The sequence below is a fragment of the Leuconostoc inhae genome (assembly GCF_019656015.1).
GTDB lineage: Bacteria > Bacillota > Bacilli > Lactobacillales > Lactobacillaceae > Leuconostoc > Leuconostoc inhae_A.
In genome coordinates, this window is sequence record NZ_BPKW01000007.1 from 1 (window position 1) to 57,671 (window position 57,671).

General features: G+C 36.5%; 59 protein-coding genes, 1 tRNA gene and 1 riboswitch (1 of these 61 running past the window's edge). Of the genes, 7 read left to right on the top strand and 53 right to left on the bottom strand.

The features are described 5' to 3' along the window. Nucleotides 1-961: helix-turn-helix domain-containing protein (locus K5Q14_RS05515; RefSeq protein ID WP_246587573.1), on the top strand; the 961-nt coding region annotated here is incomplete at its 5' end. An 18-nt stretch (nucleotides 962-979) separates the two neighbouring features. Here K5Q14_RS05515 and K5Q14_RS05520 read toward each other — a convergent pair. Further along, on the bottom strand, nucleotides 980-1,993 hold the full coding sequence (locus K5Q14_RS05520; RefSeq protein WP_220734835.1) for an NAD(P)/FAD-dependent oxidoreductase: 1,014 nt from the start codon (nucleotides 1,991-1,993) through the stop codon (nucleotides 980-982). A gap of 153 nt (nucleotides 1,994-2,146) precedes the next feature. Here K5Q14_RS05520 and K5Q14_RS05525 point away from each other — a divergent pair, with 153 nt between their 5' ends. After that, nucleotides 2,147-3,106 carry a nucleoside hydrolase gene (locus K5Q14_RS05525; RefSeq protein WP_220734836.1) on the top strand — a complete coding sequence of 320 codons (960 nt, stop codon included), beginning with the start codon at nucleotides 2,147-2,149 and terminating at the stop codon, nucleotides 3,104-3,106. A 61-nt stretch (nucleotides 3,107-3,167) separates the two neighbouring features. On the opposite strand, the gene K5Q14_RS05530 is transcribed toward K5Q14_RS05525, so the two are convergent. From K5Q14_RS05530 to K5Q14_RS05540, 3 genes are all read right to left on the bottom strand, one after another. Then, entirely contained in the window at nucleotides 3,168-4,415 is a 1,248-nt protein-coding gene (locus tag K5Q14_RS05530) for a glutamate-5-semialdehyde dehydrogenase (protein ID WP_220734837.1), read from the bottom strand. A gap of 1 nt (nucleotide 4,416) precedes the next feature. Beyond that, complete coding sequence (proB, locus tag K5Q14_RS05535; protein ID WP_220734838.1) at nucleotides 4,417-5,232, bottom strand: glutamate 5-kinase; 816 nt, start codon at nucleotides 5,230-5,232, stop codon at nucleotides 4,417-4,419. 164 nt (nucleotides 5,233-5,396) lie between these two features. Further along, entirely contained in the window at nucleotides 5,397-6,326 is a 930-nt protein-coding gene (locus K5Q14_RS05540) for an alpha/beta hydrolase (protein ID WP_220734839.1), read from the bottom strand. A gap of 154 nt (nucleotides 6,327-6,480) precedes the next feature. On the opposite strand from K5Q14_RS05540, the gene K5Q14_RS05545 reads away from it, so the two are divergent. Then, on the top strand, nucleotides 6,481-8,280 hold the full coding sequence (locus tag K5Q14_RS05545; RefSeq protein ID WP_220734840.1) for a M3 family oligoendopeptidase: 1,800 nt from the start codon (nucleotides 6,481-6,483) through the stop codon (nucleotides 8,278-8,280). An 80-nt stretch (nucleotides 8,281-8,360) separates the two neighbouring features. On the opposite strand, the gene K5Q14_RS05550 is transcribed toward K5Q14_RS05545, so the two are convergent. The 12 genes from K5Q14_RS05550 to K5Q14_RS05605 all read right to left on the bottom strand — a co-directional run bounded on the left by K5Q14_RS05550 (nucleotide 8,361) and on the right by K5Q14_RS05605 (nucleotide 17,437). Next, entirely contained in the window at nucleotides 8,361-9,197 is an 837-nt protein-coding gene (locus K5Q14_RS05550) for a DUF368 domain-containing protein (protein WP_220734841.1), read from the bottom strand. 6 nt (nucleotides 9,198-9,203) lie between these two features. Beyond that, a complete protein-coding gene (locus K5Q14_RS05555) occupies nucleotides 9,204-9,953 on the bottom strand; it encodes a TVP38/TMEM64 family protein (protein WP_246587575.1) in 750 nt (249 codons plus the stop codon). Further along, nucleotides 9,931-10,818: a DUF4097 family beta strand repeat-containing protein gene (locus tag K5Q14_RS05560; RefSeq protein ID WP_220734842.1), complete on the bottom strand. Its 888-nt coding sequence runs from the start codon at nucleotides 10,816-10,818 to the stop codon at nucleotides 9,931-9,933. The genes K5Q14_RS05555 and K5Q14_RS05560 overlap by 23 nt, the downstream gene beginning before the upstream one ends. After that, nucleotides 10,808-11,398 (bottom strand): DUF1700 domain-containing protein, encoded by a 591-nt coding sequence (locus K5Q14_RS05565; RefSeq protein WP_220734843.1) that lies wholly within the window; start codon nucleotides 11,396-11,398, stop codon nucleotides 10,808-10,810. The genes K5Q14_RS05560 and K5Q14_RS05565 overlap by 11 nt, the downstream gene beginning before the upstream one ends. Then, entirely contained in the window at nucleotides 11,395-11,706 is a 312-nt protein-coding gene (locus K5Q14_RS05570) for a PadR family transcriptional regulator (protein ID WP_220734844.1), read from the bottom strand. The genes K5Q14_RS05565 and K5Q14_RS05570 overlap by 4 nt, the downstream gene beginning before the upstream one ends. An 81-nt stretch (nucleotides 11,707-11,787) precedes the next feature. Beyond that, nucleotides 11,788-12,423, bottom strand: coding sequence for a thiamine phosphate synthase (gene thiE, locus K5Q14_RS05575; protein ID WP_220734845.1), 636 nt, complete (start codon nucleotides 12,421-12,423; stop codon nucleotides 11,788-11,790). Beyond that, nucleotides 12,413-13,246: a bifunctional hydroxymethylpyrimidine kinase/phosphomethylpyrimidine kinase gene (gene thiD / locus K5Q14_RS05580; protein ID WP_220734846.1), complete on the bottom strand. Its 834-nt coding sequence runs from the start codon at nucleotides 13,244-13,246 to the stop codon at nucleotides 12,413-12,415. Before thiD ends, thiE begins: the two co-directional genes overlap by 11 nt. After that, nucleotides 13,239-14,015 carry a hydroxyethylthiazole kinase gene (gene thiM / locus K5Q14_RS05585; RefSeq protein WP_220734847.1) on the bottom strand — a complete coding sequence of 259 codons (777 nt, stop codon included), beginning with the start codon at nucleotides 14,013-14,015 and terminating at the stop codon, nucleotides 13,239-13,241. The genes thiD and thiM overlap by 8 nt, the downstream gene beginning before the upstream one ends. Before the next feature lie 122 nt (nucleotides 14,016-14,137). After that, nucleotides 14,138-14,226: riboswitch (TPP riboswitch) on the bottom strand. A gap of 53 nt (nucleotides 14,227-14,279) precedes the next feature. Beyond that, nucleotides 14,280-14,789 (bottom strand): hypothetical protein, encoded by a 510-nt coding sequence (locus K5Q14_RS05590; RefSeq protein ID WP_220734848.1) that lies wholly within the window; start codon nucleotides 14,787-14,789, stop codon nucleotides 14,280-14,282. Further along, nucleotides 14,786-15,082 carry a hypothetical protein gene (locus K5Q14_RS05595; RefSeq protein ID WP_220734890.1) on the bottom strand — a complete coding sequence of 99 codons (297 nt, stop codon included), beginning with the start codon at nucleotides 15,080-15,082 and terminating at the stop codon, nucleotides 14,786-14,788. Before K5Q14_RS05595 ends, K5Q14_RS05590 begins: the two co-directional genes overlap by 4 nt. A gap of 46 nt (nucleotides 15,083-15,128) precedes the next feature. Continuing rightward, nucleotides 15,129-16,286, bottom strand: a complete 1,158-nt coding sequence (locus K5Q14_RS05600) for a vWA domain-containing protein (RefSeq protein ID WP_220734849.1) — start codon at nucleotides 16,284-16,286, stop codon at nucleotides 15,129-15,131. Next, nucleotides 16,283-17,437, bottom strand: coding sequence for a P-loop NTPase family protein (locus K5Q14_RS05605; protein WP_220734850.1), 1,155 nt, complete (start codon nucleotides 17,435-17,437; stop codon nucleotides 16,283-16,285). Before K5Q14_RS05605 ends, K5Q14_RS05600 begins: the two co-directional genes overlap by 4 nt. A gap of 65 nt (nucleotides 17,438-17,502) precedes the next feature. Here K5Q14_RS05605 and K5Q14_RS05610 point away from each other — a divergent pair, with 65 nt between their 5' ends. Continuing rightward, entirely contained in the window at nucleotides 17,503-18,123 is a 621-nt protein-coding gene (locus K5Q14_RS05610) for an NAD(P)H-binding protein (RefSeq protein WP_220734851.1), read from the top strand. Nucleotides 18,124-18,219: 96 nt separating this feature from the next. Here the strand turns inward: K5Q14_RS05610 and K5Q14_RS05615 are convergent, their stop codons facing one another. Further along, nucleotides 18,220-20,274 carry a penicillin-binding transpeptidase domain-containing protein gene (locus tag K5Q14_RS05615; RefSeq protein WP_220734891.1) on the bottom strand — a complete coding sequence of 685 codons (2,055 nt, stop codon included), beginning with the start codon at nucleotides 20,272-20,274 and terminating at the stop codon, nucleotides 18,220-18,222. Nucleotides 20,275-20,370: 96 nt separating this feature from the next. Here K5Q14_RS05615 and K5Q14_RS05620 point away from each other — a divergent pair, with 96 nt between their 5' ends. Together K5Q14_RS05620 and greA are read left to right on the top strand one after the other, a co-directional pair. Next, nucleotides 20,371-22,983 carry a YfhO family protein gene (locus tag K5Q14_RS05620; protein ID WP_220734852.1) on the top strand — a complete coding sequence of 871 codons (2,613 nt, stop codon included), beginning with the start codon at nucleotides 20,371-20,373 and terminating at the stop codon, nucleotides 22,981-22,983. 58 nt (nucleotides 22,984-23,041) lie between these two features. Then, a complete protein-coding gene (gene greA / locus K5Q14_RS05625; RefSeq protein ID WP_220734853.1) occupies nucleotides 23,042-23,524 on the top strand; it encodes a transcription elongation factor GreA in 483 nt (160 codons plus the stop codon). A 164-nt stretch (nucleotides 23,525-23,688) separates the two neighbouring features. On the opposite strand, the gene K5Q14_RS05630 is transcribed toward greA, so the two are convergent. The 21 genes from K5Q14_RS05630 to rsmG form a co-directional block, all read right to left on the bottom strand. Continuing rightward, entirely contained in the window at nucleotides 23,689-24,651 is a 963-nt protein-coding gene (locus K5Q14_RS05630; RefSeq protein WP_220734854.1) for a GRP family sugar transporter, read from the bottom strand. A gap of 223 nt (nucleotides 24,652-24,874) precedes the next feature. Beyond that, the gene (locus tag K5Q14_RS05635; RefSeq protein ID WP_220734855.1) at nucleotides 24,875-26,167 is read right to left on the bottom strand and encodes an endolytic transglycosylase MltG; all 1,293 of its coding nucleotides are present in this window, start codon (nucleotides 26,165-26,167) and stop codon (nucleotides 24,875-24,877) included. 105 nt (nucleotides 26,168-26,272) lie between these two features. Then, entirely contained in the window at nucleotides 26,273-27,523 is a 1,251-nt protein-coding gene (locus K5Q14_RS05640) for an acetate/propionate family kinase (protein ID WP_220734856.1), read from the bottom strand. 109 nt (nucleotides 27,524-27,632) lie between these two features. Further along, on the bottom strand, nucleotides 27,633-28,643 hold the full coding sequence (locus tag K5Q14_RS05645) for a class I SAM-dependent methyltransferase (RefSeq protein ID WP_220734857.1): 1,011 nt from the start codon (nucleotides 28,641-28,643) through the stop codon (nucleotides 27,633-27,635). 31 nt (nucleotides 28,644-28,674) lie between these two features. Then, on the bottom strand, nucleotides 28,675-28,971 hold the full coding sequence (locus K5Q14_RS05650; RefSeq protein ID WP_220734858.1) for a hypothetical protein: 297 nt from the start codon (nucleotides 28,969-28,971) through the stop codon (nucleotides 28,675-28,677). Further along, nucleotides 28,964-29,389, bottom strand: a complete 426-nt coding sequence (locus K5Q14_RS05655; protein WP_246587576.1) for a hypothetical protein — start codon at nucleotides 29,387-29,389, stop codon at nucleotides 28,964-28,966. The genes K5Q14_RS05650 and K5Q14_RS05655 overlap by 8 nt, the downstream gene beginning before the upstream one ends. 170 nt (nucleotides 29,390-29,559) lie before the next feature. Further along, a complete protein-coding gene (locus tag K5Q14_RS05660) occupies nucleotides 29,560-29,952 on the bottom strand; it encodes a prepilin-type N-terminal cleavage/methylation domain-containing protein (RefSeq protein WP_220734860.1) in 393 nt (130 codons plus the stop codon). Further along, complete coding sequence (comGC, locus tag K5Q14_RS05665) at nucleotides 29,936-30,247, bottom strand: competence type IV pilus major pilin ComGC (protein ID WP_220734861.1); 312 nt, start codon at nucleotides 30,245-30,247, stop codon at nucleotides 29,936-29,938. Before comGC ends, K5Q14_RS05660 begins: the two co-directional genes overlap by 17 nt. After that, entirely contained in the window at nucleotides 30,244-31,278 is a 1,035-nt protein-coding gene (locus K5Q14_RS05670; protein WP_220734862.1) for a type II secretion system F family protein, read from the bottom strand. Before K5Q14_RS05670 ends, comGC begins: the two co-directional genes overlap by 4 nt. After that, nucleotides 31,229-32,176 (bottom strand): competence type IV pilus ATPase ComGA, encoded by a 948-nt coding sequence (gene comGA / locus K5Q14_RS05675; protein ID WP_220734863.1) that lies wholly within the window; start codon nucleotides 32,174-32,176, stop codon nucleotides 31,229-31,231. Before comGA ends, K5Q14_RS05670 begins: the two co-directional genes overlap by 50 nt. A 121-nt stretch (nucleotides 32,177-32,297) precedes the next feature. Then, complete coding sequence (locus tag K5Q14_RS05680; protein WP_220734864.1) at nucleotides 32,298-33,650, bottom strand: glucose-6-phosphate isomerase; 1,353 nt, start codon at nucleotides 33,648-33,650, stop codon at nucleotides 32,298-32,300. Nucleotides 33,651-33,737: 87 nt separating this feature from the next. Then, a complete protein-coding gene (locus K5Q14_RS05685; protein WP_220734865.1) occupies nucleotides 33,738-34,439 on the bottom strand; it encodes a glucosamine-6-phosphate deaminase in 702 nt (233 codons plus the stop codon). A gap of 118 nt (nucleotides 34,440-34,557) precedes the next feature. After that, a complete protein-coding gene (locus tag K5Q14_RS05690; protein WP_220734866.1) occupies nucleotides 34,558-35,820 on the bottom strand; it encodes a D-alanyl-D-alanine carboxypeptidase family protein in 1,263 nt (420 codons plus the stop codon). After that, nucleotides 35,817-36,920, bottom strand: a complete 1,104-nt coding sequence (locus K5Q14_RS05695; protein ID WP_220734867.1) for a sensor histidine kinase — start codon at nucleotides 36,918-36,920, stop codon at nucleotides 35,817-35,819. The genes K5Q14_RS05690 and K5Q14_RS05695 overlap by 4 nt, the downstream gene beginning before the upstream one ends. Beyond that, complete coding sequence (locus tag K5Q14_RS05700; RefSeq protein ID WP_220734868.1) at nucleotides 36,920-37,609, bottom strand: response regulator; 690 nt, start codon at nucleotides 37,607-37,609, stop codon at nucleotides 36,920-36,922. Before K5Q14_RS05700 ends, K5Q14_RS05695 begins: the two co-directional genes overlap by 1 nt. A 12-nt stretch (nucleotides 37,610-37,621) precedes the next feature. After that, entirely contained in the window at nucleotides 37,622-38,326 is a 705-nt protein-coding gene (locus tag K5Q14_RS05705; RefSeq protein ID WP_220734869.1) for a DUF1129 domain-containing protein, read from the bottom strand. 87 nt (nucleotides 38,327-38,413) lie between these two features. Continuing rightward, nucleotides 38,414-39,514 carry a redox-regulated ATPase YchF gene (gene ychF, locus K5Q14_RS05710; RefSeq protein ID WP_220734892.1) on the bottom strand — a complete coding sequence of 367 codons (1,101 nt, stop codon included), beginning with the start codon at nucleotides 39,512-39,514 and terminating at the stop codon, nucleotides 38,414-38,416. 127 nt (nucleotides 39,515-39,641) lie between these two features. Then, nucleotides 39,642-39,845 carry a DUF951 domain-containing protein gene (locus K5Q14_RS05715; protein ID WP_220734870.1) on the bottom strand — a complete coding sequence of 68 codons (204 nt, stop codon included), beginning with the start codon at nucleotides 39,843-39,845 and terminating at the stop codon, nucleotides 39,642-39,644. Between the two features lies 1 nt (nucleotide 39,846). After that, entirely contained in the window at nucleotides 39,847-40,746 is a 900-nt protein-coding gene (locus tag K5Q14_RS05720; RefSeq protein ID WP_220734871.1) for a ParB/RepB/Spo0J family partition protein, read from the bottom strand. Continuing rightward, the gene (locus tag K5Q14_RS05725) at nucleotides 40,736-41,497 is read right to left on the bottom strand and encodes a ParA family protein (protein WP_220734872.1); all 762 of its coding nucleotides are present in this window, start codon (nucleotides 41,495-41,497) and stop codon (nucleotides 40,736-40,738) included. Before K5Q14_RS05725 ends, K5Q14_RS05720 begins: the two co-directional genes overlap by 11 nt. A gap of 52 nt (nucleotides 41,498-41,549) precedes the next feature. After that, nucleotides 41,550-42,269 (bottom strand): 16S rRNA (guanine(527)-N(7))-methyltransferase RsmG, encoded by a 720-nt coding sequence (rsmG, locus tag K5Q14_RS05730; protein WP_220734873.1) that lies wholly within the window; start codon nucleotides 42,267-42,269, stop codon nucleotides 41,550-41,552. A 793-nt stretch (nucleotides 42,270-43,062) separates the two neighbouring features. Here rsmG and K5Q14_RS05735 point away from each other — a divergent pair. Next, nucleotides 43,063-43,272 carry a hypothetical protein gene (locus K5Q14_RS05735; RefSeq protein WP_220734874.1) on the top strand — a complete coding sequence of 70 codons (210 nt, stop codon included), beginning with the start codon at nucleotides 43,063-43,065 and terminating at the stop codon, nucleotides 43,270-43,272. 188 nt (nucleotides 43,273-43,460) lie between these two features. On the opposite strand, the gene K5Q14_RS05740 is transcribed toward K5Q14_RS05735, so the two are convergent. From K5Q14_RS05740 to K5Q14_RS05810, 15 genes are all read right to left on the bottom strand, one after another. After that, a tRNA-Leu gene (locus K5Q14_RS05740) sits at nucleotides 43,461-43,544 on the bottom strand. Between the two features lie 82 nt (nucleotides 43,545-43,626). Next, nucleotides 43,627-43,929, bottom strand: coding sequence for an ArsR/SmtB family transcription factor (locus tag K5Q14_RS05745; RefSeq protein ID WP_220734875.1), 303 nt, complete (start codon nucleotides 43,927-43,929; stop codon nucleotides 43,627-43,629). A 351-nt stretch (nucleotides 43,930-44,280) separates the two neighbouring features. Continuing rightward, a complete protein-coding gene (locus K5Q14_RS05750; RefSeq protein WP_220734876.1) occupies nucleotides 44,281-44,748 on the bottom strand; it encodes a universal stress protein in 468 nt (155 codons plus the stop codon). Between the two features lie 20 nt (nucleotides 44,749-44,768). Continuing rightward, nucleotides 44,769-46,157: an Nramp family divalent metal transporter gene (locus K5Q14_RS05755; RefSeq protein ID WP_220734877.1), complete on the bottom strand. Its 1,389-nt coding sequence runs from the start codon at nucleotides 46,155-46,157 to the stop codon at nucleotides 44,769-44,771. Nucleotides 46,158-46,521: 364 nt separating this feature from the next. Next, the gene (locus K5Q14_RS05760; RefSeq protein WP_220734878.1) at nucleotides 46,522-47,421 is read right to left on the bottom strand and encodes a cation diffusion facilitator family transporter; all 900 of its coding nucleotides are present in this window, start codon (nucleotides 47,419-47,421) and stop codon (nucleotides 46,522-46,524) included. Nucleotides 47,422-47,535: 114 nt separating this feature from the next. Beyond that, nucleotides 47,536-48,474, bottom strand: coding sequence for a metal ABC transporter solute-binding protein, Zn/Mn family (locus K5Q14_RS05765; RefSeq protein ID WP_220734893.1), 939 nt, complete (start codon nucleotides 48,472-48,474; stop codon nucleotides 47,536-47,538). Between the two features lie 41 nt (nucleotides 48,475-48,515). After that, on the bottom strand, nucleotides 48,516-49,361 hold the full coding sequence (locus K5Q14_RS05770) for a metal ABC transporter permease (protein ID WP_220734879.1): 846 nt from the start codon (nucleotides 49,359-49,361) through the stop codon (nucleotides 48,516-48,518). Continuing rightward, nucleotides 49,354-50,097: a metal ABC transporter ATP-binding protein gene (locus tag K5Q14_RS05775; RefSeq protein ID WP_220734880.1), complete on the bottom strand. Its 744-nt coding sequence runs from the start codon at nucleotides 50,095-50,097 to the stop codon at nucleotides 49,354-49,356. Before K5Q14_RS05775 ends, K5Q14_RS05770 begins: the two co-directional genes overlap by 8 nt. A 303-nt stretch (nucleotides 50,098-50,400) precedes the next feature. Beyond that, a complete protein-coding gene (locus tag K5Q14_RS05780; protein WP_220734881.1) occupies nucleotides 50,401-51,105 on the bottom strand; it encodes an NAD-dependent protein deacylase in 705 nt (234 codons plus the stop codon). A gap of 14 nt (nucleotides 51,106-51,119) precedes the next feature. After that, the gene (locus K5Q14_RS05785; protein ID WP_220734882.1) at nucleotides 51,120-52,061 is read right to left on the bottom strand and encodes a patatin-like phospholipase domain-containing protein; all 942 of its coding nucleotides are present in this window, start codon (nucleotides 52,059-52,061) and stop codon (nucleotides 51,120-51,122) included. Further along, complete coding sequence (locus tag K5Q14_RS05790) at nucleotides 52,058-53,272, bottom strand: hydroxymethylglutaryl-CoA reductase, degradative (RefSeq protein ID WP_220734883.1); 1,215 nt, start codon at nucleotides 53,270-53,272, stop codon at nucleotides 52,058-52,060. Before K5Q14_RS05790 ends, K5Q14_RS05785 begins: the two co-directional genes overlap by 4 nt. Beyond that, on the bottom strand, nucleotides 53,265-54,185 hold the full coding sequence (locus K5Q14_RS05795) for a Ppx/GppA phosphatase family protein (protein ID WP_220734884.1): 921 nt from the start codon (nucleotides 54,183-54,185) through the stop codon (nucleotides 53,265-53,267). The genes K5Q14_RS05790 and K5Q14_RS05795 overlap by 8 nt, the downstream gene beginning before the upstream one ends. A gap of 205 nt (nucleotides 54,186-54,390) precedes the next feature. Further along, on the bottom strand, nucleotides 54,391-55,389 hold the full coding sequence (locus K5Q14_RS05800) for a phosphatase PAP2 family protein (protein ID WP_220734885.1): 999 nt from the start codon (nucleotides 55,387-55,389) through the stop codon (nucleotides 54,391-54,393). A gap of 131 nt (nucleotides 55,390-55,520) precedes the next feature. After that, entirely contained in the window at nucleotides 55,521-56,702 is a 1,182-nt protein-coding gene (locus K5Q14_RS05805; protein ID WP_220734886.1) for an LCP family glycopolymer transferase, read from the bottom strand. An 87-nt stretch (nucleotides 56,703-56,789) separates the two neighbouring features. After that, a protein-coding gene (locus K5Q14_RS05810) for an aminoacyltransferase (protein WP_220734887.1) crosses the window boundary here: on the bottom strand, nucleotides 56,790-57,671 show its 3' portion. It continues 372 nt past the right edge of the window; the window shows 882 of its 1,254 coding nt (coding positions 373-1,254); the start codon falls outside the window, past its right edge; it ends in the stop codon at nucleotides 56,790-56,792.

Sequence of the window (57,671 nt, forward strand, 5' to 3'; positions counted from 1 at the left end):
CATTGGACACCTTTTAAATGAAATACGCAAGAACAAAGGCATTAAATTATCAAGTCTTTTAGATTTCATTCACGTGTCAAATTCTGCTTGGTATCGTTATGTTAAAGGTGAGACCGATATCACAACGTTGCAATTTCTTGATGCCGTGCGTTATTTACGGACAACGTTTTCAGAAGTCGCGCATATGAAAACAATGGTAGATAAAAATTTACAATTATACGAATCAACCACCACTTTACCTGCATTAATAACTTATGACATACCACTTACTGAATTTTATTTAACACACAACATCGAACGTCTAAAATCAGCCGTCAGGCTCTATCGCATGACTTCAAAAAATGCTTTTAACTATGATATACCCGGTGATTTACGTTATGCTTTAAAATCAGTGCTACTTGAAGGCGAATATGGCTTGGAAGAAGTTAATTTATTAGTTTTACTTAAATTAAAATTTGATAATGTTATTTTCAAAGAGTCAGAGTTTATCAATGTCTTGCACAATCTATTGGCTACTTTAAAGAAAAGCATTAACGACAGCAATTCTTTTGGTGATTTATCTGCTTCTCAACAAAGTATTATCTATTTTAATCAGTCACTTGGACTCAGATTTGCTTTTGGTGCCTTATCAAGCATTACATCTGCTAAAAAGGCGCAACAATATGTGCCACTGCTATTTCAAGTGATACAATTAAACACCCGTGCCTGTTATACACCGCTTTCCTTGTATAATTTCGCATCACAAAAAATAATAACAATTGGTGAGCAGTATTTATTAAATTTACCAATATATCAATCTATGTATGCAGAGTTTCGTCAAGCAGTTTTGACACTTTACCCAGAGCCCCATCGTGCAAACCTTGAATCCTTAAATTACGATTTGTTAAAGAAAGATTTGTTTGAAACAACCATATCTCCAGAAATGAAAAAAGCTTATCAACACTATGCTGATAAGCTGTGATATATTTAATGCTTCTTGTTACCTGCTTATACCATCTGTTAGTACCATAGAACTTGAGTGACCAGGCCCCCCACGTTGTGGATCAAACTGTCGTATCGCTGCATTCACTGCATGTGGTGCTTCACCAAATCCAATAGCAATTAAATCAGACTTACCAGGATAATGGCTCGCATCTCCGACAGCAAAAATGCCTGGTACACTAGTTTGCATCTCTTGATTTACCTTAAAGACTTGTCCAGAAATTTCTGGTTGGATGGCCCAGCCTTGAATTGTATTACTTTCCGAAATAAAACCATAATTAATAATTAAATCATCAACCACTATATTATTAACGATATCATTATCTTTTACTTGCGCTAAAGTTATTTTTAGTTGCCCATTTTTTTGCTTTTCAATATGACTTATTTTTTTGGGGGTTTCTTGTATGACTGTTGACTGCTCTAACGCCAGCACACTTTGTTCCATCGCACGAAAGTTATCACGGCGATGAATAATTGTAGTCGATCTGGTAATATCGTTCAACATCGTTGCCATATCCACAGCAGAGTCACCACCACCAGCAATTGCGACATGATGATTAGCAAAATCTTGCTTGTGCATCACAAAATAATGCACACCTTGACCTACCAGTTCATCGACACCATCAACTTGCATTTTACGTGGTTCAAACGCTCCTTTGCCAGTTGTTATAATGACCTTTTTAGCTTGAAAAGGTTTACCGATATCCGTCGTTACTGTGAATAACTCGCCAGTTTGTTCAACATTAACCACAGTCGTTTCTGTTTTAATATCGACTGGAAATAAGTGTAATTGCTTATCTAGTTCTGTAATAAATGCTGACCCTTTAATACCAGAAAAACCAGCAACATCTAAAATCGTTTTTTCAGGGTAAAGTGCCGTGACTTGGCCACCCAACGTTGCCAAACTTTCAACTAACACCGTTTTAACGTGACGTAAGCTGGCGTAAAAAGCCGTGAACATGCCCACTGGGCCACCACCAATAACCGCAATATCATATACTTCTTGTTTCATAAGGGAGAACACATATCCTTTCAACTGCACTATTTTACCTTATTATTATATCACGTGCTTTTGATACAATTTTTTTCTGTAGTCGGTATAATAGAATTATTAATTAAATGGAGGGAATGTGTTTATAGGTATTAACCTAAACACAAAAAAAATATGGCTCAGAAAAAAATGATTCTTGATCTCGATACCGGTATTGATGATGCACTGGCATTAGCCTATGCTATTGGTGATCCAACTATTGATCTTATTGGTATTATTTCAAGTTATGGTAACACATTAATTGAAACAGCAGCACAAAATTCACTGAACTTATTGCACTTACTTGGTGCTGATGATGTGCCAGTATTTATTGGTGAAAGTCATTCGTCAACCACTGATCATTTTGATGTGATGCCCATTTCACAGCTCATTCATGGTAAAAATGGTATTGGCGAGGTTGTTTTGGAAACTTCACCACGTGCGGTTGAGACACAGTCTGGCGTTGATTTCTTGATTGTCGCTGCTCATCAATATGCAGATGATTTAATCTTTATTCCCACTGGTCCGCTCACTAATTTGGCAACTGCCATTAAAAAAGATCCGGAAGTGGCCACGCTCATTGGGCATACAACTTTAATGGGTGGCGCACTAACGGTACCTGGCAACGTGACACCATTTACTGAAGCAAATATTCATCAAGATCCAGAAGACGCCGACTACGCCTTTACTCGTCAAAAAAACTTAACAATGGTTGGTTTAGATGTCACATTGCGGACACTCTTGACTAAAAAAGAAACCGCATCTTGGCGTGCCTTAAATACGACAGCTGCTGATAAATTTGCCGAATTAATGGATTTTTATATCGATGCTTATTCAAATCTTGGTATTGATAAAAAAGGTGCTGCATTACATGATCCACTTGCCGTAGCTGTGGGTATCGACCCCAGTTACGTTACCACTTTGCCTCTAGCAATGCATGTCACCTATGATAAACAAAGCGGTGATTATGGTCGTACAATTGGTGATAAGGACAAGCTACTCGTACCAACAACAACACAAGTAGCCGTCTTAGTAGATACTGATCGTTTTGTTTCTGATTTCCAAGCAATGATGCTTTCTGTGTTAAACAAATAACAACTAAAAAAGCAGTAAACATATTAAAAATTAAATATGTTTACTGCTTTTTACATTGATATTAAGCTTTAATTTGACCCTCGCCAAAAACTTCATACTTAATAGTTGTCAACGCTGATAGTCCCATTGGGCCACGTGCATGTAATTTTTGTGTTGAAATACCAATTTCAGCACCAAATCCAAATTCAAAGCCATCGGTGAAACGGCTAGATGCATTTTGATACACAACTGCTGCATCAATAGCGTTCATAAATTTAACGACATTTTCTGTTGTCTCACTGATAATTGTCTCAGAATGATGTGTCGTATGTGCATTAATCCAATCAATGGCGGAATCCGTATCTGCAACTATTTTAATACTCATGATGAGATCATTATATTCTGTATCCCAATCCAAATCTGTAGCAGGTAAAATGCGTGATTCGATTTGACGGCTGGCTTCATCACCACGTAATTCAACATGAGAATCTATTAATTTCGCCCCAATTTTGGGCAAAAATTCCGCAGCAATACTTTCATGAATGAGCAGCTTTTCAGCTGAATTGCATACCGAAGGCTTTTGCGTCTTCGCATTATGAATGATTCGTACAGCTTCTTCTTGATTAGCAGATGCATCAACAAAAATATGTGTATTTCCCGCACCAGTCTCAATCACCGGTACTGTTGCGTTAGCCACAACAAAATCAATAAACTTAGCCGAACCGCGTGGAATCAATACATCAATAAACTTTCTCATATGCAACAAAGTATTAACCGATTCATGAGAAGTATCAGTTATCAGTTGAATAATGTCTGGATTCAATTGATTATCAGTTAAAACTTGTCGTAAAATTGTTGCTAAAATCGCATTACTACGACTCGCTTCTTTTCCACCACGTAAAATAACTGCATTACCTGATTTTAATGTCAATGCTGCCGCATCAACCGTAACATTCGGTCGCGCCTCAAACACCATCGCGACAACACCAAGTGGCACAATTTTTTTAATAATTTTTAAATCTACATGTGTGCGCCACTCATCATAAGGTCCAGCCAGTGGATCAGGTAGTTCAGCTACTGCTCGCAAAGAACCTGCAATATCTTGAATGGCAGTTGCATCCAACTTTAAACGTTTTTGCATGGGGCCACTTAACGTCTGTTCATGTTCTGATAAATCCTTTTGATTAGCTAATATAATATCTTCTTGCTGATTTAATAATGCCTGTGCCATTTCTTGTAACAGGGCATTACGTTTTTTAAGTGACAACATCGCTACTTGACTCGTGACATTTTTAGCACGTTGTCCCATTTCTTGTACACTTATTACCATATTACACTCCTTTAAATAATGTACCCATTTTTTTGCCGGCTACAACATCTAGTATTGTAGCTGGATTTTTACCATTAATTAATATCATTTGGCGCTGTTTTGAAATTAAATATTCAGCAGCATAAAGCTTTGTTGCCATACCACCTGTCCCTAAATCTGATGAACCACTTGCACCAGCCATTAATGCTGGCGTGACTTGCGTGACAAGTGGTATTTGTTTAGCATTTGGATTAACAAAAGGATTATCAGTATATAACGCGTCAATATCGCTTAATACAATGAGAACGTCGGCATTTGTTTCATGTGTGACAATAGCTGCTAAACGGTCATTGTCCCCAAATGAATGTTGATGGTCTAGCTCATCAACCGCAATAACATCATTCTCGTTAATAATTGGAATCACCTTTTTTGCTAACATGGCTTCAATCGCATCAATAGTATGTTGTAACATTTGCTTGTTATTAAACACATCATAAGTTAATAATACTTGCCCCACATGCTGTTGATAAAAAGCAAAACTTTGATTATAAATAGCCATTAAGTAACTTTGACCAATAGCTGCCAACGCTTGTTGAGACGGGATATCTGCTGGCCTTTTCACTATTTCCATTTGCTGCAAAGCGACACCAATTGCGCCGGAAGTGACTAGAATAACTTCATATCCAGATTTTTGTAATTGTGTCAGTGTTTGTGATAAACGATTAATGACCGGATATTTAATCTCACCCGATGTATCAACAATCGTGCTGGTGCCAACTTTAATCACTATACGTCGCCAATCATTGGCAGAATTACTTTTTTTTGACACTACCTGCATAATTTTTTCTTCCAAATTCTATATGACATGATGTAATCATTATTCAAAATACATGTCATACACTGTTGTTTAATGATTCCCTCATTGAATATCCATTATTATATCATGAAAATCATGGTTACAAGCAATAGATTATGTCATTTAAGTCATCAAATTTATATGAGTTATTTATCATATTGGTTCAAAAAAGATTGAATTTTATCACGATATGCAATGGGATGATCATGGAAAGTTTGCACATGGTCTGACCCCTTACCAATCCATAATTGTTTCGGTGCGTTTAAGGCGTGATATAAAGGATAGACCATTCTAGTTGGCACAAAATCATCTGCCCCACCATGTATAAAGAACGTTGGTCGCGTACTTTTAGCCACTTGTTTTAGCGGACTTGCTTCTTCATAGAAGTAACCTGCACGTACCTTTGAAATGGCAGACGTAATATTCACAAGTGGAAACCATGGTAAATTATACATATTACCTGCTTCATGTTTTGTTTCTTCTAGTAGACTGGTATATGATGAGTCAGCAATAATTGCCTTAACTTGTGACGGCAAGTCTGATTCACCCGAAACTGACAAGACAGTCGCAGCTCCCATGCTCATGCCATACATGATAATATCTGAATTTTTACCGTTCTTGTCAATAATTTGATGTAACCATTGGATATAATCACGTCGATCAAGCCAACCATAACCGATGATTTTACCTTGTGAGTCACCATGTGCACGATTGTCTGGTATGAGAACATTATATCCAAGGTCATGAAAAAGTTCACCATAAATAGCCATAGTTGTTTTATTGTTATGCCAACCATGCGCCAAAATGGCCGTTTTATTTGTTTTTTGGTCAGCTTCGACATACCATGCGTCTAACTTTAAGCCATCTTTAGTTGTTTCATGCCACGTTTGTTTGTCTCGTGCTAAAAATTGATGCTCATATTGGTAGAGCGGATTTTTTTTTGTGCGCAAAGCGTCTGGTTGGTTAGCTTTTGGATCACGTACCTGAGCAACATGAAAGAAATACATGCCGGCCACAAGTAAAATCATAGTAACAACTATAATAAAACCAATCAGCCATTTGACTAAGTTGTGCATATTCGTTTACCCCTTAAAATAATAATTTTACACTAACTCAAGAATTGTAGCAACAAAACCGTTTGCGGTTCATCATTATAAAAAATTCATTTAATTGTCATTATGAAACCATGAAGAATGGTATACTTAAAAGAAAAATAAAAAAGGATGATTTATGAGTTATTCACAAAAATGGAATTTAGATAGTATTTACCCTGGTGGCATCAATTCACCTCAGCTAGCACAAAAATATCAATTAATTGACGATCAAATTAAAAATTTTAACCAACAAATCCTAGCCTCTAAACCAACCGCTGAGAACATTGCTGACCTCGCTGATTTAGCACAAACTATTGGTTCAGGTTTAGGCACTGTAAGCATTTTTATCAATGGCTTAGCGTCAGTCGACTATGGTAATAGCATCTATAGCCCACAATTTAATAAACTGGGTAAACTCTTTGTTGCCTTTTCAGCGCCGTTAAATAAATTTCAAAAACTACTTTTGTCCTTAGATGAATCATCATTTACACAAGCACTTAAATCGCCACGTCTTGAACCGATTGCTTTTTATCTCACAGAATTACGCACTGATGCCAAACGATTACTTGATGACGCAACTGAAGCTTTAATCAATCAGTTTGATTTAGACGGCCAGCAAGCATGGTCGCAACATTATGATACCATTTCTGCCTCTCTATCCATGAATTACACCGATTCTGAGGACAACAAGACACGTCATATTTCCGCTGGTCAAGCTCTAAATATGCTTGATGGTGAACCCAACAACGATACGCGCGCTAATATCATGAGTAATTATGAAAAAATGTGGGGCAATGCTGAAAATTTAACAGCCGATACACTCAATCATTTAGCTGGTTTTCGTTTAACTAATCAAAATGCTCATGGTCGTCAATCTCATTTAGAACAACCCCTTGAAATGAATCGTATGTCTCAAGCTACTTTAGACACAATGTGGCGTGTTGTTGACGCTAACAAAGCTATGTTTAAACCTTACTTTGACCGTAAGAAACAATTACTTGGTTTAAAAGAAATAGGCTGGCAAGATCAGGTTGCACCATTAACGCATATTGGTGATTATCAACCAAAAGAAGTATCATACGATGATGCGGCAGCTTTCATCATTGAACAATTTGGCAAATTTTCACCTAAAATGGCCAAATTTGCTAAAATGGCCTTTGAAAACAACTGGATTGAATCAGAAAATCGACCAGGTAAACAGCCTGGTGGTTATATGGAATCTGTCCCCGATTTACACGAATCTCGTATTTTTTTGACTTACACAGGTTCTGTTAATGACGCAGCGACTATTGCTCATGAACTTGGCCATGCTTTTCACTCAGCGCAATTGACTGATTTGCCGTTATGGCGAGACGCTTATGCAATGAACGTTGCAGAAACCGCTTCAACGTTTGCAGAACTCATTGTCAATGATGCTAATGTAGCTGGTGCCAAATCTGACGCTGAAAAACTCGTGTTGCTTGATGCCAAAATGACCAATCCGATTGCTATGTTTTTAAATATACACGCACGCTTTTTATTTGAAGATGCTTTTTACAGTGAACGCAAAAATGGCATTGTGACACCTCAACGATTAAACGAACTCATGGACGACGCGCAGAAAAATGCGTTTGACGGTATTCTTGATGTACGCCATCCACATTTTTGGTCTTCTAAACTTCACTTTTTCATTGATTCTGTTCCCTTCTATAATTTCCCGTACACATTTGGTTATTTATTTTCAGCAGGTATATACGCCCAAGCACAAAAAGACGGCGCAGACTTTGAGGACAAATATATTGCTTTGCTTCGCGATACAGCAAATATGACATCTGAAAAACTAGCCAAAAAACATCTTAATGTTGACCTCACACAACCCGACTTTTGGCAAGCCGGCGCTGATCTTATTCAAGCAGATATTAATGAATTTTTAAACTTATCCGAACAATTTATTTAATTGTCTAAACATATCATAAAAACGAGCTGTACAATACACAACCATATGTTGTGTGTTGCATCGCTCGTTTTTTGATCTTATTATTTATACTTTTGTTCTAAATGACTCATCCAATAACCTAACCAAATGCCAACCATAAACAAAAACGCACTAACCAGCATGCTCAAAACCGTAAAACCTGAATAGTCAGCAACTGGTGGCACAACGATCAATAGCGTTGATACAACAACAATACCAAGAATGAAATGATAAACTTTTGCATGAAAATTTTGTAGTAAATAATGCATGACTTTTGATAAAAGCATGAGCGTTATTAAACCACCAATTGCCATGGGTATAAAAACACCGAGATCAGCGCTTTTAAATCCCTTAATCATCGGGTCAAATAAACCAAGATACAGTAATAAATTCGATGGGCTCAATCCAGGTACAATAATTCCCAATGCAATTAAGCCACCAGCCAATAGCCACGAGAAGAAATTAACTGGCATCTCACCAAAAATCGCTGTCATATTGTACAAAAATAAGCCACCCAAAACCGCTGTACCAACAAAAATGTACCAATCAGATCGTGTACGGCCTTCTTTTGCACTCTCTCTAAATAGTGATGGTAAAGTCCCAACAATTGCCCCTGCAAACCCCCACAAAACTATCGCTTTATAAGTCGTTAACAGATACTCTAGTGGATTACTTAATAAAATAATACCAGCAATACCACCTAGTCCTACTGGCACGAAGTACCAAAAGTCACGTTTAAAATTTTGACGAACATGTGCCATAAAATCTAGCATACGCTCATAAAGGCCAAGTATGGCTGCTAATACACCACCGGAAACACCAGGTAAAATAAATCCTAAGGCAATGAAAACACCTTTAATAAAGCGCGTCAACCAATTTTTAATACTGTCGTTTTTCATAATTTCCTACATTCCAATTAATTTAATAAGCCAATCAAAACTATATAGTACGATAAAACTATAACAAGCAATACCCACTGGTTTGCTTAATATCAAAATCCAGAAAAATTGCTTAAATGACATTTTTGTTAAACTTGTTAACAGAACTAATACATCATCTGGTGCAATTGGTAAGATCATTAAAAAAGTAAATAATTTTACCCAGCCATTACTGTTGAGCCGATTCATATATTTATGGCGTATTTTTTTTGACACAATCGCCTCAACCAATGGCAACCCAAATACACGACCAATGCGAAACAAAATCAAAGAACCTAGCACAATGCCGATATAATTATAGACGAATCCTAACCATGTGCCAAAAAGCATTGGCCCGACAGCAAGTGTCACGCCCCCTGGAATAATCGGAATAACAACTTGGATAATTTGTACACCAGTGAAAGCCAAGGGAGCCCAGACACCAAACTCATGAATTGTTTGACGTAATAGTGCTTGGTTGGTCAACAAACCTGCGTGCCATAAATATAAACCAGCAACGACTGTTAATATTAGTCCTATTATACCAATAATTTTTGTTAAATTTTGAATCATGCGTCTTTTTTTAATGATTAAACTACTTTTACGCATACTTAAATGTTGTCCGCGCTTGAGGTTAAGTCGCCGATAACTTTTAATTTTTTGATTATAATAGACAATATACGCTTTGACATGATTCACTCTAACAATTTTGGTATTATTCAATTTCGATATCGCCATTTTGATTCTGAATCACAAGAGCAGCATTTCCTTGCTGTTGCCCTGTTAAAGTTGGTGACACCTCAACATCACCAATAGTATTGTGCGTTGAAAATGTGGGCAACTGTGTTGTTTCTATGGAGATATCCCCATTTTGATTACGTATGTGCCCACCAATTTCAATTTTGCTATGCTCAATATCTGCATCACCATTTTTCAAATCAGCTTCAAGTGTTTTCACAGAACTACCAGCTAACGTTAAATCATCATTATTTAACTTAACCCGCAACTTATCAATTGTCACATTGTGTAAATTAGCCTCTGCATTTTGTACATCTGCCATTGTGTTTTGTGATGTCACACGTACTAAATTCACGTCACCGTTATCTGACTTGACATTAATCGTGTCAGCACTCACGTCTGCCATCGTGACATCAGAATCACTTTGCGTAACAGCAACCGTATTAAGTTTAACATGTCTTGGCACCGTAATCGTCAATCGTGGTGAGGCGTCTTCATCAAATTGGCCCCAAACAAAAGAAACACTACGATAACCGGTTGTTTCTTTTTCGATTTTTAACTCATTATTTGAAAAACTAATTTTTGCTTTATTTTTACTGTCACCGTGTGTTTCTGTTACCGCAAACGTATCCCCTTGTTGAACATAAACATCAGTATCAGTAGCGTTTACCGTAATTTTTTGAATATCTTGTGCATTTTTAGGTAATTGATGGGATAAATCATCAGTTTTAACAGCTTCTTCTTTTTGATAAGAAAACCCATTGTCCCAAATAACTGTTCCTGGCTTTTCAATCAATGCCGCTGAAGTTGCCATCACAACACCAACTGCCAATAAAGACCAGCCAATAATCGTTTTACGCTTCATAACTTGCTCCTTTTTTAATAAATCGCCGACCAATAGCTTTAATTAAGTTAACAAGACCGTTAAAGCACATGCGTATAAGTGAGAACATCAGTGGCCCAATCAATACCAAAACGCCAATTGCAGCAACACCGACACCAATGAAGAATAGACCACCGCTCAGTGAACTAAACACAATTGCAACACCAGAAACAATGCTAACAACCGCTGTAATGATTATTGCCACTACAATTGAAACGATTGTGATTGCCATAGCAAACACAATGGCTAATGCTGAGATTAGTAGCACTACCATTATCAAAGCAACCGGCAATATAACAGGTGATGCCAATAATCCCAAAATAACGACCCATATCATGCGCAATTGTTGCTTTGGCTTAATCTCTGACTCGTCATCAGCATCCATATAAAAATCAGCAATTAACCGTCGCGCAAATTGTTTTGGTGTCCCAAATTGTTTGTGTGCATCTGCATTACTTAAATGAGCATCAGTAAAGTATTCATCATAATAGGCCATTGTATCGTCACGTTCATCACGTGGCAGTACATGCAAGTGTGCCTCTAATTCGTTTAAGTAATTCATATTTGCTCTCCTAAAATTGCGTTAATTCCTATGGAAAAATCTTGCCAAGCATCTTTAATACCACTCAGGTGTTCCCGACCATTATCAGTTAATTGATAATATTTTCGCATTCGTCCTTCAAAAGGTTCACTATAAGTTGTTAATTCGCCACCCTTTTCCAAACGACGCAAGACAGGGTACATCGTTGATTCAGAAACAATCACATGTTGTTTTACCTTTTTAGTCAATGCATAACCGTATAAATCTTGCTTATCCAAAATAGCCAAAACAGTCCCGTCAAGCAGCACTGTTGGTGTTTGTATCATCATATTATAACCTCTAGTATACTATTTTCTGTATAGTATATATTATACGGAAAATAGTATTGTTTTTCAACAAAAAAACAGCAATTATAATTGCTGCCAATACTTTAATACATTTTCAATATTTGAGTTGGTACTAATCATACTAATCACAGCAGCACCATCAACACCTGTTGCTAACACTGCTGCTAAATTATCCTGACTGATCCCACCAATTGCAACTGCTGGCCAGCGACTTTGTTCGACTAGTCTCTTAAGTTCTATTAAACCAATCGCTGGCTTCGCATCTGCTTTACTTTTAGTTTCAAATACTGGGCCAATGCCGATATTATCAATACCTGACAATAATGACATACGTTCATACTCTTTTTGAGTAGACACTGACACACCAACAAACATGCCCTGACTTGCAGTAATATTAGCTGCAATATTACCATCCCCCTGACCGAAATGTACGCCATCTGCGTGCACCATATGCGCTAAAGCGATGTCATCATCAATGACAAAAGGTACATGGTAAGATGAGGTGAGTTCCCTTACACGTTGTGCAACACGTAGTTTATCAGCACCACTCAAGGATCCAGAACCTTTTTCACGGTATTGAAACAAGGTAATACCATGCTTTAACGCTTTCTCTAACACATTGTAAAACTTACGTTCATCTATAACATTTTGCGTGCCTAATATAAAATACCGTGCTAACATTGTACGATTAAATATCATCTATAACCTCCGGTTGATTTTCTTTTGCAATCACTGCCAGATGATTCAATGGCCCATGTCCATGTCCCACTTGGATACCGTCTCTAATAGTGGCATCGACATAAGCTTTGCCTTTTATAATGGCAGTCTTCATATCCAGACCAAGAGCCAGTTGTGCCGCAATAGCTGCCGAAAGCGTATCACCGGTACCATGAGTTCTTTCAGTGTCAACACGCTGGCTTTTTAACCAAAAATAACTACCATCCGCAAGTAGCGCAAAATCATACACAGCTATGTCACTACCATGTCCGCCTTTCAGTAAGACATTTTTAGCACCTAATAATTGTAACTTATAGGCTGCTGCCTTAACATCTTCATGTGTTTGAATTGTCATTTCCGTTAAGACTTCCGCCTCTGGCATGTTTGGTGTCACCATTGTCGCAAGTGGCAATAATTGCGTCTTTAATGCTAGAATTGCGTCATCGCACAATAGCTTTGCACCGCCCTTGGCTACCATAACAGGATCTAAAATATAACTGCCAAAATCATAAGTTTTTAGTGCTTTTGCAACAGTGTGCACAGTTTGCACGTCACCTAACATACCAGTTTTCACGGCAGAAATAGACAAATCATCAGCAACCGACTGTATTTGTTCCGCGATAACAGCAGGTGGTATCATTTGTACCTGCTGAACACCCCGTGTATTCTGTGCAGTAACTGATACAATCACATTGCCACCATAGACGCCTTGTGCCATAAATGTTTTCAAATCTGCCGAGACACCAGCCCCACCACTTGAATCCGTGCCAGCAATTGTTAAAACTTGTGGTGTATTATTAATCATGAGCCACCTCGCTTTTAATAAAACCATCAAGTTCATCTTCTGTTAACAAATAAAGCTCATCTAATAATTGGTTCACAAAATAGCCAGGTGTTTTAACTTTTTTATTGGCTTTGACACCAGCTAACTTCATCGTTGCCATTGCTCGCACTGTATTCTCAATTGAAATACCATCACCATTATAAGTGCCAATTAAGGCTGAAAGCGCATCACCTGTCCCAACATTTGTCGCCAAAAGTGGCACATCAACGTCAATCGTGTGCGTTGTATGACCATCACTAATAACATCTTGTTTACCACTTAACGCAATAATGGCACCTGTTTTTTTAGCAGCCATTATTGCAATTTTTCTAACGTCCCCATCACCAGTCGCATCAATACCTTGACTAGAAAAATCAACACCAGCAAACCAAGCAATTTCAGCTGCGTTGCCACGAATAATATCAACTTGTGCATCTGCCATAAGTGCTGACACAGGCAAGCTTCGTGAAGGTATGCCCACAGCCACTGGGTCCAAAACAACAACTTTGCCAGCTTGATTTGCTAATTGCGCTAGTTTAATAGTTTCAAGTAATTCTGAACGTCGCCAAGTACCACTGTTGATAACCACAGCATCACTTGCAGCAACTAAGTCTGGAAATTCTTCTAACTCGCGGGCCATAATGGGTGACCCACCAATGACATTGACAACGTTAGCCACAAATTGCGGTGTGACATAATTTGCATAATTGAATACAAGTGGACTTTTAATTTTTATTTCTGATAGCTTCATAATTTTTTCTCCTTATAACGTTTGGTGTCACAATATTAAAAACAATAGAAAAGCCGTTGATTGAATCCACAAAGGAAAATCAATCAACGGCTACAAAAATAGGCACACAGCGCTTAAAATTAGTATTCGAAAATGTATCTCCCTTCGCACGCATTACCATGATCAGGTTCAATGGGTGTTTCTCAGCCAAATGGCACCCCAGATATATCTATTTAGTTTATGAGCTTATTTTAGCTTAAAATAACCTATATTGCAAGATAATGGTCATCCCCACCACGTTTTATCATCAAAATCGCGCATTTGATGTGTCAATGATAATTGTTGTGCAGAGTTAACATGAATATAACTTGTTGTGTAAGGATTTTTCATAAGCTTTTTCATTTGCTTGAACTTTTCACTATTTAAAAAGGATCCTAGTGCCGTGTGATCAGGCCAAAAACTCCACAATATATAGTCTGCTTTGCCATTACTATTTTGTGCAAGGACTGCATCTTTAGGTACAAGTTGTGCGATTAATTCATCATTGCGATCCTTAGTTTGAAAAGCAATTTGATGGATAACGTCACCACTTAACTCACCAACTGTCACAACACTATTAAATACCATCGGCCGTTTAAAATGGGCCACCATGTCAGGTGCATCAACAATCAATACATTCGTCCCTGCTAATTGCGATTCTTTACCCAAATAGAAAAACTTATCTGGATTGCGGGCTTGCAGTGCTAACAATTCTGCAGGTGCTTGTTCAGGTGCTAATATTAAATTAATTTTCATAAGAAAGGCTCCTCTAATAGCTTCACAACATCCGGTGATAATCGTGATGAATTATTTCTAATAAATTTTTTGACGCCTGCAAATGTTACCAAATCAATCGTTGTCGGAACAGCTTTCACTTGATTTAAGTATCTTGCAAAAGCAATATCGGATAATGTCATCATGTTGACACCCCAACCTTCAGGCAATAATAATGATTCCCAGTCATCATTTAGAAGCGCTTCTGCACGTTTAAAACGGCTATCTTTATTAATAAAACTACGTAATTCATTTGGTTGTAACTTATTATTCATCATGTCATTATTAACGCGACTGATCAACGTATCCCCTTCTAGAGAACTATACAACCACAACTTTACCAAATGGTTGACTAATACTCAATTTTTTATCTTTTGGCAACAACCAATAAACTTGTTTAAATGATGTTTGCAGTTCATTTTTTTCACCATCACCATCTGTTAGAATGACAACAATTGTTTGCTTCGGATTAAATTTTTTATCACTTAATGCATTAAAAATGCTTTGAAAAGTTGTACCACCACCTGTATGTCGCACCCATTCCTTGATTTTCTTTATCTCATATACTTGTGTATCAAAAGAAAAAACATGGACACTAGCATCAAACTGTTTCGTTAATTCTAAAACATTTGCCAACATCATACCAGCTTGTTGATCAGAGATGGATGCTGAATTATCAATAAAAACAACGAGCTGTGTGTTAAACACACTAATTTCACCAGCTAAGTCTAATCTGTATGCTTGCCGTCTGTTAAACCTGGCACGTGATTCACGTCGTTTATTTGGCTGTTGACTTAACCCAGTGCGTATGGCCGCACGCCAATTACGTTTAGGTGCAATCACTTCATCAATATGCTGACGAACGATAGGTGATAGTTGCCCACGACCTGAGCGCTTGGCATCCTCAGTTGCTTTTTTAAGGACCATATCAAGCGCTGCTTTAGCCTCATCTAAGGCGCCCTCAGCACTAGACCAATCACTATGACTATCCAACTTGTTATGACCATGTGATGGTATTTGGTCTACAAATTCAGACAGGCGTGAAATATAGACTTCTGAATCCTCATTGGCCGGTAACATTTTACCGTACATCTCAAAAATTGTTTGCAACGTCAAGGCACCAGGTAGATCACCTAGTTGATCTGGTAAATATTGATTGACAGCAAGATCTGTTCCTAAGTCAATCAATGAGTCCTGTTGTTTTTTAGCATAACGCAATGGATGTTGCCATATCACATGGAGTGCTTCATGCGCCAAAGCCAAAGCAATTTGATTATGATTAGTAAACAAATGTGTTAATATATCAGGGTTCATCACTAAAAACCAGCGATGATTATGCCACTTAAGTGCCAAAGCATGGTCTAAATTCAGGTCTTTTTCACGGGCTAAATTCATCACAATATTGCCATATAATGGTGATTCATCCAATAATGTCTTAATCCCGTCAACAATTAAATTGTCTTTTTCATTAACATTCATCGTGTGGCAATATCCATAATTTGTTGATACAAAACATTAGCATAATGCGCCTCAGAAGCGTATAAATCATCTAAAATGGGGGCACTAGTCATTTGCTTGACAAGTGCATATTGACCATCGGGTGCCACCATAGTTAGTAACTGACTAAACCGACTAGCATGATTATTCAAAACGATATCAGCCGTTAAAAGTAATGTTTTCATCACCGTTAATTTTTGAATTTCGGGCATGTTTTGAAATTTTTTTTGGATGTCACTTGGCAATTTTGGCCCATCAGGATGTGTTTCGAACACATCTACTGCTGTTAAACTCGCCGTTTGTTGCTTCACGTAACTCATGAACTGTGTAGCAACCAATTGTCCTAAATCGCCAGCGACCAAGTCAAATAGTAAGTCATTTTGATCTTTAATCGGTAATGCTTGTAATTCAAATAAATTATCTGATACACGTTGCCAAGCACGCGGGGTAGGATTCAAATCTATACCACGTGTCTCTGGATACAATAGTTCAGCATTTTCAGCAATAAACTGACGTACTATGGTGTGTATATTTTGACGTTTATTATCACTTTTCCCTGCCCATGATAACCAACCACTGACTGACACAGACATGACTAACCGTGTGGTACGATCTTTGATTGCCGCATCAGATGTTTGCACAGCATAATCTGAGTTTTCAAAACCAGACATCGAATCATCTGGATTTTCTGCTAAAATAAGATTCACATTATCTGGTAAGATCAAATCATTAATTTGACGTTGTAACACTAGGTTCATAAGCTCACCTTGAACTGCCTGCGAACCACGATTAAACTCATCTAAAAACCAAATTATCGGTTGCTTCGGTGCTAACTCTGCTTGTTGAATAATTTGAATCAATGTGTGTGTATAACCAAACTTCACATCGGCTAATCGGCCATAATTCTTTGTCATCAAAAAAGCTGAGTCCGTTAATGGTGGAATCGGAATAGCCAAATCGCCTTTTTCCGACAAAGACACAACAGTTGTAAATAACTTAGCACGTAATTTTTTAGCAACATCAAATACTAAAGCTGATTTACCTATACCTGCTTCACCAACAATAGTTGGGACATTCCCCCCTTGTAAGACCAATGGTACAGCAATTAATAGTTGTTGATATGATAGTGACATTTATACCCTCTTTTTTTCTTATATCAATTTTACCGCTTCTCAGCGTTTCATGCTAAAATAAAAGTATGACAAAACTACTAATTCTCGGTGCTAACGGTCAAATTGCAAAACTTGTTGTCCCTATGTTAGCTAATACCGATACAGAAATCAAATTAACTTCACTCCATGCACGTTCAGAAAAAGGTATTAAAGGACTTGATGCCGTTAACGAAGATGCCATGATTACAGCACTAAAAGACGTCGATATTGTTTATGCCAATATTGGTGCGGAAGGTCGTCAAAAAACTGCGGCTAATAGTGTTGTCAACGCTATGCATCATGTAGGCGTCAAACGATTGATCTGGGTCGCTACCATTGGTGTTCATAATGAGCTACCTGATGATAAACGTAGTTTATGGGCCAATATTCTTGGTACAACTGACAATGAAAATACGTATATGGGTGACCAAGCCGCAGCTGTTAAACGCATTGAACGGTCTGCACTTGATTATACCATTGTGCGTCCCAATGAATTAATTGATGATAATGTCATGCAATCACTCAATGTTGAGACAATACGTGACACAAAAATAGTTGGTGGACCAATTACACGAACCAGTGTCGCAGCGTTCATTACACAAATTATTTTACATCCAGAATCTTACATTGGCGACTCTGTTGCTATTTCAGAAAAATTAACAAAATAAAAAAAGTTCAAACAATGAAGGGCTCCAAGAAAGTTAGACATAAATCTAACTAACTTGGAGCCCTTTTATTGTGACAAAACATAGTTTTGAACTTTTTTATTTTGCATCTGGCTTTGCTTCAACATATTGCCAATAAGCATCAATAATTTTAGCAGATATTTTACCATTGGTACCATCTAGATAGTTATTCATCCCTGGTATAGCCATCGCTATTGCAAATGGCTGACCTGGTGTATAGGCAACCATCGATTCTGTATACGTTTGGTTCCCATTAGTGACTGTTTCTGCAGTTCCTGTCTTAGCATGCACTTTTGGCGTTAATTTATGCATATCTGCGCCACCTGTGTTCCAAGCATCAGATCCATTAGCGACACGATTCATACCATTCTCAATCGTATCCCACTCACCAGCATCTAATTTAACTTGTCCCTGTATCTTTGGTGTGGCAGTCCAAACAGTTTTTTGTTTATCACTATTTGGTTGACCTTGTGTGACAGCACCAACAATATGGGGGGCTACAAGATAACCACCATTAGCAATCACAGATACATAGCGTGCCAATTGAAGCGTCGTATATGAATCATATTGTCCAAAAGTTTCATATAAATACTTACCTTGTGATTCACCAGTTGTTGCACCACGATAACCAGCTGTTTCGCCATCAATATCAATCCCAGTTTTTGTCCCTAGGCCGAACTGTCCTAAGCCGTTTCGTAAAGTCTGAAAAGCATCCGAACGTAATCCTAATGCAGATCCAGGGCTATAAGTTTGTCCACCAATTTTCATACCTAACTGTACAAAATACGTGTTTGATGATCGTTCCAACGCTGTTTCCGCATCAATTGGGGTTGGTACACCTGCTTGGTTCCAATAAGATGTAATTGACGGCGTCCCTTGAATTTTGATTGCCTGATCATTTAGTACGGTATTATTTTGTGAAATAACACCCTTTTGAAAACCTGTTGCCAATACTGCCGGTTTGATAACTGATCCCATGACAATTGCATGGTTAATGTTACCTAATGGATTAGCGGTCTCTTGTCCCGTTGCGTGATTACGATCAACACCAGCCATTGCGTAAATACCACCGGTATATGGATTAATAACAGTAGCGTACGCACCTTCGACATCACCGCCCGGCAAATTATCTTCAAGTATTTTTTGAACAGCACTTTGGAAACGCGCGTTGATTGTTAACTTAACATTATCCCCAGCCTGCCCATTATATTTAATTTGAGAAGATTTGATTTGCCCACCGCTACCCGTTTTAACAAGCGTTTGCGAAGCTGATCCCTTCAAAATAGACTCGTAATCTTTTTCTAAACTTGAATTACCAACTGGTTCATTTTGTGAATAGCCCTGCGCAAGCAGTGTATGTAATCGATCCTCTGGTAATCCAGTTGCTTCATTAGTAACATTACCGACAAGGGTTTTAAACTCGTTACCTTCTGGGTACTGTCGTGACCAACTCGTGCCAAGTTTAATACCTGGGAACTCACTTAACCGTTCACCAATTTCAGCTAACTCAGTATTGGTCACATCTGATTCTTTGATAAATGTTGTGGATAGTGTATAGGCGCCACTCATACGTTGAAAGATCATAGCAGCATTTGGATCGACATTTTTTGCTAAGTCATGCTTTTGTACATATTTCACCTCATAAGCATTAATTTGTTCAGTAGTTAATGATAATTTATCATTTTTATATTTTTTGGTAATAATTTTAGTTATTTTGTCATTATTTGACTGGTTTGCTAAGTAGAAATCAACTTTCGAACGTTCACTGAGTCGCTTAGTATCAATTGTCATAAGCTTACTCAATTTAGTTGCTATTTTACTCATGGTTGTTGACGTCACTGATGTTCCACGTGTAAAAGTGACCGCTGCTTGTGCCTTATTACCAACAATGACACGCCCAGTCGCATCATAAAACATGCCTCGAGGTGTGTTACCCTTTTCGATGGTTTCGTCATTACGATTAACCTCGCTTTGATAATAAGCACCCTGCTTGATCGTCAAAAAAGCTAATTGAACAATCAGTGCAATCATTAAGGTCAATGCGATACCAAGCAGGATATTTAAACGCGCAGGCAAATTGGCACTCGCGTTGTTTTTTTTGTCACGATCTTCTAAGTAAGGATTACGTTGCATGTTTGACCCCATTTTCATCAATAAACTACTTATCTAGATTACCACAAATCTCATTTTATCGCTAAAAATACCAAAAAAATTTGGTATATTAGTACTATGAATAAAAAAAATATCTTCACATCACCATTAGCACTGAGCTTTTGGTTACCATTATTAGTCATGCTTAGTTATTTCATGTATCGTGGTATGTCCCCATTTGGCACAAGTTCTATTCTGACAGTCGATTTAGGTCAACAATATATTGATCAATTTGCTGCCTTCAAACACACTTTGTTATCTCACCCAAGTAGTTTTTTCTACTCTTTTAGTAACGCTTTAGGTGGTGATATGATAAGTGAATGGGCCTACTATTTAATGAGCCCATTTAATTTAATTTATTTAGTTGTCCCACTTATGCAACTGCCAGCAGCTATTTTAATCGTCACTGTTTTAAAATTTGGCGCTGCTGGGCTATCAATGGCTTATCTTTTAAAAAGTTTAAAGCTACAACAAGGTTACTATATTTCATTATTCGCCATTAATTATGCCCTTTCCGGTTGGTTTATTGCTAACGATCTTAATTTGCTGTGGCTCGATGCAGCAATTTTATTACCAATTCTTATTTTGTATCTTGAACAACTTTTTAAGCGTCCCACTTATTGGCGGTATGCACTTATTCTTGGTTTAACGATTATTAGTAACTATTATATTGCCTACATGATTGTTATTTTTATAACAGCCTATTTTATATGGCGAATAACTTGGCCAAATCAAATACAGCCGCGTTGGCAAACTTTCAAACGCTTTATAATCGGAAGCCTTATTGGTGGTAGCCTTAGTGCTTGGTTAATATTGCCAACTTACTACCAACTCAAACTGGGTAAGGCACAATACAATTCTGATTGGTCTTTGAAATTCGATAACAATCCACTAAAACTACTATTAAAGCTTATACCCGGTAGTTTTGATTTCAATCAAATGCAAACAGGACAAGCAAATTTTTATGTTTCTTCATTTATATTAATTGTATTACTGACTTTTTTTACCACCAAAACGTTAAATTGGACAGTTAAATTTGGTGGCACTATTATTCTCATTCTGTTATTTTTGGCGACAACGTGGGCCCCATTAACTTTATTCTTCCATGGCTTTCAATACCCTGTTTGGTATCCTTATCGATTCAGCTTCATTATCAGTTTTTTCATGATTTATTTGGCTGCACTCTCTTGGCGGCCAAATTGGCGCCCAAATATAAGTACCATTACCATTATTTTATTGATGTTAGTTGCTTTTACCATTTATGCACTCACAATGAACCAACACATTGCCTATATTAATCAACAAAGCATAGCTATTTTTGTTAGTCTTTTTCTACTAACATTAGCACTATTTATGTTTCCACAACATCAACGATTATGGCTACCAATTCTCCTTCTTATAACAACATTATCACTGGCTTCAAACGTTATATTATCACTCAATCGTTTTTCTTATCTTACCAACACAGAATATCAAAACAGCATCAAATCTCTCAATATAGCTGATAAAACGCTTAAAAAAGATAACTCATGGTATCGTGTAGCGCAGACATTTCAACGAACGCGTGGGGATGCCATGATGTTTGATTATTATAGTGGCTCACACTTTAGCTCGGCTCTACCAAAAACAACCCCTAATTTTTTTGGTGATTTTGGACAGCCGGATGGGGATAATTACGTTGTTTACAGCAACGGTAGTATTTTGTCAGATGCTTTACTTGGTATGAAATATATTCTGACGCCAAATGGCGAAGACCATGGCCATGCTGGTGATCCTAGCACACAACTCATTGGCTACCGTCCAGATACAGCCAAATATACCTTACAGTCAACTAAGGGCACAAGTAACGTTCTAAAGAACCCATATGCCTTACCTATTGCTTTTTCTGCTAACTCAAAAGCGCTAAAAACAACCATGTTGCATAATAACCCCCTACAAAATCAAGGTAATCTTTGGCAAAACCTGTCTGATGACGCAACATCCCCCATTCATGTTGAAAATTTTCAGCAATCCATCGGAAATAATGTTAATGCGCCAACTGCAATTACAGGTGCCCTATTAACAAAACTAAATAAAACACAGCCTGCCCAGTTGAACTTAAAGTTCACCCCCACAACAAATGATAGTTACTATCTCACACTCGGATCAGGATTGCCTATTAAAGAATTTGATTTGTTGATCAATGGTAAGGTCATTACCCAATTCAGCTCCTATCGTCACACTGTTCTAGTGAATTTAGCGACAGGAGTGAAAAACAAAACCCAAACAGTCACTATCCGTTTTAAAAATACACAATCTCTTGTTTTGAACAATGTCACACTTTATCGTGTCGATAATACGCAATTTCAGAAAAATAATCATCAGTTAAAGCAACATCCAATTAAAATCACTAAGCGAAATGAACGTTTAATATCAGGTGAAATCACCACAACTAAAAAACAACCATTAATTATGACAACAATTCCTGATGCACCAGGTTGGCATGTCACTTTAGACGGAAAATCAGTATCACCCAGCAAAGTTGCAAACTATTTTATTGCTGTTAAGACAATTCCCGGTAAACATACGATTCAATTTAAATATACACCGCCACTGTTCTGGTCAGGATTGTTTATGTCACTATTCGCCGCTCTTATTTTAATACTAGGCTTTATACTCAAAAAAAAACTTGCAAGAAAACGTTTCACATGATATGCTCTTTTTGCTTATTATTTGCAATAAAATTGCAAAATTGAAAGGAATTTGTTTTATGTCAGAAGAAAAAGTATTTCCAATGACAGCTGAAGGACGCAACAAACTACAGGCTGAATTGGAAAATCTCATTACAGAGCAACGCCCAGAAATTACTAAAAGAATTCAAATTGCACGTTCATATGGTGATTTATCAGAAAACTCAGAATATCAATCTGCAAAAGATGAACAAGCTTTCGTTGAAGGTCGCATTCAAACTTTGAAAAAAATGATTGAAAATGCTGAAATTATTGACCCCAATGCAACAGCAGCAGATGAAGTGTCACTTGGTAAAACTGTAACGTTTAAAGAATTACCAGATGAAGAGGCTGAAACATATGCTATTGTTGGATCAACTGAATCTGATCCTCTAGCAGGCAAAATTTCAAACGAATCAGCAATGGCTGTTGCGCTACTTGGTAAAAAAGTTGGCGACAAAGTCAACGTCCCATTACCTAGTGGCGATAACATTAGTGTTGAGATTTTAAAAGTTGAAAAATAATAGCTAAAAAAAGACTGACAGTGATGTAGGCAATTAATATCTTAGAATCTATTTTATCTAAAGATATTAATTGCCTGCTACTGTCAGTCTTTTTTGATGTGATAATTTAATCATTTACACTATTATGAATAAGCCTTTAGCGATTAAAAATCAAACTCGTTAGATTATACGAACTTATTGATGCTACCAATAATAATAGCGCCAATAACAACTAAAATCGTCCCAACGGTAATTAGTTTCATTTGATAGTTAGATTTCTTTTCCCCTAACAAATAAATACCGCCAAAGGTTGCTACAATGATACCAAGTTGTGAAAATGTTGTGGCGATAGTTTGACCAACAGCGGGGTTTGCGGCTGAAATAAACATAAAAATATTACCGATAGCCCAAACTAGTCCTGTCAGAATATTTTTCCAAGTTGGCTTACCAAACATTTTGTCTGCTTCTTTTAGAACAAAAATAACAATTAAGAATGCACCAACAACTTGCCCAATAGCTTGCGGACCAACGATAGCGGTCATATAATCAACGCCATTATTTTTATTCTTAATACCATCTGAAATATAATTAATTTTATTCAAAAAATTTGGTAGTACAAAGTAAATCATAAATCCTGCAGTTGAAATTACCAAATACAGTAACCCTTTAGTCATACTTTTAGCTTTTACAGGATCACTTATACCCGAATTCAATGCCTTGTCGCGTGCAGAAATCAATGTTGCACCAATCACCACAGCAATAATCGAAATGATACCCACAAGCCACATTTTACCCGTCTTCCAATCACCCAAAACAATGGCTGCCATCAATGCATTTGTCACTATTTGACCAGCGGTTGATAATGGAATAGCAAGTGATACGCCTAAATCTTTAATTGCCAAGAATTGACCCGCTGTGCCTATTGCCCAAACTAATCCTGAAGCAATACCAACAGTCCATATTTCAGGACCTATATATGCATGATTTGGTATGACGTATAAAACCATTGTGCCTACACCAAATATCAATGCTCCAAATGTCATTCCCAATGTTTGCTGACCGGCTGTGCCACCCATTTTTGTATTAACGAGTCCAACAGACCCCCACGCTAATGCTGGCACCAATGCCAAAAGAAATGCTATGTTCATTATTTACAACTCCTTATCCTGATCATGTTATTTTACATGATTTGTTAACAAAGACTATTGTACCTGAATGAAAACGTTTACACAAATTTTTATCATAAATTGTAAACGTTTTCATAATTTATGATAGCTAATGACATTTAAAAAATAATTCATGATAGCAAAACATTAAAAAAACATCAAGAAATGACATTTCTTGATGTTTTTTTCTATATAAGTAGATTAGTTATTTATCATAACGTTGCATATTCCACGTCTCAATGACATTAATTAATAGTTTTGTATAATTAACATCAGTTGCATAATGATTATCATAAAGTGCTTTAGCTGCCTGTTTGTAATTTTTTGCAGCAATAACATCTTTAAATTGATTTGGATTCCACGTGTTACCATTTACAATGGTTTCAGCATGTTCACGCATACTATCTTTCCAACTGTCATACACTGCAAATCTTGCTTGTTGTGTTTCTGGTTTACCGTCAACATATTCGGTCGTATCTAATACAACCGATTTACCAGGCGTTTCATCTTGTGTTTTAACACCATAGAAATTATTATATTTTGAAGACAATTTAGAATTGTCCCAGTTCGATTCGTGCGCAGCTTGCGCAATAGATACTGACGCCAATAAGCCATACTTTTTCGATAATTCTTGCGCATAAGGGGCCACTTTACGTACAAATGCTAGGCGTCGCTCAAATTCAGATTTTCCAGAAGTAGCTAGTAAGGCCATGACATTTGGTGTTGGTAAACCATTTTCCTTAAGCGTACCGTAATATGGTTGCATCGTTTTATTAGATACTTCTAGCAAATGAGAAATAACAGCATTCGCTGTTTTATCTTTACTCACATCAAATGCTTGTGGATAAACATAATCTAATAATTTACCCGTTTTCGTACTTGACTGATCGACACCACGTAATAAATCAGGGTACTTCTTATGCATTTGATTAATTAACGGTTTACTATCTAACGCTGCCAGCACGTCTTGTTCAGATAGACCAGAAACTTCATTAGCAATATGCTGCGCTACTTGATCAGCTGTTTGTCCAACAGAAACTAACACATAACCCTTAGGTAATTTTGGCGCCGCACCTGGTCCACTAGTCATTTGTGCAAAAATTAACTGCGTTGTTTGTGAAGGTGACAATTGGTAAGTGCCCGCTTGTAACTTTTCAGCACCTTGAGACATAGCGTACTTGTAAAAATTTTTACCGTTTTTAATTACTTTTTTGTTTTGTAACGTTTGCCCCATCTGTGACGCCGTTGAGCCAGCTGGTATATTAACAGTTTTGAAAGTTGTATCTTGTGGATTTAATGCTGCATTCTTATCTGTTAATAAAGCTCTCATCATAAATACAACGCCTATGATGACAAAGATAGCTAAGATTACTGCAATCATACGATTGCGTTTACCATGTTTTTTGTTTCTTTTACCATTAGCTGGTTTATTTTGTGCTGCGTCTAGCGACTCGGCAGCTTTAATTTCGTGTTGATGTCTTTTTTTTCTAGATTCCATAATTTACCCTCTAAACTTGCGTCATATAGTAAAGCGGCTAGCATATTTCATACTAACCGCCTTTTACATTTTATCATATTTGTTGACGCAAAAGATTAAAAAACGTTACTTCAATGATTCTACGTCACGGGCAATCATTAATTCTTCATTTGTTGGAATGAGTAAAGCTTTTACACGTGAGTCTTTTGTTGAAATTTCAATTTCTTTGCCACGCACATTGTTAGCTTCAGAATCCAATGCAACACCAAAATAATTTAATTTATCAATAATTGCTTGTCTAACTGGGACTGAGTTTTCCCCAATGCCTGCGGTAAATACAATGGCATCAACACCGCCCATTTCGGCAATGTATTGCCCAATATATTTAATAATACGATTAATAAAAATTTTAACTGCTAATCTGGCATGATCATTCGTATCTTGAACATCGAGTAAATCACGCATATCAGAAGAAATAGTTGATAAGCCAAGTAACCCTGATTTTTTATTCAATATATTAAGCATTTCATCATTAGACAAACCTTCACGTTCTTGAATATAGTACACAAGTGAAGGATCAACATCACCTGAACGCGTAGCCATGGTGACACCTGCTAGTGGCGAAAATCCCATTGATGTATCAAGTGATTTACCATCTTTAATAGCTGTGATTGAAGCCCCTGCACCCAAATGAAGTGTGATTAACTTTAATGACTTCAAGTCTTTTCCAAGCATGTCTGCTGCACGCATTGCAACGTAACGATGTGACGTACCATGTGCGCCATATTTACGTGCCCCATAACGCGTATAGTATTCATATGGTAATGAATAAAGGTAGTTTTCTTCAGGCATTGATTGATGGAAAGAAGTATCAAATACAGCAACTGACAAAGCATCTGGCAGCAATTTTTGGAAAGCACGGATTCCCATAGCATTGGCAGGATTATGTAATGGTGCGTAATCTGCTAATCGATCAATCTTTTCCAGAACTGAATCATTCACAACAACAGAATGATTAAACCACTCACCTCCGGCAACAACACGATGACCAACGCCTGTAATTTCATTGAAATCCTCAATAATGCCAAGATCTGTTAACTTCTGTAACATAAAATTAATGGCCTGTTGATGATCTTTAATGGCAAGCACATTTTCATATTTTTTGCCCTTACCATTTTTAGAAAAGGTAATATGTTCCTGATCTTCCGAATCATCAATCAAACGTTCTACTTCAGAACCATACTTGATTGTTACAATGGCATCATCCATACCTATTCGTTCAATAACACCCTGCGCAATTACTTGTTCTGCTGGCATTTCCAATAATTGGAACTTCAATGATGAACTACCCGCATTAACAGCCATTGTCTTAGCCATGATTTAATTTTTACCTGTCTTTCTTGAATGTGTTCTGATCTACTACAATTTAAAACATAGGGTTCTTTAATAAGAAATACTATTTGGGCGCCTTATATTTTTTGACATACTATATATTATCTTGTTCTTTATCAAGTTTAACCCAAGCAGCAATTTCTTGCAAAAATTTTTTCAAAGCATCAATGTCCTTTAAAGTTGGATACTGCCCCATTAACACCTCAGTTTTTGTTCCGACACCCTTTTTTTGGAGCACAAGTATAGCTTTAGCAGCACGCTGATCCTTAAAAAATTCATTTGGTAATTGTAAAAACGCCTTCAATTGCGCTTTTTGGGCCACGAATTTTAATAAACTTTTAGCATTGTCACCATTTAAAATATCAGCTGGTACAATTAAATAGATCCAACCATCTTCAGTCACAAATTCCAAACTTTTTTCAATCAACAAGTGGTGTACAAATGATCGACCCTCAGTCGCACGTGTATCATAATCATCCCCTGGTTGTATTGGATAATAACCTACTGGCAAATCTGCAATAACCGCTTTAGATTTAGGAACATCCTTTGTTGCAATGACATCTTCTTGGTAAAAATCAGTTTTTCCTTGATTAAGTAGATCATCTACAGCTGAAGCCAAGGCCAATTGCGTCTCGTCATTATCAATGCCGATCCGATTGATTGTTACATTATTCATTCTTAACACATCGTTAATTGTATTAAGCAAATTACCTGTACCGACCGTAAAATCTATAATCGTGTCACCATCTGATAAGTTTGCTGTCTGTGACAAAAAATCTGCCAACAAATAACCAATCCCATCTGGTGTTAATTGGTAGTTAGCAGGCGTTTTATCGTCTCGATTAGCTTTCAAAATAACTAATTGCAGTACTTTTCTTAAGTCTGCTTGTGACATATTTTGCCAATCAAATTCATTGATCAAACTTTGTATTTTATCGGTTATTTCTGCTGTTGGCTTGTCTAATTCATGCTGAACATTACCAACGTGAATATCTTCCAGTACCTCAATTAACGCATCAATCACACTACTATCTGTATCTTGTGCTAATGCTTGTGTGCTGGTTGTTAGTGCCTCAAAATATGTTGCTATTTTTTCTTGTGTCATAGACTTATTTTAGCTTTTTTTCATACTATTTTCAAGATGTTTGCACAAGTAACTCTCTTGTATAAGTTTCATTTCCTATTTTAATGACAATATGGTCTTTCACCACCGTTGTTTGAACATCACCAAAATTTTGATTTTGATAATTACTTTTATGATAAGCTAAACTTGCCTGTAGCTGTATTTGATCAAGTCTTGTTAAAATAATCATTTGAGATCTTGATTTTAACTGCGCATTAAACGCTATATTTTGTAAAATCACAACACCCCCAAGCAAACCCAAAAGCATTAATGCTGACACTACAATTGATGCTTGCCTTTTTTTAAACATGATTTTTTCCTTTTTGAAGATAGAGTAAACCATTTGCTTTTTGGCCTTGATAATTAACGACTTCCAATTCTAAATGAGTTGTTCGGTCAAAAACCATTAATTGACTAATATTTTGTGCCATAATAATTTGACCAGCACCTGAAGCTGATAACTGCAACTTGTTGTTGTGAACCGTTAAATCCATCAATTTTCCTTCACTATTTTTTAAGATAACATGATCTGTATGAGCCGATACAAAAGTATATTTTTGTACTTCAATTTGTCGTGTTACAGCACGTAATGTAATGTCTAACGGTGCTTGTGTTTGAGTTTTTAACAAAGATAGACTAAATTGAATTGTCATGAACACTAATCCCGTAACCATTAAAGCGATTAATGACTCTAATAAGGTAAATGCAGCGCTACTACTTTTCAACATAATCATGCCATGCTTTTATCGCGTCAACGCGTTGCTGAGAAACGTTTTGATATTGTATTCTTAAACGTTTGTCCTGCTGTTTAAAATTTCTAACCTGTTCATATTCAAATGTTATTGCCGTACTTACTAGTAAGAGAGAGATTAACGCTTCTGCCAATACAAAGCCTGATTTACGCCTTTTCAACACGATATTCCCCACCTCCTAAACTAAAAATTATTTTAATTGTCTGTTTACCAGTTGTTAACGTAATTGTCCCCGGCGCAACGTAGCCTGTTTTCAATATTTTGATCTGTGTAGATACACTATTGCTATAACCTTTTGGATACTTCAACCTATCACGATCAAATATTACCGCATCTCTATCAAATGTTACAGTCACATTTTTTTGTGTTTGTTGCGCTGTCAATCTAGCCTGCTGCCATTGCGATTTAAACGTTGGTTCCCATTGCGTCATTTGTTGATGATGTGGTTTTATTGTATAACTGATTAGTAGCATACTTGCCACAACACTGAGTACAATTAAAGATTCCAACAAAGTGAATGCCCTATTTACGCGCTTCATTATGTTCAACTGTGATATTTAGCTCTTTTACTTTTTGAGCCTGCTTTGCTGTTAAATAACCATCTGCTACCAAATTATTCATCGTTATTGACCTGCTTTCAGGATGTTCATTTGCATACAAATCTATTTGAGTTTGTACAGTAGATACCATTGCCGTTGCGTGTGTTTCAACCGCTTTTTGACGTTGTGAACCCAGATTAGGCAAAATAAGAAGCATCAATAAACTAATAATGAACAGGACAATGGCAGCTTCAATCAGAGTAAATCCTTGGCGCTTTTTCTTAAACTTTATCATTGATATAATCCTCCAATAGCGTTGTACATCGGTAACAACATCGACATATATAAACCAACAATTGCCACACCAACCACACCAAAAAATAACGGTTGTAGTGTGCCAATCAAACGATCTGTTTGTTGCATTAGTAATTGAAATTGCGTTTTCGCATAATAAGATAAATAATCCGCTAACACTTTAGGTTCATGTCCCCGAGAAAAATAGCCTGCTAATGAACGATTAAAGTAGGGTTGTTTTAAAATGTAACTTTCAATTGTATACCCTTTTTGAAAATGTTGACGCGCATGATTCGCCAAATTAATCGTCATACGATTGTTTTTTTCATCACCTTGACTAATTTCATCTAAAATTTCTGGTATAGTTAAACCACTTGAGAGAAGTGTCGCCAACTGTTGAGTCACTTGATAAGTTACAATTGTTTTGACGATAATGCCTATAATGGGCATATATGATAATAAAATAAGTTTTTGACGTGGATTTTTTTTGTGCCAAAAAGCAGTTATCAATAACAAGAAAAAAATAATCATACCAGCAATGAGATATAAATAAATATGACTTTCCTTAGTCGCTATTACCGATGTATCCTGCCACTGATTCAAGATAGGATACAAAAAATATTTCAATCCAACAAGCATCGTTGCGAGAATGCCTAACAAAATTATTGGATAACGCATAACTTGCATCACTTTATTTTGTTGCTGCTGAATTTTGGCTAAATTTTGACCTATCGCTACCAATGTCTCGGTTAAATTACCATGTTGATCGGCCAATTTTAATTGCAATACGATTTGATTGCTGACATCCTTCTTTAAAATAAGATGTAATGCGATCCCCCGATTCAAATCTTTTACAACACGTTTCAGCCAGTGTTGCCATTTCGTATGGGCACTGGCTAGTATATCCAAACTTTGTGAAATACTATAACCAGATTGTAACAATTCCCCTAGCTCTTGAAAAAACAATACTTGTTCACTTGTTTTAAAGTGCTTGATACGTTTCTTTTGAAATTTTGTTAATTTTAATTGCATGATGTAAAACCTCCTGCCAATTTTTTGAGAACTTTGGGACTTGTTCGCCATCTAATACGCGCTTAATATCCGTAGCCTGTAGCATGTCTATAATAGCTGCTTGTTGATTATCACGCGTAGGTAATAAGCGTTGATATACGACTCCAGACAACGCTACAGCCAACTTATTCTTATCCACACCAAGATCTCGCAATCTCAAAATAACATCACGGGCAGACATTGCATGTACCGTACTCAATACTAAATGACCACTTAGAGCTGCCTGTACTGCTGCCTTTGCTGTCGTGCCGTCCCTAATTTCACCTACTAGTAAAACTTCAGGCCGATGTCGTAAAGCGACTTTAATTAATTCGTCATAGTCGATACCCGCATTGTCATTAACTTGAAGCTGTATAAATTTAGGTTGTTGTATTTCTACTGGATCTTCAATTGTTAATACTAATTTATTATCTGATATCTTATCTAATAATCGGTATAACGTGGTTGTCTTTCCTGATCCTGTTGGTCCAGAAATCACAAGCAATCCTGAATTTGGTAAGGATGACTCTAATTGTTGAAATTGTTGAAAATCTAACCATTGTTGTTTTTGTTGCTGTTGATAAATCATACGTAACACCACTGTTTCGCGGTTTAAAAAATCACCTACCGTGGATACTCTAATCCAAGTATCATCAAATTGGAATCGTCCCAACTGCGGGCGACGTCGCTCAGAAATATTCATTTTTGCACGATATTTAATAGCAGATACCATCAGTTGAGCTTCTTCTTCACTGATATCTTTAAACACATAAGATTTGCCATCCACATGGAATTTAATCACATATTTCGCCTCGTTAATTGGCAGTATATAAATATCATTGGCTTGTTGCGCTATTGCTTCATTTAAAATTTCATTCATACTAACACCTTTCTGAATCACATAACATCATACGTCCATGATCGTTTTTTCTCACAAAAAAAAGCCCAGATTTCTCTGAGCTTGCTTTAAATATATTACATTAACCTATATTTACTTATATTTACTTATCTAAACGTGCACGAAATGCTTTAGTTGCTTCTTCGTAGCCAGGCTTACCTAATAAAGCAAACATTGCTGTTTTGTAGGCTTCAACACCTGGTTGGTTGAATGGATTAATACCAAATGTATAACCAGAAGCGCCGACAGCCATTTCAAAGAAATAAATCAAATAACCCAATGAGTAGGCATCTTGTGCTGGTATGTGGACAGCTAAGTTAGGCACCCCACCGTCAATATGTGCTAGTGTCACACCTTGAGAAGCTTTTGTATTCACTTCATCAATCGTAATACCTTCCAGATACTTCAAACCATCATTATTACCTGCTTCATGTGGCAAATCTAGGTTTGAAACTGGACTATCAAGTTTCACAACCGTTTCAAACAAATCACGACGGCCTTCTTGAATATATTGACCAAGTGAGTGTAGATCTGTTGAGAAATTAGCTGATGATGGGTAAATACCCTTTTGGTTTTTACCTTCAGATTCACCCATTAATTGTTTCCACCATTCTGATAAATACTGCATTGATGGTTCCCAATTAATTAATAATTCTGTTGTATAGCCCTTATCGTACAAAATACGACGAGCCGCAGCATACTTATAAGCTTCATTTTTGGTAATATCGTTGTCTGAATATTCAATCTGTGCATCTTTTGCACCTGTCATTAATGCTTGAATATCAGCGCCTGACGCAGCAATTGGTAGCAAACCAACGGCCGTTAAGACTGAGAAACGTCCACCAACGCCATCAGGTATTGCAAATGTTTCATATCCTGCTGAAGCAGCTTCATCATGTAATGCGCCGCGGTTAGCATCAGTCGTTGCAAAGATACGTTTTTTAGCCTCATCTGCGCCATATTTTTTCTCAAGTAACTGTTTAAAAATACGGAAAGCGATTGAAGGTTCTGTTGTTGTCCCAGATTTTGAAATAACGTTTACTGAAAAGTCTTGATCACCAATAACGCGTACTAAATCATTCAAATATGATGCAGAAGTTGAATTTCCAGCAAAATAGATTTTAACCCCTTGACGCTGATCATCAGACAACTCATTATTGAAAACAGGGTTTAGAAAATCAACAGCCATTTTAGCACCAAGATATGATCCGCCGATTCCAATAACAACCAAAATTTTTGAATTAGATTGGATCTTTTTAGCTGCCGATTGTATACGACTAAATTCTTCGTGATCATAATCTGTTGGTAATGTCACCCAATCAGAATACTCTGCCCCAGCCCCTGTACGATTTCGGAGTTGTTGATCAGCCATTGTAATTAATGGTTGCATTTCAGAAAATTCGTGATCAGCCACGAAATTTTCAATGTTCTTTGTATTAAATGTGATATGTGCCATAGTATTACCCGCAATTTCGCCTGTTGAAGTTTAACAGGTGAATGCTTTCCTCCTTAATATATGTTAAGCGCTTACAAGATTATTCTATCACAATTTCGTCGCCGCTGCTTCATCAATAATAATTGTAACATTTTTGTGATTTTGTAGAATGGAAGCTGGTACTGCCTCCGTTACAGATCCATTAACCATAGCTGCAATAGCATCGGCTTTATCAATACCATATGCCATTAACAAAATGGCTTTTGCAGACATAACCGAGGCAATTCCCATAGAAATTGCCTGAGTTGGTACATCTTTGGAATTATCGAAAAAACGTGCATTAGCATCAATTGTTGATTGCGTCAAATCAACAATATGTGTTGTTGAATCAAATGAAGTTCCAGGTTCGTTAAATCCAATATGTCCATTTAGTCCAATGCCTAATAATTGTAAATCAATGGGGTGCTCTGAAATAATTTTATCGTATTGAACAGCTGCTACGTCATGTTCTTCACTAACGCCATTAGGTACATATGATTTTTTGAAAGGCTTCTTGTTAAAGAGATGCTGATTCATAAAATAACGATAACTTTGATCATTATCATCATCTAAACCTAAATATTCATCTAAATTAATAGATGTTATATTTGAAAAATCTAACTTACTATCCGTAAATTTTTTATATAAGGCAATTGGTGTCGATCCTGTTGCTAATCCAAGTACTTTAGCTCCGCTACTTAACGCTGTTTGATAGATATCAAAAGCTTTTTTAGCACCTTCTGCGGGATTTTTAACTTTAATAATTTTCATAATTTTCTCCATTTTAATCGGTCTATACCAATTTGGTCTATACCAATATAATAACATAGTTCACCCGTTTTGAAAAGTTAAAAAAAACAACCTTTTCAAGTTGTTAAAAAAACGATTATTAATGCACAATTGTACGCCATGCACGGACGATAAAATTAGTCTTTCTTGTTTTTTGTGTGGCAACCAACTGCACTGATTTATCAAAATCATCACTACTTGGTAAATATTGTGCCTCACTTAAATTGAACTTAACCACCGCAACTTCTTGGCCTTTTTTCACCAACTTGCCTTTAATATCACGCGTCGTCATTTTTGGGGACAGTTTAGATGCCTTATTAATCCAGATTGTCTTTGTATTTCCAACAATCACTGGCATATGATACTGCTTCATACGCGACAAATCAGCCTGCTTAGCATAAGGTAGCACGCTTCCTTTTTTAAAGGTTGTCGCTTTTTGAGCACTTAAGACCTCATTAACAATATTCAATGTTTTTTGATACCTTTGTACCTCATCCATATAACTAGCTGCACCATTAACAACAGTTATAAATTCATGTCCACTATTATCTTTAATGATTCCAGTAAAAGCAGCACCTGATTCTGGCGTGGATCCTGTTTTTAATCCTTCAATAGTGAGATGATTTGGATTGATTAAGTAAGGCCAATTTTTTGTCATCTCTGTTGGTTCATTAACAACATAATTTTTTGTTAAATGATATGAAACATGTGTGCTTGTTGCTAATTCACGAATATTTGGATCTAATTTCAATATTTCTCGTGCAATTGTTGCAACATGTTTTGGCGTCGCCAAATTTGCAGCATCATCAGACGCACTGGCGACCTTATTGTCAAAGGCATCTTGATTAACTTGACCAGCGGAATTATACCATTTTGATTTCGTTAACTGTAGTTCTTCAGCCCAAGATTGTAAAGCTTGTGCAGTAGTCATTTTTTTTGGTGTAAGGTATTCTGCTAGTGCAAATGCAGCATCGTTAGCTGACAAAGTAATCATGGTATTATACAATTCACGTACGGTTAATCTATCGCCTGTTTTAATAGCTAAATGAGAAAACATATGACTATCTTGCTTAAATAAATCAGCTTTTTTAGATATCGTAACCTTATCTGACCACTTTATTTTTCCTGAATCAATAGCCTTTAAGACTGCATAAGCCGTCAATAATTTAGACTGTGATGCAATTGGTCCCAATTTATCAGCATTTTTTTCTGCTAATATCTGCCCAGTACTAGCATCAATAACAATAGCTGAGCTGACATCCTGCTTTATTTGTAGTGGTTTAGCTATTGCGCTTGCCGAAATCGTTGTTGTCATCAGAAAAAGCATGACAAAAATCGCCCCAAAAAATTTAATCTGTTTCATTCTCTCTCTTCTCCCAAATGTTGCTTTAACGGTATTGTTACAATAAATGATGTTAGTTCATCATCTGATGTCGCAAATACTGACCCCTGATGTTGCTCAATAATCCCCTTAACAATTGCCAATCCCAAACCAGTGCCACCTGTCTTACTATTGCGTGAGCTTTCCACGCGATAAAATCGCCCAAAAATGTCCCCAATATCTTTATTTGGAATTTTAACGCCATCATTAACAACACGAATTTCAACATCTGTCTTCTTAACTTGTGCAGTCAATTTTATAAAAGTTGCTCTTTCACCATATTTCATAGCATTTGTAATTAAATTCATTAAAACTCTCGCTAATTTATCTGAATCAGCTTCTAACATAATTATTTCTGGATTAGTAATTTGTGTTAGTTCAATTTTCTTTTCTTGCGCTTCAATTGCATAACTTGCAATTAACTGAGCAAATAAATCGCCAAGACTTAATGTTGATATATTAAGAACCGCATCGTGTGCTTGTGTTTGCGAGAAAACAAATAAATCCTCGACCAAAACCTTCATCTGATTAGATTTATCATATGCTGTATGAATATATTTCGCTTTTTCGGCTGCACTCAATGTATCAGCATTCATTTCAACTAATCCGAGATAACCAATAATGGCCGTCAAAGGTGTGCGCAAATCATGGGAAATATTAGTAATCATTTCATCTTTTGATCGTTCACTCTCACGTTCCTCTTCACGAATTTGACGTGTATTTTTAGCAATTTGATTAGACACGTCAATTAAGGCTTGCGTTTTTGGTGCATACGCAACACGCCATTCAATCATGCTATCAGAATTTTCACGTGCTATACGGTTCATATCATGAATGAAACGACTCAAACTCTCTGCTTGTCGCCAACGAACATACTGCCAAATGAGAATTGTTATATTGACAATAATAAATAGCAATATTAATAACCACTGACCAATAGCCGGTGTTAACTGGCGATATAATTGTAACCTAGTAACTCCTATTATTATGAACCAACTAAAAAACAGCAGCAACAAAATTGTCACTACCGCATAATAAATTTTTGTGCGATTGTGCTTAAGAAACAACGCAAAATTTTTCATTAGTTGACTTCGATCTTGTAACCAACGCCCCAAACAGTTTGAATCACTTGATCACCGTTTGTTGCTTCTTCAATTTTATCACGCAAATGAGACACGTGAACCATCACTGTTTTAGCCGATACAACTGATTCTTGTTGCCAAACACGTTCAAAAATATCATCAGCTGAAAAAACACGATTAGGATGAGATGCTAATAAGTAAAAAATACCAAATTCTAAAGCTGTTAAATTAACTAAATCACCGTCGGCTGTTTTTACTTCATGACTGTCTTTATTAATCACCAACGAGCCTATATCCAAAACATCTGGTGTCTGATCCTGAACCGAATTTTCTGCACGTCGTAATAGTGATCGAACACGTGCCATAACTTCTAGTGGATTAAAAGGTTTCGTCACATAATCATCCGCACCAGTGATTAATCCTTGAATTTTATCCATATCACCAGACTTTGCTGACAGCATTAATATTGGAATACGGCTATCTTTTCGAACAATTTTAACAACTTCTAAACCATTCATATTTGGCATCATAACGTCCAAAACCATGAGCGCAATATCTGGATTGGTATTTAACTTAGAAATGGCTTCTTTCCCATCACTTGCCATAACAGGCTCATAACCTTCATTTTTAAGATAAATCTCAAGTAATTCAGCAATTTCAATATCATCGTCGACAACTAAAATTTTCATTTTCAGCTCCTTCTACTTTTTGGCCTGTGCTGCTTCCAAACGTGCTTGTTGTGATAATTGACTAATGGCTAAAAATCCGCCTTTCAAACCAGAATATTTGCGATTCCATCGGAACGCAGCATAAGCTACAATAGCTAAAATAATATAAGCTACTGGTGGCAAAGTTGGATTAATAACTGGCGGTAACAATCCAAGAACAATGAAACCAATAATCCAGGCCGCAACAGCACCAATCAAATATAACCATCGATAATTTTTCTGACCACCGTTTTTTATTTTCTTTGGGTCAGGTGTAAGTTTTAAAATAACCGCCGTATAAATCGAACCACCAAGCACTGCAATTAAGAGTAACGAGACAACTCCAGCACCTTGATTGTTGGCATTTTTTGAAAAGAACAAAGACAAACCAAACACGACACAGAATAACATTAAAATTGCTAATGATGTATCTGCTGCTAAGTTCCAAAATTTATAATCATGCAACTTTTTTGCCAATTTTTTAGGATCTAAAAACTGTTGTACAGCTTGAGTTGGTGTGCCATATAGTTGTGCTGCTGTTTGGCCAGTTCCTTGAGCTTCAATTAGCTTGTGCTCAACTTCGTCTGTGACTTCTTCTATTTTTTCAGCAGATAATTGGCTGTTTTGAAGCATGAGTTTTTTAAAACGAAAAATAAAATCTTCATTTTTTTTCGTTAATTGATCTTTTTTTTCTGACATTGTGATTCCTCCGAAGTTATGTACACAGAGTTTAATCTGCTTAACTATTTTTTAGTACATTGACCCTTGTTTTAGTCACCAAGTGATTTACACATTAAATCTGAATTCAATGATATCCCCGTCGTTGACAACATACTCTTTTCCTTCTGAACGTAACTTTCCGGCTTCTTTCACTGCTTTAACAGATCCAAGTGTATTCAAATCGTCAAAAGCAATTGTTTCTGCACGAATAAAGCCACGTTCAAAATCAGAGTGAATCACCCCAGCTGTTTGTGGCGCCTTCATACCAGACTTAAAGGTCCAAGCACGCGTCTCTTTTCCACCAGCCGTGAAAAAGGTTCTTAGGTCAAGCAGGTGATATGCTGCCCGAATTAATTTATTTAAGCCTGGTTCCGTTACGCCAGCCATTTCTAGAAATTCAGCTTTGTCTTCTTCAGCCAACTGGGCAATGTCTTCTTCAGCGCTAGCTGATAGACCAATCACATCTGCTTTTTGTGTTGCAGCAAAGGCCTTTATGTCATTAAAATAACGTGATGATTCAGGATCAGCCATATCATCTTCTGCCAAATTAGCAACATAAAGCACTGGTTTACTCGTTAACAAAAATAATCCCTTCACGACTTTTTGTTCTTCATCAGTGAAACTAATTGAGCGAACAGATTGACCAGCTTCTAATGTAGGCTTTATTTTGTCTAATACTACTAGTTCTGCTTTAGCTAATTTATCTGAGCCTCTAGCTGCACGTACTACTTTAGCATATCGTTTATCCACCGTCTCAAGATCAGCTAGGATTAATTCAGTATTGATCGTATCAATGTCATCTAATGGATCCACAACGCCATTAACATGAATAATATCATCCCCGTCAAAAGCGCGTACAACATGGATAATGGCATTTACTTGGCGAATATTTTCCAGAAACTTATTGCCAAGTCCCTCTCCCTGTGAGGCACCTTTTACAATACCAGCAATATCAGTAAATTCAAACGTTGTTGGTATAATTTTGTCTGCAGGCTCTATTTCTTGAATACGAGCTAACCGATCATCTGGCACTTCAACCATGCCAACGTTAGGTTCAATTGTAGCAAACGGGTAATTAGCCATCTCTGCCCCCGCTTTGGTTATTGCATTAAATAATGTTGACTTGCCGACGTTTGGCAGACCGACAATTCCCGCTGTAAGTGCCATATTTAAAATTATGTGATAAATCATATTAATACCGGCAACTGATTATTAATTATAAATGGTCTGACAAAATAATAAGTTACAGTGTTAAAACGATTTAAATCACGTTTCCTTTCCTAGTTAAAAGAGATTACTCAGCCTCAGCTGATACTAAAATTTTCTTTACACGTTTATTAAAATCAAAACGTGACATCATAATGCCCCGTCCACAATTTATGCATAACAATTTAATATCTGCACCGACACGTGTTACTTTCCATGCATTAGTACCGCAAGCATGTGGCTTTTTCATCTCAACAATATCATTTAATTTATAAGCTAATGGTTCTACCATATTAATCAACCTCAATATCAAGCAAATTTAAAATGCGACTTAAATCATCATTTGACATGTAATTAATTTCGATTTTACCGTTGCCCTTATTACCAGAGTTAATTTTAACTTTTGTCCCAAATTTTTCTTCAAGCTGAGTTGCTACCGACATAGCGAATGGGGAGACTACTTTAACTGTCTTATCTGTCTTACCGTCATTCATAGTTCTAACCAGTGATTCAACTTGACGGACATTCAAACCTTGGGTAACAATCGATTGTGCTACTTTTTCTATTTGTGTTTTATTTTTTAAACCCAGCAACGCCCGCGCATGACCCATCGAGAGATCACCAGCTTCTACTAATGTTTGTACAGTTTGTGGTAATTTTAACAGACGCAACGCATTTGTAACAGTCGTACGATCTTTCCCAATTTTTTCAGCCACTTGTGTTTGTGTCAACTTTAGCTGTTTCATTAAGCCATCATAAGCTTGCGCCTCTTCAATAGCATCTAGATCATCCCGTTGTAAATTTTCAATTAAAGCAACAGCAGCCATGGTGTCATCGTCGACATCTCGTATAATAGCACTAATATGTGTTAAATCGGCTAACTTAGAGGCACGTACACGACGTTCACCAGCAATAATTTGATACTTATTGCTATTGCGACGCACAATGATTGGTGTTAATACACCATTGTCTTTAATAGAACGTGATAATTCTTGCAACTTATCACCATTAAAATGATGACGTGGTTGGAACGGGTTGGCTTGAATATCAGGCAATTCAATCAACACGATACTTTCACCGTCTGTCGCTTTTTTTGTAACTGACTTTGTGTGTTCTAAAGCTTCTTCAGTCACATTATTCGCATTAAACAGCCCACCTAAGCCTTTTCCAAGGCCACCTTTTTTAATTGCCATATTGTTTTAAGACCTCCTGTGCGAGCTCACTATATACCTGCGACCCAATTGATCGCGGATCAAAATCAATAATTGCCTGTCCATATGAAGGGGCTTCGCTCAAACGTACAGAACGAGGAATAACAGTCGTATAAACCTTATCACCAAAATAATTACGTACTTCTTCAGAAACTTGTTTAGCCAAATTTGTACGGCCATCGTACATGGTCAGTAAAATACCTGAAATATCCAACTCAGCGTTAAACTGTTGACGAACAAGTTCAATCGTGTTGAGCAACTGTCCCAATCCTTCTAATGCATAAAACTCGGTTTGCACAGGAATAAGAATAGCATCAGAAGCTGTAAAAGCATTGACAGTCAACAACCCTAAAGCCGGTGGATTATCTATCAAAATAAAATCATAATCATCGTTTACTTCTGATAACGCTTTTTTTAATCGATATTCACGCTTTTCTTGACCTGCCAATTCAATCTCTGCACCAGACAACTGAATTGTCGCCGGTACTAAATCATAATTATCTGTTGGCACAATAACTTCTCTTATTGGTACAAGATCAACTATAACATCATAGCTATCACGCTCTAGCTCAGACTTGTCGACACCTGAGCCACTTGTGGCGTTTCCTTGTGCATCTATATCTACCAATAACACCCGCTTACCAGCTTGTGCCAATGCTGCGCCCAAATTAACGCTTGTCGTTGTTTTTCCGACGCCACCTTTTTGGTTGGCTAATGCAATTATTTGTGCCATATGGTTTTGACGTCCTTTCTATCAACATGTTCACTCGTCATGTGCATGCTCGTTATCCGATTGGTTTTTTACTAGGCGTTCCCGCCTGTCTTGGATATTGTTTTGGTGTTTTTTTATTTTTATTGACAATTTGAATATAACGCGCATCACCATTAGGTAACGTAAATTCAAATTCATCATGCAAAACCCCGCCTAATGTGGCTAAAGCCTTTTTACCGTCCACCAGTTCTTGCTGTGCAGCAGCACCCTTCATAACGATAAACTTACCACCTTTTTTAACAAATGGTAATGTATACTCAGCGAGTACACCTGTCCGAGCTACTGCGCGTGCGGTAGCATAATCAAATGATTCGCGATAATTTGAGTTTTGACCAATATCTTCAGCACGACCGTGAATGACTTCAACACCAGCTAAATCTAGGGCAGAAACCACTTCTTGTAAAAAGTTTATGCGCTTTTGAAGAGAATCAACCATTGTTATTTTTAACTGTGGAAAAACAATTTTTAGTGGCAATGATGGGAAACCAGCGCCTGTTCCAATATCAATTAACGTTTTTTCACCTGTCTGTAACTCTTGTTCATAAAATGAAACCGTTAGTGAATCATAAAAATGTTTAAGATAGACATCATTTTTTTCAGTGATAGCCGTTAAATTGACATGTTCATTTGTGGCTATTAGCATGTCAAAATAATCTTCAAACTGCTGAATTTGATGTTTTGTTAACGTAATACCCGCGTTTTTAACTGCTAAAATAAACTCTTCGACTGTCAATTTTTTGCTCCGTTTCAAGTTTGTTCAGCACAAAAAGCGCCAATTACAACTAATATTAGAATACCTGAAAAAAGCCCAATTTTCAAGCTTTGACGCTTTAATTATATCATTATTTGTTTTGATAATTGTTCTAATAGTAAGCTCTTGCTATCTTTCCCCACATAGGTATGTTTTTTAACGTATTATTATCAAAATTAACAACCACTTTTATTTTAAAATTTTGTTTCTAAACCGTGACGTGTCGCATCATGTTTAGAAACAAAACAATTGATTTTTAATATTTGTGGTTATATAATATAGTTAATCTAGGAAAGGGGGTCATAACTTTTGAATTATTCTATTGAATCAAATTCAATCGTTTTGGCCGCTTAACGGAAAAGCGGTCATTGCGATTGCATCGGCCACGATACAAATCGTATCGTGGTTTTTCATATTAATTTTTAGCAATAAACAGACAATGAGGCAGTTCTTCCCTTGTTTATTACTGTTAATTTATAGCAAAACATTGCCATACAATATTTTTTCATTGTGCCACTCTTATTAAACAGTTTATTTTAAGCCCATTTATCTCTCATCAAAAAATAATATAATACTTTTTAAATATTACACTTATTATTTTTTGATAATACTGTTACATAGGCATTGAAGTCTCTGTCAGATTGACCATGCATTATAATTTATTTTACAAAAACTCATTTTTTATTTTTAGATAGCTAATATATATGCGAATATTGAATTATGTGTTATATTAGATATCTAACTAAAATTTTATCATTGAAGGTAGATAATTATCATGAACGGATTAGAATATAATATTATTTCAGAATGGCGTCGTGAAGTATACGGCCAAATTACTGGTGATATAGAACTGACACATGTTCCTAAACGTGTGCAACAATTATGGGACGATTTTCAAAACGCGCATCAATTGGATAATGACATGAAAATCCAAGAATTTGATCGTATTTTAACCGATTTCCAAACACATGGTTGGTTAGCTTAATTAACCCATAATATTTGAAACATACACTTACAAATGTAAGCGTCTTTTTCTTACATAAAATTGATAGACGTTAATCACTTTTATGTACTTTTCCTTTTATCTTTTAGAAACCATATGATATTACTTCTAAACAACAAAAAAGCACTATGCATTCAGTTCTAAACTGAGTTCATAGTGCTTTTAATTAATGCCGTCGGTGGGAGTCGAACCCACACGGTGTTGCCACCACTGGATTTTGAGTCCAGCGCGTCTGCCAATTCCGCCACAACGGCAAATATCCGAATGCTGTTTATTAATTTAAACAACTACATAAGAATACCAAAAATATGCAACAGCGTCAACCTTTTTATTATTCTAATTAGCTTCATGTTGAAAGGCGTGGGCCACATGTTTTAATGCGTTGTCTAATAATATTAAGATATGAGAATCACTCAAACAATATAGAACTTCACGTCCCTTTCTTGTCGTTTGAACAAGTTTTGCCTCACGTAACACCTTTAATTGATGCGAAACAGCAGACTGTTCCATGCCTAAACGTGCAATAATTTCAGACACTGTATACGGACGATCTCGTAATAATTCAAGAATTATTAACCGTTGTTTATTGCCTAAGACTTTAAAAATTTGTTCTAATTCAATGATAACTTCTTTTTTCATAATTCTATTATAACAGTTAGAACAATTAATTTATCGTATCTCCATGCAAATCACTATATGCTAAGTTTTATACTAATTTAATCTTTGAAGATTATATTGGTATCAACAATAAAACAAGTCATCTCAAACAACGACATGTTTTAGAAAGGCAGGTAATAATGTATGATTTTTATTTGTAGAATCAATAATTCTGCACACGAAACCTGATGGGTATATTTCTTTTCCAATCTTCAAAACTCCCTCCCAAACTCTCACTAAAAATGCCCTGATGGTTTTATACGACCATCAGGGTTTCGTGTTTTCATATAAAAAAAGTCGTCTTCAGACGACTTTTAATAACTTAACAATATATTATTTAGCGCTACGAGCAACCATCGATGAAATTTTGGCATGACGTGCAATGTATGCTGCTTGTGATCCTAATGAGTCCCAGAAACCATCACGAGAATGGGCACCAACAATAATCAAATCAGCATCAACCCTTGGAACAACATCTTGTAATAATGCTTCCCCTGCCTTGGCACCATCAGCAAAAATTGTGGTGACATTTGTGATACCTTTTGACTCAGCATAAGCCTTATACTTAGCTAAATTGCTTTCAACTTCAGCACGTTTTTCTTTAATGACATCTAAATGTAAGGCATCAATTGTAGATAAATCGCCCATTTCCAAAACAGAAGCAATGATTAACTTTGCATCATCTTCATGCGCTTGATGTATCGCATTTGCTAAAGCAAAATATCCTTGTTTTGATTCATCCACACCAACAACAATATTCTTAAATTGCATTGGTTCAATGTTTAAATTTAATTCACTCATGATTAATCTCCTTATCTAAATTAAGATCCTGTTAACTGTTGATAAATACTCATAATATTCAAAATTGTCAAAACTGCAAATGCAATCCATCCGACAACTATTAACCATTTAGGGTTAACAAATTCTTCCCCCATAATCTTCTTAGAAGATGTGAAATAAATCAATGGTGCCATAGTAAATGGTAAAGCAATTGCCAAGAACACTTGCGATTGCACCATCAACACGTCTAGTTTATCTTCTGCTCCACCATAAATCAATGTAAATGCTACAACTGGAATTAATGCTAAACCACGTGTTACGACTCGACGTAGCCACATTGGAATACGCAAGTGCAAAAATCCTTCCATAACAATTTCACCTGTCAACGTACCAGTGATTGTTGAATTTTGACCAGAAGCCAGCAGTGCAACCGCAAACAATGTTGATAATACTGGTGACGCTACTGCACCGGCAATTGTCTTATTCCCCAAAGCATCATACATTGTTCCAAATGTGCCAACTTCATTAGCATGTCCAAAGAACAATGCTGCACCAAGAATTAACAGCAATGAATTAATGACAAAAGCTAATGATAATTGAATATTTGAATCCCATGTCATAAAACGTACAGCTTCTTTTATCGCCGACTTATCTGTACGATCAACTTTACGAGTTTGTGAAATTGAAGAATGTAGATACAGATTATGTGGCATTACTGTTGCTCCAATAATACCCAATGTTAATGTCAGTTGCGAAGATCCGCCACCAACTGGAACATTGCCACTTAAAGTTTGCAATTGAGGTAAGTAGCCACCAAACATTGATACTAATTCAGGTTTTGACAAAATAACTAAATAAGCAAAAATAACTAGAATAGTAATAATCAATGTCATAACTATAGCTTCAATTTTACGAAAACCAAATTTCATTAGCAACAACAACAGTAACACATCAAATGCCGTTGTCAAAACTGAAGCAATCATTGACCAACCAAACAACAAATGTAAAGCAATAGCACCACCAATAACTTCAGCAATATCAGTAGCTATCAAAGCAGCTTCTGTCATCAGCCACAATATTATTCCGCCTACTTTATTCGTACGATCACGTGTTGCTTGTGCCAAGTCTTCCTGTTTAACAATACCTAACTTACCAGCCATGTACTGTAATACCATTGCAATTAAACTAGAAATCAACACAATTGATAAGAGCGTATAACGATATTGCGCACCACCAGCAACAGAGGTTACCCAGTTACCTGGATCCATATATCCAACAGCAACTAATGCTCCTGGACCTGAAAAAGCCCATAACTTGCGCCAGAACGACCCATTCTTTGGTGCTTCAATTGAGCTGTTGACATCACTCAAACTTAAACTATCAGTCGCATCTTGAACGATGTGATGATCATTTTTTTTAGAATTATCCATCCTAATTCTCCTTTAGATTTCTCCTCAAGACAAAAACAAACGAATTTTCACTAAAATACGCATTTACCTATCACTTTTAAGCTACTTAACGGTGAGCTAAACACGTACTATAGTGCTAAATAATTTTCATAAAGGATTTCATTCAACTGGGTTGTTGAAAGCTTATGAAAGGTATCTAACTCGGCTATTTCTACCCTAATACATAATACATATTACACTTTTTTATTTATTCGTCAACACAAAATATCCAGAGAATTTTGTTTTAAATTCTATTTGCAGTATTAACTCACTTTAAATGTGAAAAAAATCAATATTACCAGTTTTTGTAAACCCTTTCATGAGAATGTTACATTTGTGTTACTTATCAAATTAAATTACATGGCTCGGCAACTTTTGCTTTTTCAATTTGAATTGTGACGTGATCAACATGATAATCTTGACGCAACGTCGTGGCAATATCTTCTAACAAATCCTGAGAATCAGCATTCTTTGCAGTGGATAAATGCACTGTCAATGCCGTTTCTGTCGTAGATAGTGGCCAAATGTGTAAATCGTGTAAATTGGACACACTTTGATGCGTCGTTAAATAATTAAAAATTGCCTCTTCATCAACACTATCCGGCACACCGTTAATTGCCAAATTAAAGGTGGAAGCCATTACTGGCCATGACGTAACGATAATAATCACGCCTATAATCATCGATATAATTGCATCAATAATATTCCAACCTGTTAACTGGATCAACAGACCACCAACAATCACACCAACAGAAACACCAGCATCAGCTAATAAATGAATATAGGCTGTTTTTGAATTTAAATCCTGTTCATGATGATGCCCATGTTCGTCTGGGGCACCACTGGCTTTAAATAGCATTGCAGTGAAGAAGTTAATCCCAATACCCACTGCAGCAACAATCATAACTGTGGCACCACTTGTTGATACTGATGGTGGATTAATAATGTCTGAAATGCCTTCATAGAAAATAATAACTACCGCAAATATCAACAGTATCGTATTAAAGATACTGGCCAATATTGATAAATTATGCCAGCCATATGTATGTCGTTTTGTCGCCTTTAATCCAAATACAACAACAGCTAACCAAGCAATAACAAGTGCTAATACATCACTCAAATTATGAAAGGCATCAGCAAACAAGGCAGTTGAATGTGCTAATTGAGAAAAGACGATTTCTGTTAGAACGAATATTAAGTTCAATATAATCCCAATAATATAAGGTTTTTGTTTCATCGGTGTCATGTTTTTTTCTCACAATCTTTTTTATATAATAAATATACCACTTTTAAATGAATTTTGTTTCATATATAAACATAATAAAAAGTCATCAATTAATCAATTGATGACTTTTTGCATTTATTTCGCCATACCTTGAGCGATTTTATCCAAATTCCATTTCATCATGCTGTAGTAAGTGTCCCCATCGGTTCCCTTTTTAGCAAGTGAATCAGTATAAATTTTAGAATATATCGACAACCCTGTTTCCTTTGAAACCTTTTCCATTGCCTTAGGTGATACTGAACTTTCTAAGAAGAGTGACTTCACTTCGCTCGCACGAATTTTAGCCAATACTTGTTTCATTTGTTCTGGTGTACCTTGTGATTCCGTGTTGATTTCCCAGATAAATGCTGGTTTAACACCATATGCTGCTGAGAAGTATTTAAATGCACCTTCTGAAGTCACTAATACTTTTTTATTTTCTGGTATATCATTAAACTTTGTTTTAGCACTTTTATCTAAATCAGTCAGTTTTGCAATATAAGCCTGTGCATTTTTCTTATACGCGTCGCCGTTGTCAGGATCCTTATCAATCAATACCTTTTCGATGTTTTTAACATACTTAATACCATTTTGGATATCTAACCAAGCATGTGGATCTAACTCATCTTCTTTTCCAGCATCTGTCAAATGCTTAGCAACAACACCTGTTGAAACAGAGTAAACTTCTTTATTGTTTTTCTTACCCGCATTTTGGTACATTTTCTTAAACCAACCTGAACCACCTGTCTCCAAGTTAAGGCCATTGTGGAATAAGACATCTGCTTCTTGGGTCGTTGATACATCTTGCGGACGAGGTTCATATTCATGTGGATCTGTACCACGAGGAACTATTGTGTATAACTCTACCTTATCTCCTGCAACTTCCTCAACCATATTACCAATAATTGAATTGGTTGCAACTACATGTAGCTTAGTATGTTTTTTAGTTTGTCCACCATGAGTGCCATTCACAAACCATAGTACACCACCCAAAACAACAACTACTGTAGCAATAATAATACTTAAACGCTTAATCATAATTTTTTCTCCGCCTTATTTTAACTTTGAAACTCGAATTAATTTATCTTTTTCTTAAAAATAATACCTTGTTTTGGTGAAAACAAGAATGCCAAACTAAAAAATACTGCTGCTGTCAAAACAATTGCTGGACCTGATGCCCAATTAAATGTGTAACTCATGTATAGACCAATGACAGATGAAATGACTGAAAATACTGCAGCAACAATCATCATGTGTGACAGACGATTTGTGAGTAAATAAGCTGTTGCAGCAGGTGTAATAAGCATCGCCACAATCAAAATGATACCAACAGTTTGCAGTGCAGTCACAGTTACCAACGTTAGCACCAACATCAAGGCATAATGCATAAGTTGTGTTTTTAATCCATATGCTTGCGCAAAAGTATTATCAAATGACGTAATCAATAACTCTTTGTAAAATACCACCACAAAAATCAAAACGATTGCTAAAACAATGGCTGTTGTGACTAGGTCGTTATCAGATACTGCTAATACGTTACCAAACAAAATATGGTGTAGATTTGTTGCTGATTCTGCTAATGAAATTAAAATAAATCCTAAAGCAAAAAAGGCAGAAAACACAATACCAATAGCCGTATCATTCTTCAACTTCGATTTTGATGCGACTAAACCAATTAATAATGCCGCTAAGATACCAAATACTGAGGCACCAAATAAAATATTAATCCCTAACATATACGCCACAGCAACACCAGGCAGAACAGCATGAGAGATGGCATCCCCCATTAGCGACATACCTCTTAAAATAATGAATGACCCAATAATACCTGACATAATTCCCACTAAAATTGAGGTAATTAAGGCTGTTTGTAAAAAGTTATATTGCATCAAACCATCAATAAATAATCCTATACTACGCATGTTCGGGCTCCTTATCTGAGAATAATATCTTTGACAAATCGCCACTAAAGGCCGTTGTAATATTTTCTTTGGTAAAGACTTCTGAAGTCGTCCCTGAAGCAACAATTCCACGGTTAATAATCACTAAATTATCAAAATATTTAGTGACTTTATTGAGGTCATGATGAACAACAATAATTGTCTTACCTTCTTCTTGCCATCGTTTTAAAATTGACATGATTTCAGCTTCTGATTTCATATCAATGCCAACAAATGGCTCATCTAGGATAATCACATCTGCTTGTTGTACAATGGCGCGTGCCACGAAAACACGTTGCAATTGACCACCAGATAATTCACCAATTTGTCGTTGTGAAAATTCTGATAAATTAACATCCGCAAGTGCTTGTTGAGATGCCGCTTTTTCTTTGGCTCCTGGCACATTAAACAACCCCAAGTTTGGATAAGTTCCAGTTAAGACAGTATCAAACACATTAATTGGAAACGTCAAATCAAGTGCTGCTCGTTGCTCAACGTAAGCAATGTTTTTTAATTGCTTACTTACTGGTTTATCATGCAAAGTCACTTGCCCGCTTTGCTTATGAATCAGCCCTAGTATACCTTTAATCATTGTCGATTTACCGGCACCGTTTGGTCCAATAATGCCAGTAATTTTCCCCGGCTCAAATGTAATTGATAGGTCCGTAAATATCGGTGCGCCACTGTAGGCTACCGTCATATTTCGCACGTTTATCATTGCTCATACTCTCCTAATGCTAGTAGCATTAACTCAAGTGTAACCTTTTAAATTTAGAATGCTTCAGCCAAAACTTTCTGTTACGCAAAAATGGCGCGTTTAAAATCTACAATCGAAATAAGTGCGTCGTAACATTTTTCTATTTTTTAATTGATGAACTATCATCTGGTTGCTTCTTGGCTGACACAACTAGATGATAATTCTCAATCTAATATAATGTTACCATAGCCATTTATTAATGGCTATGGTATTTAATAAAATTAGAATAATTCTAATTTCAAAATAAAAACCAGCATATGCTGGTTAAATATTCAATTCATTAAAAAATTCTGTTGCATCCCCGATGATTTGATCAACATTAAACGATGTCTCTATATGTTCAAGATTAATCGACATGATTGTTGCTTTTGTATTAGCATAGTCTAACAGGCCTGCAAACGGATAAACCCGAAAACTTGTGCCAACAACAACAATTAAGTCTGCTGATTGAACCCACAACACTGATTTATCAACATCAAATGGCATTTCTTCATAAAAAGTTATGTTAGGCCGTAAAACAGCACCGTCTATGCGTGTCATGGACTTTAGATAAGTCGTGATAGCCGTTTTTTTACCATCACTCGGTTCATAAATATCATACAAAGAGCCATGAAAACGTATTAAATTGTCTGATTTACTATGTGCTTTAACATGTAAATCATCCACATTTTGTGTGATGATCTTAGCTTTGTTTTGTTGTGTCAATGCCGCCATTTTATCATGAATGACATTAGGTTTTGCCGTCGGAAAATACATATTATCAATCATAAATTGGTATTGTTTTTCTGGTTCATTATGAAAAGCCGTTGCAGATAATAAATATTCTGGTCGCAAATTGACACCATTGTAAATACCGTTCTTAGAACGATAATCCGGAATACCTGAGGCAGTAGATATACCTGCCCCCGTCATAAAAACAATCTGTTTTGCTGAATCAAAGCGTTCTTGAATTTTTGGTGTAACTAACATATTTTCCTTCTAATCTATTTTCTATTAATATATGGTAAGGCTAGTTGTTTAAACAACTCACCAACCTTCATTTTATAGAGTGCCTTAAAAAAATCTGCTGAATCCTGATTATCTGGTTTTGTAATCACAAAGCTATTTTGTGAATCTACTTGACTCAAACCAACATAAGCTGTTTTTTTAGTTTGAAAATCAGTCATTTCGGAATGAAAAATTGTAAATACTTGACTAACTGGCAACTCTAATTGGCGCTGTGACAGTACACTTGTCAAGGTGACATATTCTTTTGCATTAACTGTTGGTTTTCCCCATTCCGTTAACGTGTTGTCAACATTCGCAAACAACTGTGTCGTTTGCCGACGAATATGACGAGATTGCTTGAGATCAGCCGTTAGAATTGGCGACACAAGTTTCGTTGCTGCTGTGTAGGCCAAAGGATACTTTTCTGCTAACTCAGAAAAATCTGCCCCACTCGCATCAGCAAATACTAGCGCATCCAACAATGTCAATAAACGCCAAAGGCTTTCATCATCTAACTCGCCATTTTCAAGTGTCAATTCTGACTCTACGCCTGCTAAATAAGCTACTGCCGTGTCAGTGGTTAAAACGCCTTGTTTTTTAAGTTCACGATATGTAATTGTATGCGTCACAGTACGATGCATACGCGTTGCAATTTGAATTAATTGTTGATCAAGTGTGTCGTCTTCAAAAGTTAACGCAAAAAATATTTGTGGTACCACACCATTTAAAGTAAGTAACATTTTCAACAACTCATTACCAAACAAAAAATCAGACTGTGTCCCTTCTGCTAACTCTATTAATAATCTGTCCCCTAATATTTCTTGACTGACACGATCAACATGTAACTCGCCGGTTTGTTCACCAGATACACGTGTCATAACTTTTCCTGGATATATGTCGTTCACTGCATTTAATAATGTTTCAATTTTAGGACTCATTTTCTCATCTCCATTAATATTTCAGTGGCCTTTTCTGTATCGACTTGTGATAATGTGTTTAATTTTGCCACAAGTATTGGCACTTCTTGTGGCAATGCACCTACCTGTACAGCCAGTGCCCGATGTTGCATCCGCATATGGCCTCGTTGTATACCGCCGGCTGCAATTGCTTTTAAAGCTGCAAGATTCTGTGCTAACCCAACTGCTAAAATAATACCACGTAGTTCATCAGCAGACTTCACATGCATCATATCAAGTGCATTTTTAGCCTGATTCATTGCTGATATCACACCACCAACTGTCCCTACCGATATTGGCATTGTCAATTCACCATGTAATTGTTCATCACTAATCGTCCAATGTGTCAATGACCGATAATGGCCCTCTTGACTGGCATAAGCATGTCCACTGGCTTCTACAGCGCGCCAATCATTGCCAGTAGCCAACACAACGGCACCGATGCCATTAAATAATCCTTTATTTTCAGTTGTCGCACGATAGGCATCTTTTTTAGAAAACCGACTCAGTGCAACAATTTTTTCAGCTATTTCTCGACCACCTACTGTTTCAAAAGTGGCATTTCCGCTGACTGTCACTAATTGACCCATTGCATAATTTGTGAGAATCGCACCCAGAAAATGTGTGTCAAATTCGGTGAACAAGGTTACTTCTGCCTCTAATATTGTATTCACAATATTTGCACCCATAGCATCTTTTGTGTCAATTTTGAAATCAACGCTTATATCATCATTAGCTACTGGGCGGACATTAATTGCTACTAAACCGCCACCACGTTTATAAATAGATGGTTTCGCATGTTTAGCTATTTTGAACAATGTTTCTTGATGTATGTTCACAAATTGATTAAGCGTGTCAAAATCAACATTATGAAACAATATTTGACCAATCATGACCGTGCGTTCTGGCATTTTGACTGCAATACCGCCACCACTATTTAACATTTTAGCGCCATTATTTGCCGCTGCAATGACGCTTGGTTCTTCGATTGCCATAGGCACATTAACATGACGTCCATCAATAACAATATCTTTTAACAAACCCATAGGCACACGAAAATCACTAATATAATTTTCAACAATTTGTGCATTACTGTCACTTTGATTAGCTTGTAATTCTGTTTTTGCCTGATCAGTTAAATTCAAAAACGCCAAACGTTCATCTGGCGTCAACTCATAGTATTTTTTAGCCATTGTTTTTTATAGTTTCGGCAATTAAGCCTTCCCGTACGCCACTTTCTGAGAAAATTACTCTTGGTGCATTAATCGTATACATCAAATTTAATAATGGTAACAAACCACTAATGATAATGTCAGCTCTTGTTACTTCTAAACCAGCAATGTGTTCCCGTTGCAATCTTGTCATGTAGCGAATCGTCTCAAAAATAGCTGCCACGCGCTCAATCGTCATACTAAAACCATGAAAATGATCTACCGACATTATACCCAAGGCTGTACGCCCCATGCGTGCTAATGACCGATTAGCACCACCTAACAAAATCACCGGTTTGTGCTGATTTTTAAATAACCAAGGTAACGTTTCATACTGTGCTAAAATACTATCACAAGCTAACTTAATATCAGATTGATTTATATCATTTGCTAAATTAAAGCGTTCCGACAAGGAAACTGCACCAAAAGGTAAGCTCACATCAGCAATACTTTTACCATTTGCAACAGCAATTATTTCTACTGATGCACCACCAGTATCTAATATCACAGCATCATCAATGTTTAAGGTAGACATTACGCCAAGATAGTCATAATGCGCCTCTTCCTCACCAGATAAAACTTGAAATTCAATGCCAGTTTCAAATTTTACCCGCGCCAAAAATTCGGCCTGATTAACAGCCATTCTGACCGCAGCCGTTGTAATTGCTCGAATTTCTGGTTTAAAACCGGCATATTTCGTTTGAAAATACTTCAATGCGGCAATTGTGCGAGCAATAGGTACTTCCTTTAAAATGAGATCATCTCCCATATTTTGCGCAATACGCGTATCCTGTTTTTCACGGATTAATTCCGTGTATGTGCCGTCATCATGTAGTTCTTCAACGACCATACGAGCTGAATTACTACCAAGATCGACAATTGCTAAATAGCTCATATTGGCATCCTAGATGTTAGTTATTACTTACTAGTATATCAAAAAAAGCACCAACACGGGTATTTAAACATATTACAATATGATAATGGCACTATCTTTGATCATAAGTTACCTCATGACTGCTGTTGCGGTGGCTATTTCTTTGACATAAAATATCAAACGAGCGCACTCATTTAACTGAGCGCGCTCGTTTTTTTAACATTTATCATTTAATGGCATGATTTTCTACAAAATGTGCACCAATCAAGCGACTAGCAGCAAATATTAACAAACCAATTAAAATACTTGATACTGTTACATCGCTCAACCAATGTGCCCCTATTCTCACACGACTCATAGCTGTCAAAATTCCCATGGCTAGGCCAAAAATAACCATTTTTCTTTGCATAGCTATATTATCACGTGGTACAAAGAAATCCAAATATAAGAATAACCAACCTGACATCGTATGGCCTGAAGGAAATGAGTTATGCCCATTTATACCATTCATATGATACCAGGGTGTAAATTCACTCATTGTTTGCCCTGAAACTGTTGTCATTTCATAGGGTCTAAACCGGCCCCACAAGTTTTTCATATCACCTATCGTTGTTTGAGCAATAAAGACAACTGCAATACCGACCACAGCCACAATGATAAGATAATTCATATCTACGTTTGATTTTTTGTTTAACCAATTAGCAAATAGCCACGATAACATTATCCATAAAAGAATTGCAAGTGACCAGCGCAATACTTCTGGATAATTTTGAACAGCCGCTGTATTGTTTGCTAGACCCATTGGCACACCATTATTTAAATTGTTCAACATCGAAAATGTATAACTCAGTGCATCTTGTAGCAATGACAATAGTTGATTCAATGCCAGTAATAGCATACCACCTGTCATAATATACTTAATCAAATGATCATTCAATCGACGCCAAATATACCAGGCAATGACTTCTGCTGAGACAAACGTAACAACTTGCGCACCTTGATCAGCATAATTTTGAAAAATGTTACCAAAAATTGAATTTTGATTCATAACCGCTTGTGTCACATTCCTATCAAAAAATGTCGCAATCAATAATGATAGTAGCCCTATTCCTAGGAAAATTAGGACAGCCTGTTTTTCCTGATCAGTTGTCCTAAAATCAATATTCTGAGTCTCGTTTCCAATCTTGTCTTGCGCTTGGCGAACATCGTTATTTGTTAATTGCATACTCACTACACCATTTCCCTTCCAATAATACCATTCTATCGATAAAATATTTAGGTTGTGTCAATATTTTATCTAGACAACGTAAAAAAATCGATTACTAAGTAATCGATTTTTTAATCTGCCAAAACTTATTATTGTGGATCTAATGTTTCATTAATTGTATTCAAATTTGTTTCCGCTACGCCATACGATAACGATGGCACGGCACTACCAAATTGTGTGCCCGTCTTTTTTTCAGGCAATGCTAATGATTGTCGCAACTTGTTGGTTACACGTTGCTTTTCTGATTCAGGTACCATTTGATAACTAACACCATCATACATATCACCATTGCCATGCAAATAATCAGAATTTTGATTTTTTGTAGCAGACATATATTTTTTTACAGCGTTGAGCATCTCATTATAACTCATATCTGTTTCAACGTTTTTTGAAATAGATGCCATAAACTTCGAATTGAACAACGTTGAAGGGCTAGCCGACTTTTTTAACATCGCTTTTAATACTAATCGTTGACGTAACTGTCGCCCATAATCACCTTGTGGATCATCATATCGCATGCGTGAAAATGACAATGCTGCATTACCATTCATAGTTGTAAAGGATTTAAAATTCTTACCATCCTTTGCATACTGAAATGCTTCTTGTCCTTTGACAAATTTATAAGTTTCCGGGGTCGTGTCCGCTTCTGGTGTATAAGTAAATGTCAAAGGTGATGCGACCTTTACGCCGCCCACTTGATCTATCATTTTTTCTAATCCACCCATATTAGCTAACACATAAAAATCAATTGGCACATTAAGATAATTTTGTAAAGTCATCATTGCTGCGCCTACACCAGCAATTGGAAAAGCAGCGTTTAATTTTTGAGGAAAAGTGTTTTCAGCACCAGAAATAGCCATCATAATATCACGCGGTATTGACATCATGGTTGTTGTTTTGGTTTTCGGGTTAATAGTGACTAGCATCATGGAATCTGTTAGTCCAGTACGATCTCGTTGCAATGCACCAGTATCCGTTCCCAAAACCAGTACCGAAAACGGCTTACCATCCTTAATGACTTGTTTAACATCACGTGCTTTAGTGATATCTGCGCTACGTTGCATGCTATCGACTGACTTGTGGATATTATTCAATGCTTTGGCAAATACAATGCCACCAACAACAGTCATTATAAGAATAATTAGCAATAGCCATCGCCAAATCTTCTTGCGTTTGTGTGGTGGCTTCGGTTTTTTAGGCCCTTGTGATGGTGTTTGATTACTATCATTTTGTTCACGTCGCGCAGTGCGACTCAGATTTTGGTTATCCATAGTTTCCCCCAGTTAATAATCAATATTATACCATTAAAAATTAAGTGATTCTCTATATATACCCAAAATCCATGACATCTCAATAAATTATTGTCTACCCGTTATTTTTTTCAAAAGTCGATACATTTTATACTTGATTGGTTGAACAGGCAATACAAAACTACCTACTAGTTGCCTTGCTTCGCCTTCAAAAGCAGTTTTAAAACCTAACACGCCATCTGAGCCATCAAATCTGCCAGATATACCGTAAAAATTGTAATTTTTGATACCATTGGCAACTGCTTTTTGAATCAGTGTATCTTGAATTTGATAAGGTCCATAATAATCTTTGTATGCCTCGTAAGTGCCAGAATACAAATATGTCATCTCTTGAGGTTGTTGAATAAATAATGCACCAGCTACCACTACCACAGATTGACCTGCTGCTTGCATTTGTTGTGTTGCTTTTTCAACACGTTTAATGTGATGCTGTTTTTGATCATCAAATTCGTTATATTGGCGTTTAAATTTATCTTGCGTTGGATATTTATTGATTTTTATCTGTAATTTATCTAATTTTTGATTTGAGATAATAATTTTTTGATTTTCCTCAGTAATGTATGTTTCAAAATTTAATTCTGCAAAAATAAATGTTGCATCGTTAGCGTAAGTATCATAAACCATTTCATAAAAAGATAGGTCTTTATCGTGGTAATGTAATCTATCAGCTGTTTTTTGCGTTAACGTTTTAAATTCTGGTAAATCTTCACGCGATAATTCTCTTAACTTAACGCCAAACTGTTGATTTTTTTTAAGATAGTATTGCACATTTTTACCATAAGACTTGCTAACCAACGTGCTGTCAGTCAAATGAGATAAGTCTTTAACATATTCCCAAGTCGGTGACCCATTTGTGGACATACCAAATGTAAATGGTTGATGCTCAAATCCACGTTGTGACATTAAATTTAAAAACATATCATTTGGTGT

What these genes read in the sequence shown, in the direction of transcription:
- K5Q14_RS05650 (WP_220734858.1), bottom strand. Translation starts at nt 28,971, where the DNA reads ATGTTTAAAAAAAGGCAAGCATCAATTGTAGTGTCAGCATTAATGCTT.
- K5Q14_RS05680 (WP_220734864.1), bottom strand. Translation starts at nt 33,650, where the DNA reads ATGGCACATATCACATTTAATACAAAGAACATTGAAAATTTCGTGGCT.
- K5Q14_RS05760 (WP_220734878.1), bottom strand. Translation starts at nt 47,421, where the DNA reads ATGACACCGATGAAACAAAAACCTTATATTATTGGGATTATATTGAAC.
- greA (WP_220734853.1), top strand. Translation starts at nt 23,042, where the DNA reads ATGTCAGAAGAAAAAGTATTTCCAATGACAGCTGAAGGACGCAACAAA.
- K5Q14_RS05745 (WP_220734875.1), bottom strand. Translation starts at nt 43,929, where the DNA reads ATGAAAAAAGAAGTTATCATTGAATTAGAACAAATTTTTAAAGTCTTA.
- K5Q14_RS05530 (WP_220734837.1), bottom strand. Translation starts at nt 4,415, where the DNA reads ATGGTAATAAGTGTACAAGAAATGGGACAACGTGCTAAAAATGTCACG.
- K5Q14_RS05705 (WP_220734869.1), bottom strand. Translation starts at nt 38,326, where the DNA reads ATGTCAGAAAAAAAAGATCAATTAACGAAAAAAAATGAAGATTTTATT.
- K5Q14_RS05660 (WP_220734860.1), bottom strand. Translation starts at nt 29,952, where the DNA reads ATGAAGCGCGTAAATAGGGCATTCACTTTGTTGGAATCTTTAATTGTA.
- K5Q14_RS05615 (WP_220734891.1), bottom strand. Translation starts at nt 20,274, where the DNA reads ATGCAACGTAATCCTTACTTAGAAGATCGTGACAAAAAAAACAACGCG.
- K5Q14_RS05695 (WP_220734867.1), bottom strand. Translation starts at nt 36,920, where the DNA reads ATGAAAAATTTTGCGTTGTTTCTTAAGCACAATCGCACAAAAATTTAT.
- K5Q14_RS05775 (WP_220734880.1), bottom strand. Translation starts at nt 50,097, where the DNA reads ATGATAAACGTGCGAAATATGACGGTAGCCTACAGTGGCGCACCGATA.
- thiM (WP_220734847.1), bottom strand. Translation starts at nt 14,015, where the DNA reads ATGAAGCTATCAGAAATAAAAATTAAAAGTCCACTTGTATTCAATTAT.
- K5Q14_RS05785 (WP_220734882.1), bottom strand. Translation starts at nt 52,061, where the DNA reads ATGAGTCCTAAAATTGAAACATTATTAAATGCAGTGAACGACATATAT.
- K5Q14_RS05610 (WP_220734851.1), top strand. Translation starts at nt 17,503, where the DNA reads ATGACAAAACTACTAATTCTCGGTGCTAACGGTCAAATTGCAAAACTT.
- K5Q14_RS05540 (WP_220734839.1), bottom strand. Translation starts at nt 6,326, where the DNA reads ATGCACAACTTAGTCAAATGGCTGATTGGTTTTATTATAGTTGTTACT.
- K5Q14_RS05565 (WP_220734843.1), bottom strand. Translation starts at nt 11,398, where the DNA reads ATGAATTACTTAAACGAATTAGAGGCACACTTGCATGTACTGCCACGT.
- K5Q14_RS05750 (WP_220734876.1), bottom strand. Translation starts at nt 44,748, where the DNA reads ATGAGTGAATTAAATTTAAACATTGAACCAATGCAATTTAAGAATATT.
- K5Q14_RS05590 (WP_220734848.1), bottom strand. Translation starts at nt 14,789, where the DNA reads ATGAAAATTAATTTAATATTAGCACCTGAACAAGCACCTGCAGAATTG.
- K5Q14_RS05790 (WP_220734883.1), bottom strand. Translation starts at nt 53,272, where the DNA reads ATGGCTAAAAAATACTATGAGTTGACGCCAGATGAACGTTTGGCGTTT.
- K5Q14_RS05600 (WP_220734849.1), bottom strand. Translation starts at nt 16,286, where the DNA reads ATGAATGTTAATGAAAAAGACAATTTAATTGTTGACGGGATTAAGACA.
- K5Q14_RS05630 (WP_220734854.1), bottom strand. Translation starts at nt 24,651, where the DNA reads ATGAACATAGCATTTCTTTTGGCATTGGTGCCAGCATTAGCGTGGGGG.
- K5Q14_RS05570 (WP_220734844.1), bottom strand. Translation starts at nt 11,706, where the DNA reads ATGATGATACAAACACCAACAGTGCTGCTTGACGGGACTGTTTTGGCT.
- K5Q14_RS05635 (WP_220734855.1), bottom strand. Translation starts at nt 26,167, where the DNA reads ATGGAATCTAGAAAAAAAAGACATCAACACGAAATTAAAGCTGCCGAG.
- thiE (WP_220734845.1), bottom strand. Translation starts at nt 12,423, where the DNA reads ATGATATTTAATCGTACAATGTTAGCACGGTATTTTATATTAGGCACG.
- K5Q14_RS05700 (WP_220734868.1), bottom strand. Translation starts at nt 37,609, where the DNA reads ATGAAAATTTTAGTTGTCGACGATGATATTGAAATTGCTGAATTACTT.
- K5Q14_RS05605 (WP_220734850.1), bottom strand. Translation starts at nt 17,437, where the DNA reads ATGTCACTATCATATCAACAACTATTAATTGCTGTACCATTGGTCTTA.
- K5Q14_RS05550 (WP_220734841.1), bottom strand. Translation starts at nt 9,197, where the DNA reads ATGAAAAACGACAGTATTAAAAATTGGTTGACGCGCTTTATTAAAGGT.
- K5Q14_RS05780 (WP_220734881.1), bottom strand. Translation starts at nt 51,105, where the DNA reads ATGTTAGTTACACCAAAAATTCAAGAACGCTTTGATTCAGCAAAACAG.
- K5Q14_RS05770 (WP_220734879.1), bottom strand. Translation starts at nt 49,361, where the DNA reads ATGCGTAGTATAGGATTATTTATTGATGGTTTGATGCAATATAACTTT.
- K5Q14_RS05670 (WP_220734862.1), bottom strand. Translation starts at nt 31,278, where the DNA reads ATGCAATTAAAATTAACAAAATTTCAAAAGAAACGTATCAAGCACTTT.
- K5Q14_RS05595 (WP_220734890.1), bottom strand. Translation starts at nt 15,082, where the DNA reads ATGAATAATAAGTTACAACCAAATGAATTACGTAGTTTTATTAATAAA.
- K5Q14_RS05690 (WP_220734866.1), bottom strand. Translation starts at nt 35,820, where the DNA reads ATGAAACAGATTAAATTTTTTGGGGCGATTTTTGTCATGCTTTTTCTG.
- comGC (WP_220734861.1), bottom strand. Translation starts at nt 30,247, where the DNA reads ATGATAAAGTTTAAGAAAAAGCGCCAAGGATTTACTCTGATTGAAGCT.
- K5Q14_RS05720 (WP_220734871.1), bottom strand. Translation starts at nt 40,746, where the DNA reads ATGGCAATTAAAAAAGGTGGCCTTGGAAAAGGCTTAGGTGGGCTGTTT.
- proB (WP_220734838.1), bottom strand. Translation starts at nt 5,232, where the DNA reads ATGCAGGTAGTGTCAAAAAAAAGTAATTCTGCCAATGATTGGCGACGT.
- K5Q14_RS05525 (WP_220734836.1), top strand. Translation starts at nt 2,147, where the DNA reads ATGGCTCAGAAAAAAATGATTCTTGATCTCGATACCGGTATTGATGAT.
- K5Q14_RS05725 (WP_220734872.1), bottom strand. Translation starts at nt 41,497, where the DNA reads ATGGCACAAATAATTGCATTAGCCAACCAAAAAGGTGGCGTCGGAAAA.
- K5Q14_RS05795 (WP_220734884.1), bottom strand. Translation starts at nt 54,185, where the DNA reads ATGAGCTATTTAGCAATTGTCGATCTTGGTAGTAATTCAGCTCGTATG.
- K5Q14_RS05620 (WP_220734852.1), top strand. Translation starts at nt 20,371, where the DNA reads ATGAATAAAAAAAATATCTTCACATCACCATTAGCACTGAGCTTTTGG.
- comGA (WP_220734863.1), bottom strand. Translation starts at nt 32,176, where the DNA reads ATGAATGAAATTTTAAATGAAGCAATAGCGCAACAAGCCAATGATATT.
- K5Q14_RS05545 (WP_220734840.1), top strand. Translation starts at nt 6,481, where the DNA reads ATGAGTTATTCACAAAAATGGAATTTAGATAGTATTTACCCTGGTGGC.
- K5Q14_RS05800 (WP_220734885.1), bottom strand. Translation starts at nt 55,389, where the DNA reads ATGCAATTAACAAATAACGATGTTCGCCAAGCGCAAGACAAGATTGGA.
- K5Q14_RS05640 (WP_220734856.1), bottom strand. Translation starts at nt 27,523, where the DNA reads ATGGCTAAGACAATGGCTGTTAATGCGGGTAGTTCATCATTGAAGTTC.
- K5Q14_RS05715 (WP_220734870.1), bottom strand. Translation starts at nt 39,845, where the DNA reads ATGGTAGAACCATTAGCTTATAAATTAAATGATATTGTTGAGATGAAA.
- ychF (WP_220734892.1), bottom strand. Translation starts at nt 39,514, where the DNA reads ATGGCACTTACAGCGGGAATTGTCGGTCTGCCAAACGTCGGCAAGTCA.
- K5Q14_RS05655 (WP_246587576.1), bottom strand. Translation starts at nt 29,389, where the DNA reads ATGTTGAAAAGTAGTAGCGCTGCATTTACCTTATTAGAGTCATTAATC.
- K5Q14_RS05520 (WP_220734835.1), bottom strand. Translation starts at nt 1,993, where the DNA reads ATGAAACAAGAAGTATATGATATTGCGGTTATTGGTGGTGGCCCAGTG.
- K5Q14_RS05555 (WP_246587575.1), bottom strand. Translation starts at nt 9,953, where the DNA reads ATGGCGATATCGAAATTGAATAATACCAAAATTGTTAGAGTGAATCAT.
- K5Q14_RS05805 (WP_220734886.1), bottom strand. Translation starts at nt 56,702, where the DNA reads ATGGATAACCAAAATCTGAGTCGCACTGCGCGACGTGAACAAAATGAT.
- K5Q14_RS05735 (WP_220734874.1), top strand. Translation starts at nt 43,063, where the DNA reads ATGAACGGATTAGAATATAATATTATTTCAGAATGGCGTCGTGAAGTA.
- K5Q14_RS05685 (WP_220734865.1), bottom strand. Translation starts at nt 34,439, where the DNA reads ATGAAAATTATTAAAGTTAAAAATCCCGCAGAAGGTGCTAAAAAAGCT.
- K5Q14_RS05755 (WP_220734877.1), bottom strand. Translation starts at nt 46,157, where the DNA reads ATGGATAATTCTAAAAAAAATGATCATCACATCGTTCAAGATGCGACT.
- thiD (WP_220734846.1), bottom strand. Translation starts at nt 13,246, where the DNA reads ATGATTAATAATACACCACAAGTTTTAACAATTGCTGGCACGGATTCA.
- K5Q14_RS05645 (WP_220734857.1), bottom strand. Translation starts at nt 28,643, where the DNA reads ATGACACAAGAAAAAATAGCAACATATTTTGAGGCACTAACAACCAGC.
- K5Q14_RS05560 (WP_220734842.1), bottom strand. Translation starts at nt 10,818, where the DNA reads ATGAAGCGTAAAACGATTATTGGCTGGTCTTTATTGGCAGTTGGTGTT.